We start from the raw sequence: 54694 nt of genomic DNA on the forward strand, positions 1-54694 counted from the left end.
GAATTTCTTGACGACCATAGAGCGTTGGAACCACCTGATCCCATCCCGAACTCAGCAGTGAAACGATGCATCGCCGATGGTAGTGTGGGGTTTCCCCATGTGAGAGTAGGTCATCGTCAAGATTAAATTCCAAAACCCCAATTGCGAAAGCAGTTGGGGTTTTGTTTTTGTCCGCGGGAAAGCGAAATTACAGCCCCAACCGCTTCAGCGTGTGCTCCAAGGGTTCCAGCGAAACACAGATAAAACCATCAAGCGGACGATTGAGTTCCTCTACCAGCAAGATGGTTGCCCCCGTCGACAGGGCACACATCAGTAATACGACGACAATGGTGCCGTTGCATGGTGCAAACAGGCCGAACGAGCCAAAAATGATCGCCAGCCACGTCACCAGGATCACCAGCATCACCGGCGGGATCGATTGATTGGATTGCAGCAGGGTCAGCCAGCGGGTGGCAAAAACCGTGTCCATGTCTTGCAATGCCTCAGCCTTGAGTGAGCGCTGATCATCGTTGCCCGGCGACAGTGATCCGACCTGGCGCTGCAGACCTTCAGAACGATGGATGACTTCAGGGCTATCGAGTGTTGCAATCTGACGGCGATCGCGAGAGGCGAGTACTTTCGTGACTTCGGCGTAGTTGTGCTTGAGCTCGGTGCGGATGTCTTGGGTATCGGTGCCATAGCGGGCCATTAAACGGTCGAATTGAACCACTTTCGCCGCCGCACCCTCCAGTTCGGCATTGGCCGTATCGAATGTGCCCTTGGCAGAGGAGACAAGCAGGCCGAGGACCAGCGCCGACATCGTTGCGATGAGACCGGTGGCCAGTTTCACCACGGTCACGGAGTCGTCGCTCAGGTGATGGCTCGGTAATCGCTCCCTTACGTACGAGCCCAGCAGTGCGCTGGCGGACAGACAGGCGAAAACGATGAGGGCGATCACCACGTCATTCAAATTCAACCTCCGTTGACGCTGTCTTCCGTGGGGGGAGATATCTACTGGTACTTGATCACGATGCCCTTGAGTTTGCGTCCCTCGATGGTCGTCACGTCGCGAGCCCACAGCGGTCCGCTGGCATAGGCACCCACCGCCTGAATGTGGTCATAGACGACCACCACGGCGTCGCCACCGAGTTTGGCGGATTCTACCCGCAGCTTCTGTTCGACTTCAGTAATCGGCGGGGCAGGGTCGATGCTGGCGTCAATCAACACCTCACCCAGGCGCACATGCGGACGAGGAGGCTCCGAGCGCAGCACGACAACCTCGTCCGGCGATGTCGGTGCCGGATGTTCTACGCCGACGTAGGCGGTGGTCTGTGCATCGACAGTGGCGCAGCCATTGAGAGTCAGCAGGCTGGTGATCAGTCCACCGGCCAGTAGCAAGTATTTGAAACGGGTGGGCCAGGACAGGTCGTGGGCCGGCATAGTGGGTTCTCTCCTCTGGTTCGCTGCTATCCATGTGGCTAGTTGACGGTAGCAGACAGGCCGGGAGTTGCCAGAACGCCCAACCTTTTCAGGTTGGGCTTTTTTGTGCCTTGAAGACTGTCGATCGACCAAGGCCTTTCACTGATCCTTTTCGCAGTTGACCATCCACGACACACCAAAACGGTCGACCAGCATGCCGAAGCGCGCCGCCCAGAACGTGGTCTCCAGTGGCATTTGCACAGAGCCACCGCCCGCCAGCGCATTGAAGACCCGCTCGGCCTCGGCAATGCCGTCGACGTTGAGTGAAATCGAACAGGCACTCATTTTATCCACGGGGCGATCCGGTGTGGTGTCCGACCCCATGATCGCCTGATCGCCCACGATCAGGCGGGTATGGATGATCAGGTTGTGCAGATCCTTGGGGAAATGCTCACCTGCAGGGGTTTCACCGAAGGTCAGCATGGCTTCGAGCTGGCCTTGCAGGCACTGCGCATAGAACGTGAAGGCGTCTTTGCAGTCGCCGTTGAAGATAAGGTAGGGATTGATTTTCATGGTCGGCTCCAGTGGCTCGAGTACATACAACGGTTTGGACGCCGGTTTTTTCGGCGAATTCCGATTGTGTCGAGCCGACAAGCAAAGCGCTAAATCTTTGTCGAAGCTTGTGTTTCTTTAGATGTTTTTTCGATAGGACGCGCGATGCTTATCGCCTCCGGCACACGCCGTGGCGCCAGCACACGCTCAATGGCGCCACTGACCATGCTCTCCAACAGCTCATCACGTTCCTGCTCGTCCAGCACATGTGGCGTCAGCCAGCTGGGAGCGCTGTTGAGCAGGGCGCCAATGGCATGCCCGGCGGCCAGCAGGCCCTGCTCGCTGAAGCGCGACTTCGCGCCCAGCATCCTCAGCAACGTGCGTTCGTATTGCTCGCGCAATTGCCGGACCCGAGCCTGTTGCTCTTCGTTCAGGCAACCGCTGTCGCGCTCCACCAGGCGGAAATGCCAGGGCATCTCCCGATGCAGATTCAGATGGGCGCGGATCAGGCTGTTGAGTTTGTCGCGCTTGCCCGGAGCTTTTTGCTGGATACGCCCCAGGGTGGCCAGCAGTTCCTCGTAGAACTCCTCGATCAAGTCGAGCAGCAGATGCTGTTTGCTGGGGTAATGGTGATACAGCGAGCCCGGGGAGAGCCCCAGGCACGTCGCGAGCTCACGCATGCCGACCTGGCCGAACCCCTTGCAGGCAAACAGCTCCAGGACTTTGTCCCGGTACTCGGCAAAGCGCGAGCAACGCTCAGGCATAGGCATGGAAGCCGCGCCCCGTTTTGCGTCCCAGGTAACCGGCGGCGACCATTTCCTTGAGCAACGGCGCCGGGCGATATTTGCTGTCGTTGAAACCGTCATAGAAGGCTTCGAGGATCGACAGCAGGGTGTCCAGGCCAATCAGGTCCGCCAGGGCCAATGGGCCAATAGGCTGGTTGCAGCCCAGGCGCATGCCGGCGTCGATGTCTTCGGCGCTGGCCAGGCCTTCCTGGAACACCAGGATCGCTTCGTTGATCATCGGCACCAGGATCCGGTTGACGACGAAACCCGGACGGTTGCCCGCGGTAATCGCGGTTTTGCCGAGGGTGGTCGCCATGTCCAGCGCCAGTTGGTGGGTCGCGTCACTGGTTTGCAGGCCGCGGATGACCTCGATCAGGCCCATGACCGGCACCGGATTGAAGAAGTGCAGGCCGATGAAGCGCTCAGGCTGGCTGACACTGGCGGCAAGTTGGGTGATCGACAGCGACGAGGTATTGGAGGCAATGACGCATTCGCTGCTGACCTGCGCGGCGATCTGTTGCAGCACACGCAATTTCAGGTCGAGATTTTCAGTGGCCGCTTCGATGACGAGTTGCGCGTCACCCAGGACACTGTAATCGGTGCTGATTCGGATTCTGTCCAGGGTGGCCTGTTTCTGCTCTGGCGTCAGGATTTGTTTGGCGATCTGCCGGTCCAGGTTTTTACCGACCGTTGCGACGGCTTTTTGCAACGCGCTTTCGGATATGTCGAGCAAGGTCACGTTGAAACCGGCCATGGCACAGACTTGTGCAATGCCGTTGCCCATGGTGCCCGCACCGATCACCCCGATGTTTTGCAGATTCATCTTCCCATCCTTCGATCAAACCCTGCGATACCTTGGCCGCGACTGCAGCCGAAGGCGTACTATTGCCGCGAGTCTAGAGCCGGCAGGGCGGTTGTCCTATGCCAAAACTGTTCAACGGCACTGATGTTTTTTGCCATTCGGGTGATGAGAGAGAAGCGAACCAATGCGGGAAAAGGACTCGGTTGCCGCCTATTTCGTGCAGGCAATGATCCATGGGCTGAGGGATGACCCGCAGCGCGTGACGGCCGTGCTCGAACAGGCGGGCATTGATCCGGCGGTCATGCACCAACCCACGGCGCGGGTGCCGGCCAACGCGTTTGCGGCGTTGTGGCTGATTCAGATCCGCGAACTCGACGATGAATTCTTCGGGCTCGACTCCCATGGCATGCCGCCGGGCAGTTTCGCCCTGATTTGTCGCGCCTTGATTCAGGAACCCGATCTGCACAAGGCCATGCGTCAGTGCCTCGCCAACTTCGGCTTGTTCCTGCGCGACTTTCGCGGCTCGTTGGCCGTGCGTGGCAAGCGTGCGGTCATCAGCCTGGAAACCCGTTCGACGGACGACGATGCCAGCCGGTTTGGTGAAGAAACCTTCCTGGTGTTGATGATCAGCCTGCTGTGCTGGCTGGGCGGGCGGCGCATTCCCATTGACCGTGCGGACTTCCGCCATTCGCGCCTGCCGCTGGGTGACGACCGCCTGCTCTGGGGTCCCAACCTGACCTTTGGTGCCGAGCGCACCGAAATCGAATTTGCCAGCCACTACCTGCGTCTGCCCGTCGTTCAGGACCTGGCTTCGCTGAAAGTGTTTTTGCGTACCGCGCCGCAATGGCTGGTGATCCGCTTCCGTAACCAGCATGGCCTCGCAGCCCAGGTTCACCAGCGTTTGCGCGGCAGTCATTACAGTGAGTGGCCGACGTTGCAGGCCTTTGCTCTGGAACAGCACCTGAGCCCCAGCACCTTCCGCCGCAAACTGGAGCGTGAAGGCTGTTCCTATCAGGAGATCAAGGACGAAGTACGCCGGGGCGTGGCCTTTGAGCAACTGCGTCAGAGCGATGCGAGCATCAGCGATATCGCCGAGCAATTGGGTTTCCAGGAACCCAGCGCCTTCCATCGGGCATTCAAGAAGTGGACCGGGGAAAGCCCGGGGCGCTATCGGGCCCGTTATCAGGGGGAGCAGGGCGCAGAGGTGGCCACCCTTCAGGAGCCCTGAGCCATCAACTTTCATACACCTGTATTGAGCGTTAAAGATTCGGTCGAGCGATTGAGCAATCGACTGCCCAGTTCCAGTAACAGCGCTACAACGATCGCCCCGGCGGCAATCACGAACATCAAGGCATGATGGCCGCCACTGGCGTTGAACAGCGCCGAATAAGCGAACCCCGAGAGCGCCTGGAAAGTCGCGAACGACACGGTGGCGCGACTCCAGGCAACCTGTTGCTGATGATGCCCGGGGATCAGTTCATGCACCCGCGCCAACGCCAGCGGCACGATGCCTGGCGGGAAGGAGCCGAGGATCACCGCCAGTAAAGCCAGCGCCGCGAACGAACTGCTGATCGATAAAAGGCCGACCGCCAGCGCTTGCAGCACCAGCACGATACGGATCCCCGTTTTCGCGCCCAGTTGGTCGGCCAGAAAACCGTAGCTTACCGGCCCGACAATCGCGCCCAGCCCATACATCACCCAGATCAGCGCGCCGACATGTGCCCCGGCATTGAGTCCGCGGGCGACGTAATCCACCAGGAACACCATGGCCGGCACCAGCCCGGCCGCCATGAACGCGTATTGGGCGAACAGCAGGTAAACGTTCGGGTCGGTGGGGGTGGACGACGATGCATTCGACGGCGCTACGGTGCCTGGGTGCGCGGTTGTCGGCCAGCCAAACCAACTGGCAGCCGTAAGGATCAGGGCCAGCAAGCCCAGGCCGAACCAGGTTTGCTGCAAGCCGAGGCTCAGCAGCGGCGGCACGATCGTCCCCGATCCTGCGATGCCCAGGCCGATACCCAGGAATATCGCGCCGCTGGCCAGACCTTTGCGGGCCGCCGGGACCTGAGGCAATACGGTGGCCGCCACCAACACCATGATCGCGCCACCGGCAATCCCCGACAGCAGGCGCCAGCCAAAGAACCAGCCCACCGACAACGGAAAGCCACAGGCGAAAAACGCCAGGGTCACCGCGAGCATCATCAGGCGCAGGGCGGTCTTTTTCGAGGTCCGGCGTGCCAGCGGATGGCCGATCAGTGCACCGATCAGGTAACCCACCAGATTGGCGGCGCCGAGGTACACCACGTCACTGGCGCAAAACCAGTGGGCCTGGATCAGCGAGGGAATCAGCGGCGTGTAGGCGAAACGCGCCAGGCCGATGCTGACCAGGCTGGCGCAGAGGCCGGCGAAGATCGGCAGCCAGATCGTACCGGGTGCCGGGGTAAGGGGAGGCGATGAACTGTGCATGTGCATTGTCCTGTAAGGTCACTCAGGCCTTTAGCATATCGAGGTTTTTCGAAGCATTAATGCAGCGATTACGCGCTATGCTGATGCGTAATTGCATCATCAGGAGAGCGTTATGAATTGGGATGACGCCCGGATATTTCTCGCGGTTTGCCGCGAATCCACGTTGCGCGGGGCGGCGCGGGTATTGGGGGTCGACCAGGCTACTGTCGGTCGGCGCATCACGGCGCTGGAAAAGTCATTGAGTGCGACCTTGTTCCTGCGCACCTCCGAAGGTTATGCGCTGACGGCTGTCGGCGAAGCGGCACTCAAGGCCGTGGAGAAAATGGAGCATTCGGCGCTGGAACTGGAACGCCAAATCCAGGGCCTGGACGATCGCTTGACCGGCACGGTTCGCGTCAGTACCACCGATTCTCTGGCGATTGATTTCCTGATCCCGGCGATTGCCCGTCTGCATCGGCAACACCCGGATGTACGGGTACAACTGGACGCCACCACGCAGATCCTCAGCCTGGCAAAACGCGAAGCGGACATCGCCGTACGCAACACCCGGCCGGAAAACCCTGACCTGATCGCCCGACGTATTGCTCGCTGGCCGGTGGGGTTATTTGCCTCGCAAGCCTATGTCGATGCCCACGGCGTGCCGGAGCCGGGTTCGGCGTTCGCCGGGCATGATCTGGTGGTGTATCAACCATATTTGCAGGGCAACAAAGACCTGACGCTGGTCTCGGAACCGGTGGCGCGCGGGCGGATTGTCGCGAGCCTCAGTTCCAGCCTGCTGGTGCGTCGGTCGATTGCGGCGGGGATCGGGGTCGGAGAGATTCCGGTGTACATCGGGGAGAAGGAGGGGCTGGTCAGGTTGTGGCCGGAGCGCTCGCGGCCAATGCCTTATGACATCTGGCTGGTGACCCACGCGGACCTGCGGCATACGGCCAGGGTCCGGGCGGTGATCGATGAGATTGTCGCGGGGTTCGCCGGGACTGGTGAATAACCAGTAGGAGCGAGCCTGCTCGCGATGGCGGAGTGTCAGACGACATCACTGTTGAATGACCCAGCGCATCGCGAGCAGGCTCGCTCCTACAGGGTTTTGTCATGGCATTTGCGGCAGTTCCTGTGGGCGCAAGTCGAAGACCAATACTTCAGCATCCACGCCGTTGCTCAAGGTCAGCGCCTGTTCATCACGAACCCGCACACCGTCGCCTTCCTGCAACAACACACCGTTGAGTTCGACGCTGCCCCGGGCCACGTGCACATAGGCGTAGCGGTTGGCGGCGAGTTCCAGGGTGGCGCTTTCCTTGCCGTCGATCAGGCCGGCATACACCCGTGCATCCTGACGCACCTTGAGCGAACCCTTGGCGCCGTCCGGCGAGATGATCAGTTGCAGGCGGCCGCGTTTCTTCTGGGTGCTGAAATGCTCTTGCTGATAACGCGGTTTGGCGCCGCTGACGTCGGGCACGATCCAGATCTGCAGAAAGTGCACCGGCCGGGTGCTGGAGTGGTTGAACTCACTGTGGGCCACGCCGCTGCCTGCGCTCATCAGTTGCACGTCGCCGGGGCGGATCACCGAACCGGTGCCCAGGGTGTCCTTGTGTTCCAGGGCGCCTTCAAGCACATAGGAGAAAATCTCCATGTCGCGGTGCGGGTGCTGGCCGAAGCCTTTGCCGGCGGCGACGCGGTCGTCGTTGATCACCAACAGGTCGGAAAAACCCTGCTCTTTCGGGTTGCGATAGTTGGCGAAGGAAAAGGTATGGAACGACTTCAACCAGCCGTGATTGGCCAGGCCACGATCCGAGGCTTTGCGAAGAGTCAGCATGATGAAATCTCCTGTGGGGACGTGAATTCGTCCGAGTGAGGAGAAGGTTAATGGTTACTGATTGATGCAATAAGTAGGTAGAAACTGAAATACTGTCTCGGCCAGGTTGACAGTTTATGAGGGCGAATCAGCTATTATTTTCCAACCTCTACGTCGTACTTGGCCATAATGCACAGCACTCCCTGATGCCGGGCGCAGACCCTGTGGGAGCGAGCCTGCTCGCGAAGGCGTAGTGTCAGTCGCTATCAACGTTGGCTGATACACCGCATTCGCGAGCAGGCTCGCTCCCACAAGGGCCCGGTGTTTGGCGGACCGACCTTATTTGATCCCAGTGAATTCCAATCCATGAAAACCGTGGCAATGGTGCTGTTTCCCGACTTTCTCCTGCTCGACATGGCCGGGCCCATGGAAGTGTTTTCCATCGCCAATCGCTATCTGAAACCCGACGATCACTATGTGCTGTCGACCATCGGCACCGAGCCCGGCGCACTGCGGGCGTCCAACGGGGTGAGCGTGCACGCCGACCTGCACATCGATCAGGCCTGCGAGGGTTTTGATTTGCTATTGGTGCCCGGTGGTCCCGGTGCCTACAACGAACGGCATCCGCCATTGCTCGACTGGCTCAGGCACAACATCAGCCGGTCCGCCGCTTATGGCTCGATCTGCACCGGGGCGTTCGTGCTGGGGCATGCGGGCTTGCTCGACGGCTATCGTGTCACCACCCACTGGCACTACACCGAGCGGCTGATCAAGGGCTTTCCGAAGGCGACCGTCGAGACCGACCGGATCTTCGTCCAGGACCGCAACCTGATCACGTCCGGCGGCGTCACCGCCGGGATCGACCTGGCCTTGTCAGTGGTGGCCCAGGACCACGGCAAAAAAGTCGCCCAGGACGTGGCCAAAGTGTTGCTGGTGGTGATGAAACGCCAGGGCGGGCAGGCGCAGTTCAGCCCGTTGATGGCGGCGGTGGCCCCCCACGAAACGGCGATTACCCGGGTGCAGAACCATGTGCTCGAGCATCTCGATGAAACCTACAGCATTGAGCGCATGGCCGGTCTGGCCAACATGAGCCCGCGCCATTTCGCCAGGGTGTTCGCCCGGGAAGTGAGCATGACGCCGATGGAATTTCTGCAAAGCGCACGCATCGATTGTGCCAGGAACCTGCTGGAGACCACCGAATTGCCGCTCAAGACCGTGGCCTTCAAAAGCGGCTTCGGCAGCGTGCGGCACATGCGTTTTCTGTTCAGTGAAAAGCTTGGCCTGACCCCGACCCAATACCGCGAGCAGTTCAGCTAACGCGCGTGTCCGTCATGCGCACCGCAATGGCCGTGACGCTCCCCCCATGGCAGTTGTACCGTCACCGAGGCCTGCCAAGATACCGGTGAACTCATTGCAAGGAAGGTGCGGAGCCTGGGATGGACTCACGTACCGAGCCAGGCTTCCAGCGAGTGACAGCGCATGAACAGCCTCAGAGATATAAACAGCGAAGCGGTGCTGCAATTCGGACCCTACGCTTTGCACCTCAGTCAGCGACTGGTGCTGGAGGGCGATCGACCGCTGCGTCTGGGCGGCCGCGCCCTTGACGTGTTGCAGGTGCTGGTCGAACACGCAGGTTCGGTGGTCAGCAAGGAAGAGTTGATTGCACAGGTCTGGCCGCGCTCCGTGGTCGAAGAAATCAACCTGCGGGTACACATTGCCGCCCTGCGCCGAGCCCTGGGCGACGGGCAGAACGGACAGTGCTACATCGTCAACATTCCCCAGCGCGGCTACAGTTTTGTCGCCCCGGTACAGCATTTGCCGCAGCCTGTAGCGTTCCCGAGCGAGACCGTAAAAAAGCCCCTGCACAACCTGCCGGCGCGGCTCACTCCGATCACCGGGCGCGATGCAATTGTCGGCAGCCTGGTGCGGCAGCTGCCGGTGCGGCGATTCATGACCCTGGTCGGGCCTTGCGGGATCGGCAAGACCACCGTGGCGCTGCGCGTGGCCGAACTGTTGTTGCAGCACTATCGGCACGGCGTGTGGCTGGTGGACCTGGCGGCGATCGATGACCCGGCGCAAGTGACCGATCACCTCACACGAACCCTTGGGCTGGAGGTCGGCACCACGCTGGAGGCGCTGGCGCAGCGGCATGCCTTGTTGGTCCTGGACAACTGCGAACACCTGCTCGAACGCTGCCGGACGTTGATCGAAACGCTGCTGGCTTCGCTGCCGCGATTGTCGATCCTCGCCACCAGCCGCGAGCCCCTCAAGGCGGCGGGTGAAACCGTATTGCGCCTGCCACCGCTGGCGGTGCCGCCGGCTTCAGCGCTGCGCAGTGTCGCCGAGGTCATGGGCTATTCGGCGGTGCAGTTGTTCGTCAGCCGTGCCCGGGCTCGTCAGCAAGGCTTCACCCTGCGCGAGCAAGACCTCAAGACCGTACGGGAAATCTGCCGGCGCCTCGACGGCCTGCCGCTGGCGATTGAATTGGCGGCGGCGCAAATCGATGCGCTGGCGCTGGTGGGGTTGCAAGCGCAACTCGATAACTGTTTTCAGCTGCTGTCCCAGGGCCGCCGCACGGCCGTGCCCCGGCACCAGACGCTCAAGGCAGCGCTGGACTGGAGCTACGAACGTTTGACTGCCGTGGAGCAAACCGTGTTACAGCGCCTGGCGGTGTTCAAGATGGCCTTTACCCAGGACGCAGCGATCGGCGTGATCAGCTGCGACGCGTTGCCGGTCGCCGCCCTGATCGAGGTGCTGGACAACCTCACACTCAAGTCACTGCTGTCCCAGGAGCAGGGCGGCGGTGTGACCCGCTACCGCTTCCTCAACACCACCCGCACTTACGCACTGGAAAAACTCGAGCTCAGTGGTGAGTTGCGCGCCCTCGAAATTCGTTATGCCGGTTACGTCACTCAGACGTGCTGGCCTTCAGGCGGGCAGGTGGCATTGCAACTCGTCGAGTAGCCGGCGAACGGTCATCAAGTCGGGCGTGGCGAAACCTTCGGTGTAACGCTGGTAGATCGGGGCCAGCAATTGATGCGCCCGTTGGGGATCGCCCTGACGCTGCCACAACTGCGCCAGTGAGGTGGCGCTACGCAGCTCCCAGGCCAGCGCACCCTGGGCCTTTGCCACGTTGAGTGCCTTGAGCAGCACGGTTTCGGCCGTCGCGGCGTTGAGCGGGCAATCGGTTGCCAGCAACGTCCTGGCCCTGGCCCGCAGAATTTCTGCCGTGCTCCAGTCCGAAACACCGCTTTGCGCACGTTCGAGCAGTTCATCGTCGACACAGGTCGAATCCAGCGTGACCATGATGTCCTTGATCAAACCGACGCATTGTCGACCGATGGGCTGCACATCGGTGCCGCCTATCACCCGCGCGTAGTGTTGTGCCCAGCCATGGAACAGCAGGACCGAGTGTTTCTGCGTCTGTTGCAGTAGCAGGCGCAGGAGCTCGCGGGCGCTGCGGGTGTCGCCGTTGTAGTGGGCGATCAGGCAGCCGGCGAGCGCCAGGGTGTAGCAGATCGACGTGCCGTGGTTGATCTGCAGCGCGATGTCCAGCGCCTGTCGGGCTGCGCGCCAGGCCTGTTCCGGTAGGCCTTGCAGCCAGAGGATGCGTGCGTGGATGGTCAACGCCGCGACGCTCTGGTCGTATTGCACGCCGAAGCCATGGGTGAACCGGTTGAGATGACCGCTGTGGGCCATGCGTTGCAGCACCTGTTCGGCATGCTCCCCGGCCTGTCGCTGGTCGCCGCAGAAGTGCAGGGCGAGCACTCGCAATCGATGCATGCTCAGGGACATCAGGGCGTCGTCATGTAGCCCCAGTTGATCGAATTGCCGGCTCTGTTCCAGGGCCATCTGGTATTGGCCGCCGCTGAGATTGGCCGCCAGGTGTCCGGAAATCGCCCGCAACTGACCGGCCACATCGTTGAGTCGGCTGGCCAAGGTTCTGGCGCTGACAAAAGCACCAATGGTTTCGGTGCTGGCGCCATGAGCGTGGTAACAGGCATTGCCCAGAGCCAGCTTGAGGGCCATCTGCAAGCGCGGGCAAGGCTCGGCCGACTGCTCGAGCAAGGCCAGCGCCTTGCGCACATAACCGCCGTGTTCCTTGAGCAGTGACAACTCCTGCCACAGGGGCGTAGACGTCGCGGCCAGACGTACAGCCAGCGCCTGCGGCCCTTGCGCGTGCAAACCCCAATCGAGAGTCGCGCGGATGTCCTCCAGGGCCCGGCCATAGCGTTCGAGCCACAGGCCGGTCGAGGTTCTCTCCCAGTCGTCCTGCGCCTGTTGCATCAGCGTCAGGCAACGCTCGGCATGGCGCTCCCGAGTGCCGGGCAGGTCGGTGGTTTGCGCAAGTTTTTCCAGGGCATAGCCGCGGGTGGTGTCGAGCAGGCTGTAGTAAACATCTTCGTCGCCCACCTCCACGTTCAGCAGTGACTTGGCGACCAGTTGGGTGATCGAGCCGAACACTTCGCGGGGTTCGATGTGTTCGCCGACGATCACCGCCGCTGCCGACTCCAGGGTGAAGCTGCCGCGAAACACACTGAGTCGGCGCAGGCAGGTCTTTTCGCAGGCATTAAGCAGTTCGAAGCTCCAGTCCAGTGTCGCGCGCAACGTCTGATGACGTGCCAGCGGCGTCTGGCAGGGCTGGGTCAACACCCGGAAGCTGCTTTGCAACTGCGCCAGCAGGCCGGGCAATCCGAAGTTGCCCACTTGCGCCGCTGCCAGTTCGATGGCCAGTGGAATGCCGTCCAGTCGGTGGCAGATGTCGATCAACAGCGGCAGTTCATCATCCGTCAGTTCAAAACTGTCATGACTGGCCATGGCCCGCTCGACAAACAGTTGCAGGGCGGAAAAGGTCATGGCCTGGGCGCGGTCGAGGACGGCGATGGGCGGCGGGCAGTCGAGCGACTCCAGACGCTGAACGAATTCCCCTTCGGCCCGCAGGCTCTCGCGGCTGGTGGCCAGGATGTGCACGTGCGGTGCACTGCGCAGAATGTTTTCGCAGAGCAGGGCGATGGCGTCGACCAGGTGTTCGCAGTTGTCCAGGACCAACAGCATTTGCCTGTCGCGCAGACAGTCGGCAAGACCGCTCAGGGGGGCGTCGTCGTGCAGGGCCAGTTCGAGCAATGTCGCCAGGTGGCCGTCGATCATCAGCGGGCAGTTGATCGGGGCCAGGTCCAGCAGGCGAATGCCGTCCCGGTAGCGACCGATCATTTGTTCGGCGACCCGCAAGGCCACGGTGGTCTTGCCGATGCCGCCGGGACCGACGAGGGTGATGAAGCGCTGGTGTGGCAGTTGCACCACCAGATTGTCGACCAGCGTCTGCCGGCCGATCATGCGCGTGTGGCGCACAGGCAGGTTATGCCGGTTCGGTGCGCAAATCACGGCCGCTGGCGGTTGCTCGGCCTGCTCCAGTGAGTGCGGTGCGACGAAGCTGTACCCGCGCTGGGCCACGGTGACGATGTAGCGCTGGCCGGCCTGACCGTCGCCGAGCGCCTTGCGCAACGCGGCCATGTGCACCCGCAGGTTGATGTCTTCGACCACGCTGTTGGGCCAGACCCGGGCGATCAGTTGCTGCTTGCTGACCACGTTGCCGGCGTGCTCGAGCAGGATCAACAGGATGTCCATGGCACGCCGCCCCAGGCGCAAAGGCTGGTCGGCCTCCATCACCAGGCGTTGTCCGGGGTAGACCCGGTAGGGGCCGAAATGCACAGCCCGTTCGGGGGAAAGGGTCAACGAGTCGCTCCTGCTGCATCCGTCTAGTACGCGGTTTTCGAGCATATTCCTCAGGTTTTTTACGGAGCGCAATGCGCCGCCTGAGTGACTGAAGGGGCAGGCAATGACTCTAGCGTATCAGGCAGCGGCTGTCGGTCCCGAAAACATTGGCTGCGACAGATGGGCAGGACTTGCCGGGGCTTTTTGCGCGCCAAGGAAAATTAACAACGTTTAACTCGTCGTGCGTCCGGTCTACGCCAAAACTCTGGTCCTGTAGGAGCGAGCCTGCTCGCGATGGAGTATCAGTCGACACCAATGTGGCTGACACACCATCGCGAGCAGGCTCGCTCCTACAAGGGAGATCAACTCATCACTAGGACACCTGAATGAGCAACGTGGTGGTGGTCTATCACAGTGGCTACGGGCATACCCGGGTCATGGCCGAAGCCGTGGCCGCGGGCGTGGAACGGCACCTGGGCAGCACCTGCCGGTTGATCCCGGTCGAGGAAGTGGACGAGCACTGGGCGCGGCTGCACCGCGCCGACGCCATCATCTTCGGCGCGCCGACCTACATGGGCAGTGCCTCGGCGGCCTTCAAGGCGTTCATGGAGGCCACGTCGGCGTTCTACCTGACCCAACCCTGGCGCGACAAGCTCGCGGCGGGCTTCACCAATTCCGGCAGCCTGTGCGGCGACAAGCTCAACACCTTGCTGCAGATCGCGGTGTTCGCCGCCCAGCACTCGATGATCTGGGTCGGCCTCGATCTGCTGCCGGCACGCTCCAGCATCGGCGCGTTCAACGGCCAGCTCAATCGCCTGGGCAGCTCGCTGGGCGCCATGGCCCAATCGAATGTCGAGCAATCCCCCGACGATGCCCCGCCGCCCGAGGATCGCTGCACCGCCGCGCACCTGGGCGAGCGGGTGGCGCGCCTGGCGGACCGCATGAAGCCGTCACCGGTTTGATTCACCCCCCAACCCTCGTTAAGGAGGCATCACCCATGAGCACCTTCACTACCCGCGACGGCGTCGAGATCTACTACAAGGACTGGGGCACCGGTCAGCCGGTTGTCTTCAGTCATGGCTGGCCGCTGAACGCTGACAGCTGGGAGTCGCAGATGATTTTCCTGGCTTCCAAGGGCTACCGGGTCATCGCCCACGACCGACGCGGTCATGGGCGCTCCAGTCAGCCGTGGTCGGGCAATGACATGGACCATTACGCCGACGATCTGGCGCAGTTGATCGAGCTGCTCGATCTGCAAAACGCCGTGCTGTTCGGCTTCTCCACCGGTGGTGGCGAAGTGGCGCGCTACATCGGTCGCCACGGCACCGGCCGCGTGGCCAAGGCCGGACTGATTTCCGCGGTGCCGCCACTGATGCTCAAGACCGAAGCCAATCCCGGCGGCCTGCCGCTGGAAGTGTTCGACGGCATCCGCCAGGCCTCGCTGGCCGACCGTTCGCAGCTGTACATCGACCTCGCCGGCGGACCGTTCTTCGGCTTCAACAAACCCGGCGCGAAACCGTCCCAGGGCATGATCGACTGGTTCTGGATGCAGGGCATGATGGCCGGCCACAAGAGCGCCTATGACTGCATCAAGGCATTCTCGGAAACCGACTTCACTGAAGACTTGAAGAAGTTCGACGTGCCGACCCTGGTGGTGCATGGCGACGCGGATCAGGTCGTGCCGTACGAAGCGGCGGGCGTCTCCTCCGCCAGACTGGTGAAGGGCTCGACCCTGAAGATTTACCCGGGCGCCCCTCACGGTTTGACGGACACGCATAAGGATCAGCTGAACGCTGACCTGTTGGCGTTCCTCAAGGGTTGATGTGTGACTGAAAGATCGCAGGCTTCGCCAGCGCCTACACGCTAGCGTGCATGCCCGAAGGCTGCGATCTTTTGCTTTTAAGGCCATGCACCACCTGGCAGCGCCAGGCAAACGGATTGATGCCTTCGCTGCGGGTGAAGATGTGGCAGAAGTGCGCCTGATCGCAGAAGCCGCATTCGAGGCTGATCTGCGTGAGGCTCAGGCCGGTGTACTGGATCAATTGCTTGGCCAGGGCAATGCGCTGCTGGCGAATCCAGTCCTGTGGCGAGAGGCCGGTGCTGCACTTGAATGCACGGGAGAAATGACTGCGCGAGAGGGCGCAGGCCTGTGCCAGTTCAGTGACCTCCAGGCTGTCGCCCAGACGTTCGAGGATCAGTTGTTTAACCAGTTTTTCGCGTTGCGGGCTGAGGCCGCCGGTGTGGGGCTTGCGAGGTTCGCTGGCAGGTGCGCGGGCGGTGGTTTGCTGTGGGTAAGCCATGGCCATTGTCCGGTCGGGGAGGAAAAGCGCTGGCGCCCGGTTCGAGCGATCAGCACCGTTACTCTGGAAAAAAACTGTTCTGCGCTGAGGGCTTCATTGTTGGAGGCGCCCGCTATGGCTGACGAGTTAAACGTTGTTAATTCCATGCCCGAGGGTGTGAACACAGCACATCGTTGCAAGTGCCGGCAATGGCGATTGGCACAAGATGCGCACAATGGAGCGGGCTATAACGGACCGCCGCTTGGCCTGAAAAAGGTAAACAGATGAAACGGACATTGCAGGGAACGCTCGGCGCCATCGGCCTGGTTCTGATCTGCGCCGGTGCACAGGCTCAGGCGCCCGCGCAGGTTGGCACACAAGTACCCGGTTACTTCCGCCTGGCGCTGGGGGATTACGAGGTGACGGCGCTGTTCGACGGCTACAACGATCTGTCGCCCAAGCTATTGCAGGGCATGAGCCAGGGCCAGATCCGCGCTCTGCTGGCCCGTCGTTCGATTGAAACCCCGGGGGTACAGACCGCCTTCAACGCCTTTCTGGTCAACACTGGTAAACAGCTTGTCCTGATCGACACCGGGGCAGGGCAGTGCATCGGTCCTACCGCCGGCCAACTGCCGGCCAACCTGCAAGCGGCCGGCTACAAACCGGAACAGGTGGACGCCATCCTGATCACCCACCTGCACCTGGATCACGTCTGCGGTCTGGTGGACGGCCAACAGCAACCGGTGTTCGCCAACGCCACGGTGTATGCCGCCAAGGCCGAGGCTGACTACTGGCTCGATCCGCAGGCATTGGCCAAGGCACCGGAAGCGGCCAAGGGCTTCTTCAAGGTCGCCCAGGACTCCACCGCGCCTTACGTTGCCGCTGGCCGTTTCAAGACCTTCACCCCCGGCCAGTCACCGCTGCCGGGTGTGGTCGAGGCGCAACTGGAAGCCGGGCACACGCCGGGGAGCACCACGTACCGTTTCACGTCTCAAGGGCAAAGCATCCTGTTCATGGGCGACCTGGTGCACAACCTCGCCGTGCAGTTCTTGCATCCTGAGGTGTCGATCGGTTTCGACGTCGACAGCCAGCATGCGATCAAAAGCCGCAACCAGGTGTTCAGTGCCGCTGCCGCCAGCAAGACCTGGGTGACGGCGGCGCACCTGCCATTCCCCGGCATCGGTCATATCACCGCCGAAGACAAGCATTTCCAGTGGGTGCCGGTGGAGTACGGGCCGTACAAACGAGCGGCAAACGTGCCGTTGATCGAGTAAAGTCGACGGCATTCGCGCCTGGCCGAACACACAAGGAACCCGTGCCAATGAACCGTAACGATCTGCGTCGCGTCGACATGAACCTGCTGGTGATTTTCGAAGCCTTGATGTTCGAAAAGAACCTGACCCGTGTCGCGGAAAAACTGTTCATGGGCCAACCGGCGGTGAGCGCCGCGCTGGGGCGTCTGCGGGATCTGTTCGACGACCCCTTGTTGCTGCGCAACGGTCGCGGCATGGAACCGACGGCGCGGGCGCTGGCGATTCTCAAGGAACTGCAACCGGCCATGGATACCATTTCCGGCGCGGTCAGCCGGGCCAAGGAGTTCGATCCGGCGACCAGTTGCGATGTGTTCCGCGTCGGGCTGTCGGACGATGCCGAGTTCGGTTTGTTTCCGCCATTGCTGCGTCAATTGCAGGAAGAGGCGCCGGGGATTGTCGTGGTCGTGCGGCGGGCCAATTATCTGTTGATGCCGGCGCTGCTGGCGTCGGGAGAGATCTCGGTGGGCGTGAGTTACACCACGGATCTGCCGGCCAATGCCAAGCGCAAGAAGCTGCGCGATATTCCCTGCAAAGTGCTGCGCGGCGACACCCGGCCGGGGACGCTGACCCTGGATGAGTACTGCGAGCGGCCCCATGCGATGGTGTCGTTCTCGGGGGACTTGAGCGGCAATATCGACCTGGATCTGGCGAAGGTCGGGCGTAGTCGTCGTGTGGTGCTGGGGGTGCCGCAGTTCAGTGGGTTGCGGGCGTTGCTCGCCGGGACCGAGATGATTGCCACCGTGCCCGATTATGCGGCGTGTGCGTTGGTTGAGGGGTGTGGGTTGCGGGCCGAGGATCCGCCGTTCGAGATCGAGGCGGCGCAGTTGTCGATGGCCTGGAGTGGGGTGCATGACAATGATCCGGCGGAGCGGTGGTTGCGGTCGCGGATCAGTCAGTTCATGTCTGTGGCTTTGGATATTCCCTCCTGACTGAGTACATATCCGTTTCTGCGGTAACGGCGGCTGGCGGTTTCGCCCTTACGGCGAGTCCCTTTTGGCAAACGCCCCAAAAGGAACCAAAAGGTCTCGCCCCTTACGTACGGCCCCTCGCTGAGGCTCGGCGTTCCTTCGCTGCGGTATTCATCCGGGGGCATTGCCCTCCGGTCGGCTTCGCTTCGACCTACATGCAATGAGTTCGACTGCGTCGAACGGCGCTGCGCGCCAATCCCCGGATAAACACCTCCACTCAGCCTTCCGAGGGGGCGGGTGGATCAAGATCAAGAGCTGCAGGCGAGCTAACGCTCGGCCTGATGAGTGGTGAGAAGCGGCGCGGTGTACGCGCTCTGTCTTTGCTCTTCTGTAGGAGCGAGCTTGCTCGCGATGGCGGCCTGCCAGCCGACCAATCTCTCACAGACATACGCTGATCCACTGTAGGAGCGGGCTTGAACGCGAAGGCGGCGGGCCAGCCAACCAATCTCTCACAGACAAACGCTGATCCACTGTAGGAGCGAGCCTGCTCGCGATAGCGGTGGACCAGTCAACGCCAATGCCGGATGTAATGCCGCCATCGCGAGCAAGCTCGCTCCCATAGGGAATACGCAGTGTTCCGACAGCGCTGTTTAAAAGCCGTCAGCCTCTATTCCTGAAAGCTACGCCGCCTTGCGTCGTTGCCTACAACTACGCCAGAATCCGCCGGCTTGTGAGTCTTGTACCCGGTCTTTATCGTTTCCCTGTCGCTGCAAATTCAGCGACCGGGTTTAGCGACCCGACCAGGTATAAGCGCAACAAGGCTCCAGTCTGCAATTTTCGACATGGTGGCTGTGCGCGGGAGGCCTTCGGGTCTGCCGGGTCTTATACCTCCCGGTTCGCTAACCTGCGTACAGCTGCCACCCTTACTTGTTTAGCGACGGGTTTTGGTGGTTTCACCAGGTATAAAGGAGCTCCGCCATGTTCAAACCAACCCCCAATCCCCCGCAATCCGACGACGTTTCCCCCTACGACTCGCTCGACTCCAGAAAGCTCCACGAAGCCGCCGACCGCGCGCTGGATCACTACCTGAACCCCGCAAAAGACCCGGCTCCATCGCACAAACCCAGCACGATGTTTGTCATCGCCCCCGACATCAACACTGAAACGCTATTGGCCCACGCCTGCGAATCCCTGGCCTCGGCCAGCATCATGGCCAGTGACCTTGCGGGGTTTCTGCAAAGTCCTCATCGCAATGCGCTGCTGGGCATTGCGCAGATCATCATGTTGGGCGAGTTGGCGGTGAATCGCGCGCTGGATAATCTCGATCCGCAAGGCTAACCGAGTAACCGCAAGCAACGAGTAACCCTGTGGGAGCTTGCTCGCGATGGCTGCATCACATTCAGCATGGATGTCGACTGACCCACCGCAATCGCGAGCAAGCTCCCAAAGGGTTCCATGCCGTTTGGCCACTCTCGGTCTTCCCGCAAACAGAGCACGTACATTCAATTTTTCCTCCCCCCGTCCCGGCACTATCGAATCCAGTCCCGGCGCATCGACGCCGGTGGTTTTTCATTTGTGCGGGTAGGCCATGGACGCTTCGCGACGCGATGATCGGGCGCAAGACTGGGGGCTGCTGTTCCTGCGGGTCAGCGGCAGTTTGTTCCTGTTGTGGGTGCATGGTTTGCCCAAGCTGCTGCACTACAGCGCCGAGCTGCAAAACATCGAAGACCCTTTCCAGCTGGGCGCGAACCTGACGCTGCTGCTGGCGATTTTCGCCGAGGTGGTGTGCCCGCTGCTGATCGTCGCCGGGTTGCTGGCGCGTCTGGCGTGTTTGCCTATTCTGTTTCTGCTGTGGGTGTCGATGTTGGTCGTGCATCCGCAGTGGACGCTCTTCGAGGGCCAGTTCGGCTGGCTGTTGCTGATCGTGTTCACCAGCATTTTCATCGCCGGGCCGGGACGGCTGGCGCTCAATGTCCGTTTCGCCGGAGCCTTGCGTTATGTCTGAATCCAATCGCCGTGAGCCGGCAAGTCCCGGGCCTGATGAGGTGGTGACCCTGATCGTCAAGCACCGGGTCAAGGCCGGTTTCGAAGTGCCTTATGAAGCCTGGCTGCGCAACATCGTCAAGGTGGCCGCGCAGAACGTCGGGCACCTGGGCGTGGATGTGGTACGTGGCAAGAATGCCGGCCTGGACACCTACACCTGCGTGCTGCGCTTTTGCTCGACCGAGGCGATGCAGAACTGGCTCGACTCACCGCAGCGCCAACAACTGGTCAACGAAGCCGCGCCGATGCTCGCCGATGGCGACCAGACCGAAGTCAATCCGGTCAACGAGTTCTGGTTCTCGCCTCAGGCCGAGGCCGGTACGCCACCGCCGCGCTGGAAGCAGGCCGTGGTGACGCTGCTGGTAATCCTGCCGCACACCTTGCTGGTGCCGCTGCTCTGGGGGCCGCTGCTACAGCTCAACGCCTTGCTCTCCAATTACGTGGTGGCCACCTTCCTGATCACCCTGACCATCGTGTTGTCGGTGGTTTACCTCTTCATGCCCATGGCGACGCGTCTGTTCGCGCCCTGGCTGTCTCCCTCAACATTGCACGAGGAACCGTGATGAACGCCGATCTGATTCTGTTCAATGGTCAATTCCATACCGTTGACCGCGAAAAACCGCTCGCCAGCGCCGTGGCGATCAGCGACGGGCGTTTTGTGGCGGTCGGCAGCGATGCCGAAGCCATGGCCCTGCGGGGTTCCGGCACCCAAGTGATCGACCTCAAGGGCCGCTGCGTGATCCCCGGGCTCAACGACTCGCACTTGCACCTGATCCGTGGCGGCTTGAACTACAACCTGGAACTGCGCTGGGAAGGCGTGCCGTCCCTGGCCGATGCCTTGCGCATGCTCAAGGATCAGGCTGACCGCACGCCGACACCGCAGTGGGTGCGGGTGGTCGGTGGCTGGAACGAATTCCAGTTTGCCGAAAAGCGCATGCCGACCCTGGCGGAGCTCAATCAGGCGGCACCGGACACGCCGGTGTTCGTGCTGCACCTGTACGACCGCGCCTTGCTCAACCGTGCCGCGTTGCGTGTCGCCGGCTACACCCGCGACACGCCGAACCCGCCGGGTGGCGAGATCGTGCGTGACGCCAACGGCGAGCCGACCGGCATGCTGGTGGCGCGGCCCAACGCGATGATTCTGTATTCGACCCTGGCCAAGGGGCCGAAGCTGCCGCTGGAGTATCAGGTCAACTCGACCCGTCAGTTCATGCGTGAACTCAATCGCCTGGGCCTGACCAGTGCCATCGATGCCGGCGGCGGTTTCCAGAATTACCCGGACGATTACCAGGTGATCGAGCAGTTGGCGAAAGACGAGCAACTGACCGTGCGCATCGCCTACAACCTGTTCACCCAGAAGCCCAAGGAAGAGTTGACCGACTTCAAGAACTGGACCGGCAGCGTGAAGCTGCACCAGGGCGACGATTTCCTGCGGCACAACGGCGCCGGGGAAATGCTGGTGTTCTCGGCGGCGGACTTCGAAGACTTCCTCGAACCGCGCCCGGACCTGCCGCAAACCATGGAAGCCGAGCTGGAACCGGTGGTGCGCCATCTGGTCGAGCAACGCTGGCCGTTCCGTTTGCACGCCACCTACAACGAATCCATCAGCCGCATGCTCGATGTGTTCGAGAAGGTCAACCGCGACATTCCGTTCAATGGCCTGCCATGGTTTTTCGACCACGCCGAAACCATCACCCCGCAGAACATCGAGCGGGTGAGGGCACTGGGTGGCGGCATTGCGATCCAGGATCGCATGGCGTTCCAGGGGGAATATTTCGTCGAGCGTTACGGCGCGAAAGCGGCCGAAGCCACGCCACCGATCAAACGCATGCTGGCCGAGGGCGTACCGGTGGGCGCCGGTACCGACGCGACGCGGGTGTCGAGCTACAACCCGTGGACCTCGTTGTACTGGATGGTCAGCGGTCGCACCGTCGGCGGCATGGAGTTGCACGCCGAAGGCCTTTCACGCCTGACGGCGCTGGAACTGTTCACCCACGGCAGCGCCTGGTTCTCGTCGGAGCAAGGCAAGAAGGGCCAGATCAAGGTCGGGCAACTGGCCGACGTCGCGGCCCTCAGCGCGGATTTTTTCAGCGTCGATGAAGAGGCCATCAAGTGGATCGAATCGGTGTTGACCGTGGTCGGCGGCAAGGTGGTGTACGGCGCCGGTGACTTCGAGAAGCTCGGGCCGGCCAGTGTGCCGGTACTGCCGGACTGGTCGCCGGTGGTGAAGGTGCCGGGCCACTGGCGTCCGACCTCGCCAATGCAGGCCCAGGTTCACCATTGCAGCGGTCCGTGTGCGGTGCATTCCCACAGTCATGAACGGGCGCGTCTGTCGAACGCGCCGGTCAGCGATTTCGCCGGTTTCTGGGGCGCCTTTGGCTGCTCGTGTTTTGCCTTCTGACGAATTCAAAAAAAGCGCCGGCCCAACCGGTCGGCGCTGACTGCGACAACCATCCATCAAGGAGTTTCCAATGAGCAACGTTCCGTACAAACGCCTGAACAAAGACGATGCCGTGGTTTTGCTGGTCGACCACCAGACCGGTCTGATTTCGCTGGTACAGGATTTCTCGCCCAACGAGTTCAAGAACAACGTGCTGGCGCTGGGCGACATCGCCAAGTTCTTCAAACTGCCGACCATCCTCACCACCAGTTTCGACAGCGGTCCGAACGGTCCGATTGTGCCGGAGCTGAAGGCGCAGTTCCCGGACGCGCCGTTCATTGCACGCCCGGGCCAGATCAACGCCTGGGACAACGAAGACTTCGTCAAGGCGATCAAGGCCACCGGTCGCAAGCAACTGATCATCGCCGGTGTGGTAACCGACGTGTGTGTGGCGTTCCCGACCCTGTCGGCCATTGCCGAAGGCTTTGAAGTGTTTGTAGTGACCGACGCTTCCGGCACCTTCAACACCACCGTGCAACAAGCCGCCTGGGCACGCATGTCGGCCGCCGGTGCGCACCTGCTGAACTGGTTCTCCGTGGCCTGCGAGCTGCAAGGTGACTGGCGCAACGACATGGAAGGCCTGGCCAACCTGCTGTCCGAGCGCTTGCCGAACTATCGCAACCTGATCAACAGCTACACAAAGTTCACGGCCAAGTAAGTACGCTGCACTTGTAGGAGCGAGCCTGCTCGCGATTGCGGTCTGCCATTCAATATCGATGCTGGCTGATCCACCGCTATCGCGAGCAAGCTCGCTCCTACAAGGTTTTGTGTGAACCGTTGATCAACGCTTTTGCAACCAACTCAAAAACCCACCTTTCCTGACCGCCACCGGCTTGGCCATCAACGCCATGCGGCTGTTCTGCTGGCGCACCGCCTGCAGCTTGTTCAACGCCCGGTCGACTTCCCGTCGTTGCACCATGCAACTGCGGGTCAGGGATTTGTCGAGACGGTAGATGATGCTTGAGGTCATGGCGGTGAACCGTGCCTGGGACGGTGTGTCGGCGAGGATGCTTTGTTCGCCCATGACTTCACTCGGCCCCATGCGCCCGGCTTCGATCTGCGTGCCGCCGTCGGGGACAGTGGCGCTGACCACGCCGGTGGCGATGACGAACAGGCTGTCTGGCACTTCATCCAGATCCAGCACCACCTCACCGGCCGCGTATTGCTGCGCCACCATGTTCTGGGCCAGTCGATCACGTTCCTCTGCGCTCAGGGAGCGGAAGATTTTCACTTCATCGAGCAAGGCCCGTGCACGGGTCGACGGCTCGATCACGCCATCGGGTTGCCGGGAAATGCCTGCCGCTTCGAGGTGCCGATGGGCCAGGTCGAACAGTTGATTGCGCACTTCGCCCTTTTTGCCCAATTCGGCGATGAAGCCACTGGCCACGTATTCGGACATGGTTTCGCCGGCCTCCTTGAGCACGGCTTTCGGCGGTGGATCGAGCAGCAGGCTGCTGCTGCCCTGAAGGGTGCGGTCCAGCGCATCGAGTACCCGGCGCGGGCGGATGTGGTTGGGCACCAGAATGCTGATCGACACGCCGTGCACATTGAACGGGCGGCTGAGGTTGACGATCTTTGCCTTGGCCGCCACCGAGTTGGGCACCACCGCCGTGCTGCCGGCGCTGGTCAGCAGGTGGGTGGCACGCCAGTCGATGTCCAGCACCTTGCCTTCAATGCCGTCGATGGAAACCCGGTCATCGACCTGGTACGGCTTGGTGGTGTTGAGCACGATGCCGGAGAACACGTCGCTCAAGGTGCTCTGCAATGCCAGGCCCACCACGATGGCGACAACGCCGGAGGTCGCCAGCAAACCTTTCACCGGCAGCTCCAGCACGTAGCCGGCGGCGGCGACCACGGCAATCAGGAACACCAGTGCGCCGATGACATCCTGCAACAGCCGGCCGCTGTGGCCGATGCGCCGCATCAGGGCCAGACCGATCACTTCGGTGAGCACCCGCGCGGTGTACAGCCACCAGAGAATCCCCAGTGCCGTGGCCCCCAGTTGCGCCACGGGATCATCGGCAAACAACGGCGCCTGCAACGGGCTGACGCCGGCGTTGATGAGCACTGCGCTGAACAGCACAAACAGCGCCAGGCGCACGCCGACCCGGCTGACGCGATGCTTGAATGGCGCGAGGTGCCAGAGCAGGGCGTCGATGGCCAGCAGCAGGGTGCTCAGGGAGAGCAGGTGACCGAGGAGAAAGGACATGGGCATGCTCCGGTAGAAATGAGGTCGCGCAGGTGGAGAGTGTTTTTGTGGCAAGGGAGCTTTTTGTGGGAGCGAGCCTGCTCGCGAAAGCGGAGGATCAGTCAACTTCAATGCTGGATGTGATACCGCCATCGCGAGCAAGCTCGGTCCCACAGAAAAGCCCTTCACCAGTGTGTGGTGAAGGGCATGGACTCACTGCAAATGAGTCTTGAGCTCCAGCGCAGCCTGGCGCACCGCCGACTTGACTTCAGGAATCCGGCTCAGCGGATTGAGCAGGCCGAAGTCGTGGATCATGCCGTTGTAGCGTACCGAAGTCACCGGCACACCCGCCGCATCGAGGTGGCGGGCATAACCTTCGCCTTCGTCGCGCAGCACGTCGAACTCGGCGGTCTGCACCAGGGCGGCCGGCAGGCCTTTGAGCTGCTCGGTGCTGGCGTTGAGCGGCGAGGCATGAATCTGCGCACGTTCGCCGGCGTCGGTGGTGTAGTTGTCCCAGAACCACTTCATCATGTTTTGCGTCAGGAAGTGGCCTTCGGCAAATTGCTGGTACGACGCGCTATCGAACCGGGCGTTGGTCACCGGCCACATCAGCAGTTGAAAACGCAGGGCCGGGGTTTTTTGTTCCTTGGCCATCAAGGCCACGACCGCCGCCATGTTGCCGCCGACGCTGTTGCCGGCCACGGCCAGGCGCTTGCCGTCGACGCCGATCTCATGGCCGTGTTCGGCCACCCAGCGGGTTGCGGCGTAGGCCTGGTTGATCGCGGTCGGGTAATGCGCTTCCGGCGACGGCGTGTAGTCGACGTACACCGCGACCGCGCCGGAACCTACCACCAGGTCACGAATCAGGCGCTGGTGAGTCGGGAAATCCCCCAGCACCCAACCGCCACCGTGGAAGAACATGAACACCGGCAGTTCACCTTTGACCTTGGCCGGGCGCACCACTTTGAGGTTGATCGCCTGACCGTCAATCTTGATTGCCTTGTCGCTGACTTCCACGCCGGACAGGTCAACCTTCACCGACGCCTGGGCACCGGTCAGCACCCCACGGGCGTCTTTCGGGCTCAGTTGTTCTAGCGGTTTGCCACCGCCGGCGGCGAGGGCTTCGAGGAAGGCCTGGGTGTTGTGTTCGACACCCGGGCTGCCAGCAGCAAAAGCGTTGCCGACGGAAAGGGCGAGGAGGGATGCAGTCAGGGTTTTCTGGACGAGGTTCATGGGTAAATCCTTTTTAACCGATGGCGTTGAGCGTCTTGGGATGAGGTCGCTGCCAGCTCTGTGGTTCAGGCTTGAGCAACACCGTGAACACAGATTAATAGGATGCCTGGAAGGGAAAAAGCGGCTATAAAGTGTTTGACTGTCAACCGGGAAGTGACAATGAACCCCTTCGAAGATATGCGTATTTTTTGCCAGGTCATGGACTCCGGCAGCTTCACGGCGGCCGCCGATCAACTGGGGCTGTCCAAGCAGTTTGTCAGCCGCCGCTTGATGCAACTCGAAGAGCGTCTGGGCGTGCGCTTGCTCAATCGCTCGACCCGGCGCCTGGACGTCACGCCGCTGGGGCAGAGCTATTACGAGTCAGCCTTGCGCCTGCTCAGCGAAGTCGAGCAGGTGGAGCAGGGCATTGCCGGCCAGACCACCGAACCACGGGGGACCATTCGCGTGAGTGCGCCGCTGTCGTTCGCACTGGCGCATCTGGGCTGCCTGTTGCCGGTGTTTTTGCAGCGCTATCGCGACGTGACGGTGGAGATGGATTTGAGTGATCGTCCCGTGGATTTGCTCGGTGAGGGCTACGACCTGGCGCTGCGCATCGGCACACTGGAAGACTCGACACTGATCGCCCGCCGCATTGCCTCCATTGAACGGGTGTACTGCGCAAGCCCCGCGTACCTGACCGAGCGCGGCACACCGCTCAAGCCTGAAGACTTGCACGGTCACGACTGCCTGCCGTACGGCCATGGTCGCCAGGTGCAATGGCGGTTTGCGGGGCAGGGCAAGCCGCTGACTGCCAACGTCACCGGGCGGATGCGGGTCAACAACGGCGAGGTGCTCAAGGATGCGGCGATCGCCGGGTTGGGGATTACGTATTTGCCGACGTTCATTGTCGGCTCGGCACTCAAGGATGGACGGCTGGTGGAGGTGCTGGAGGATTTGCGGCCGGAGCCGTTGACGTTATCGGCGGTCTATCCGCAACACCGGCAGAGTTCGCGGCCGGTGCAGGCGCTGGTTGAGTTCTTGCGCGAGGAACTGGATCAGTCTGAGGGTGGGTTGTAGAGCGGTGGATTGTCTGACTTACATTGACCACTGTGGGAGCAAGCTTGCTCGCGATGACATTCGGTCATGCAATATTTCTGTTGCCTGACACTCCGCCATCGCGAGCAAGCTTGCTCCCACAGGGTTTTGTGTTGTGTGGGAGTCAGTGTAAATCAGCTCCTTTTGTCATCACCGGGCTCGGCATGAACGCCACGGTCATCGCCGGGCTCGCCATTGGCATGGACGCCACGGTCATCGCCGGGCTCGCCATTGGCATGGACGCCACGATCATCGCCGGGCTCGCCATTGGCATGAACGCCACGGTCATCGCCAGGCTCACCATTGGCATGGACGCCATGGTCATCCCCGGGTTCATCATGGGTGCCGCTGCGTCCTGAGGACGAGGTCGATCCGGAGTGGCTCGAACCGCTGTTGGCACTGCCATGGCCACTGTTGCTGCCATGGTCGCCACTGTGGCCGCTGCCGCTGTTGCCACCACTGCCGCTTCCACCGTGACTACCGCCACCACCACCACCACCGCTGCCGCCTCCACTGCCGCCGCCACCACCGCTACCACCGCCGCCGCCGCCACTGCCGCCGCCACCACCACTTCCACCACCACCGCCGCCACTACCCCCATCCTTGGCCTGAGCACTGGAAACTCCGGACAGGCTGTCCGGAATCAACACGGTAGACGCCGACAGAACCGCGCCAATAGCTACTGCCAGTAAAAGCTTATTGATAAGCATGTCGTTCTCCGTCTTTTTATTCAGATTGGAACGTTGATGAATATTGCAATGTGCTGCTTTTTTCCCCGCAGGAACTTGATGAACAGTTCAGCGAACCGATTTATTCGGCTGGAACGTTGAAAAAGCGACGTATAGCAGGCCCTGTTTCAGAGGGTCAGTGAATGCTCGAGGCCAACTCGAAAATCGGGATGTACATCAGGATCACGATCACCCCGATCAACAGGCCGATGAAGGTCATGAGCAAGGGTTCGAACAGCCGTACGAACCATTCGATCCAGCGGCTGATTTCTTCGTCGTAGAAGTCGGCGCTGCGCTCCATCATCTGCCCGAGGTTGCCGGACTGTTCGCCGGCGCGCAGCAGGCGCAGGGACACTGGGGTCACCAGGTGATTGAGTTCCAGCGCGGCAGAGAGTGATTGCCCCTCGCGCACCCGGTCGCAGGCCTGGTCCAGGCGCGTGCGGGAGGCGACGCTGAGCAGGCCACGGACCATGCCCATGGCGGTGACCAGGGGGATGCCGCCTTGCAGCAGAATCCCCAGCGAACGGTAGAAGCGCGCCAGCTCATACATGAAGATGCGCTGGTGCACCGCGGGGAGTTTTTCGATCAGACGGTCCAGCCCCCGACGAAAGGCCGGTTGGCGCTGGAGCAGGGTGAGGGCGACGATGATGGCCAGCAAGCCACCGAAGAATTCACCCTGGTGAGTGTGCAGGAACATGCCGCTGCTCATCAGGATCTGCGACATCCATGGCAGGTTCGACCCCAGCCCTTCAAACACCAGGCTGAAGCGCGGTACGACATATCCCATCAAAAACAAAACCACGCCACCGCCCACCACCAGCAACAGCAAGGGGTAGATCGAAGCGCTGATGATCTTCTGGCGAACCTCGTCCATGCGCTGGCGATAGCTCACATAGCGGCCCAGGGCATCGCCCACGGCGCCAGTCTTCTCGCTGGACTGCACGAGCGCTACATACAGCGGCGGGAAAACCGCCGCCAGCTGGCTCAGGGCCTGGGAAAACGATTTGCCCTCGTACAGCAGGCGGACCAGTTCGTTCAAGGTTTTGCGGGCCTGTGGCGCGTTTTCCTTTTCCGCCAGGCTTTCCAGTGCATCGATCAACGGCAGGCCGGCATTGAGCAGGGTGGTCAGTTCCTGGCTGAACAACACCAGGTTGAACGTCTCGCGCCTGTGCAGGCGCAACGCGCGCCAATGTCGCTCGGCGTGCAGGCTGACCACCCGCAGGCCCTGGTCCTCGGCGATGCGCCTGGCTTCGCTGTGCCCCGGTGCCTCGACGGTCATTGAGACCACACCGGCTTTGCCGACGGCCTTGAGATGAAAGCGCATGGTCGCCATTCCCGTCAGTTCCAGTTGGTGACTTCGGCGTTCTCGCCTTCGCCACCGGGCTGCCCGTCCTTGCCCATGGACAACAGGTCGTACTCGCTGTTTTCACCGGGATAGCGATAGCTGTAGTTGCGGCCCCAGGGGTCTTGCGGGAGCTTTTTCTGCAGGTACGGGCCGGTCCAGCGCGGTTCGTCGGCGGGGGCGGTGACCAGTGCCTGCAAACCCTGTTCGGTCGATGGGTAATGGCCGACCTCCAGGCGGTAAAGGTCCAGGGCTTTGCTCAAGCCTTCTATTTGCGCCTTGGCCACTTTCACTTCGGAACGGCCAAGTTGGGCGAAATACTTCGGCGCCACGAGGCCGGCCAACAACCCCAGTACCACCAGCACCACCAACAGTTCGAGCAAGGTGAACCCGCTTTGGGTTCGCCTGGCATAACGCAGTCGCTGATTCATGATGACCTCACACAGTCGGCAGCAGAGTAGCCAGATAACTCCATGCAATTGCCATGCTCACGATTGCTGATCCTGGCGACTCCCCCGTACTACGGGCCTTTTCGCTTACGGCACAGTGCTTGCGTATGGCTGGTGCACGACTGGCCATTGGGGCAATACCCCCAATTTTCGGGGCCGGAAGGGGAGGTATAACAATGAAAACACTCACCACCGGATTGCTGGGTCTTCTTGTGCTGGCAGGCGCCGCACAGGCCGATGTTTTTGTTTCCGTGGACGCCAATGGCAGCTACGTTCTGTCCAATGTCCACCGCCCCGGACGCCACTATGAACGGGTGATTCGTGAGCCCGATGCGGCGGTGGTCAGCCTCGATCAGCAACCGCAGATGATCGCCGCGCAACCCTATGCCGAGCTGGTGGCGGCGGCGGCCACGGCCAACGAACTGCCGGCGGCGCTGATTCACGCAGTGATCAAGACCGAATCGCGCTACAACGCCCGCGCCACCTCACCCAAGGGCGCTCGCGGGCTGATGCAGTTGATGCCCGCCACCGCCCGCGAAATGGGTGTGACCAATGTTTACGACCCCAAGGCCAACATCCAGGGCGGCGCCCGCTATCTCAAGCGCCTGATGACGATGTTCGACAACGATATCCGCCTCGCCGTGGCGGCCTATAACGCCGGCCCGCAAGCGGTGCTCAGCCGGGGCAACGTGGTCCCGCCGTTCGCCGAAACCCAGCGTTATGTGCCCAGCGTGCTGAACCAGTATCGGCGTTTGCAGGGGCTGCCCGCGGATTCGCCGCTGTGATCGAAAGCCCGGGGAATTTTCCCCAATAGTGGGGAATGGTGGCCCCGGCGAAAAAGTGGGGGGACTGGGTGGGGAATATCCCCCCGATTCATCCAGTCGTGACTATAACAAGCTGATTAATAACGTATTTTATTGTGGCATGCGGATTGCTCCGGTCGATTTGTCGAGAAGTGGCGATACACCACCAAGAGGAAACTGACATGGACCGATTCGCGCATCGCGGCCTGCTGACGTTCTGCCTGTTGGTCTTCGGTATCGACCAGGCGCTGGCTCACTCGATGGACGAGCACACCGGGCACGACATGACGACCAACACCGCCAGCCCGGAGACTGCCCGGATCAGGTTTGCCGATGTGGCCCTGCTGGACCAGAACGGCAAGGTCGTCAGCCTGGAAAAAGACCTGGTGGGCAACAAGATCGTGGTCATGGGTTTCATCTACACCAACTGCACCACGGTCTGCCCGGTGGTGTCCTCGATCATGGGCCGGGTGCAAAAACAGTTGGGCGCGCGGGTCGGCACCGAGGTGCAACTGGTGTCGATCAGCATCGACCCGCAGCGTGATGATCCCCAACGCCTGAACGACTACGCCCGCACCTTCCAGAAAGGCCCGGGCTGGAGCTGGCTGACCGGTTCGCCACAGTCGGTCGATGCCACCCTCAAGGGACTGGGCGCCTACAGCGGTGGCTTCGAGAACCACTCGCCGCTGATTCTGGTGGGGGACGGCAACAACCGTATCTGGACCCGCTACTACGGCCTCACCGACCCGACGGAGCTGGCCCGGGCCGTCGAGAGGCTCAGGGGTGAACGCAACGCCCACGCCAAGCACACCGCCATCGCCATGGAGCATCAGCCATGAGCGCCATCGATGGGTTCCACCGGAACGGCAGCACCTTTATCTCCCTTACCAGTGATCCGCTGCGCAACCCTGCGGCGGTACTCAAGGCTTGCACCTTGAAACAGGGCATCAATGGGCCCCACTGGTTTTTTCTTACCGACGACAAGGTGCAAATGGACCTTGTATGGGGTTGGCAATGCCCGTGGCCGGCCGCTGAGCCACGGCCATGAATACTGCCCTGGTCCTTGGCCTGCTGCTCTTCGGCGGCATCGTGCTCACCGCCCAGGCACTGCCGCTGAGCCTCAGCGAAAGTGCCGGTAAACGGCTGTACCACGAAGGCGTGTCGGCCAGCGGCGAACCGGTCATGGTCCGGGTCGGCGCAGCGGGCATGCTGCCGGCCACCCGCCTGCCGTGCGCCGGTTGTCATGGCGAAGATGGCCTCGGACGCGTGGAAGGCGAGGTGCGACCGCCGGACCTGCGCTGGTCGCGACTGGCCAGCAGCCATGGCCAGCAGCACGTCAACGGCCGCAGTTATCCGGCCTACAGCGAAAGCACCCTGGCGCGGGCGGTACAGGAGGGGCGCGATCCGGGCAACAATCGGCTCGATTCGACGATGCCACGGTTCGTGTTGTCGATGACGGATCAACGCAACCTCACGGCGTACCTCAAGCACCTGGCCGAAGACCGCGTTCCGGGACTGGCTCCCGACAGTCTGCACCTGGGCACGTTGTTGCCGGGTTCCGGGCCATTGGGCGAGGAGGGCGTCACGGTGGCGGCGGTGCTCAACGGCTGCGTGGCGCGCATCAACGAGGCGGGCGGAATTCATGGCCGGCAGTTGCGCCTGACCATCCTTGACCCCGGCGTCGACCGCGCCAGTGCCGAAAAGGCGCTGGACCGGTTGATCGATGAAGAGCAGGTGTTTGCCCTGATCGCACCGCTGGCACCGGCATTGGACGTGAACTTCGCCGTGCGTCTGGAACAGGCCGGCATTCCCCTGATCGGGCCGCTGTCCCTGCAGGGCACGCCCCACGCCAGCCCGCAGATATTCGAGCCGTTGCCGGGCCTTCGAGAGCAATTGATCGCCCTGGCCGACTACGCCAGTGCCAGCCTGCGGGTGCTTCAGGGGCCGACGCTGATCGCCTACCCGGACGAACCCGGGCAACGGCTGGCCGCGCAGGAACTCGGCAAGTACTTGCAGGGGCACGCCTGGCAAAAGGTGCGCTTGCAAGCCTATGACCCGGCGGGGGATGACTTTCCCTTGGGGTCGCGCTCGGTGTTCTACCTGGGCAGCAGCAGCGGCTTCAGTCGACTGGCCGAGCGCTTGCAAACGGCGGGACAGGTGCCTTACCTGTTCGCCGCCTCGAACCAGGTGGCGGGCAATCTGATGCAGGTTCCCAGCGGATTTTCCCGGCGGGTGTTCCTGGCCTTTCCGTTCGTGCCCAGCGACTGGACCCTGGCCGGGCGTCTGGCCTTGACCCAGTTGCGCGAACATCAGGGTCTCGGCGGTCAGCACGCGGTGCTGCAAGTGGGGGCGTTCAGTTCGATGATGCTGCTCAGCGAAGGCATGAAGCAGGCCGGGCGCGATGCCAGTCGCGAGAAACTGGTCAGGGCCCTGGAGGGCCTGCATGACTTCGATACCGGGCTGACGCCGCTGATGAGCTTTGGTCCGGGCCGGCGCCTGGGCTTGAGCGGTGCCCATATCGTCACGGTGGATCTGCCGGACCAGCGTTTCTATCTGGTTGCACCCTATAAACCCATTGCCGCAAAACCCTGACCGGAGGCCGATCATGAAACTCGATACCGTCCGGTACCGACGCTTCCACTGTCGAAACCGCAGGGGTACGCTTAATCGCCATGAGGGCGTCGGCGCCATTGCGCTCGCGCAATCGAATCGAACGGATTGACGATCAATAGGGGGTTTCCCCAACAGTGGGGGGAAAAATCCAGTGCCAATCCGGTCGCTTTCCCCGTTTTTGGGGGATGGAATTGCGGTACGAAAAGGCATTGTTTTTTAAATTCAAGGACATGAAGACCTAAATTTACTGGCACCCAGCCTGGCATGAAGTGTGCGTAAGTCCTGTCAGGGCGCGTACTCCGTCAGGTTCAATACCCGGACCTGCGGTTTCAAGGAGTCCACCTTGTTAAACAAAGTACTGGTTGTTGATGACGAACAGTTGCTGGCGCAGAACCTCCAGGATTACCTGCAGGCGCAAGCACTGGAAGTCCGGATTGCCCACGACGGTGCGCAGGGAATCGCTGAAGCTGGCGATTTCGCGCCCGATGTGATGGTGTTCGATTACCGTTTGCCCGATATGGAAGGCTTTCAGCTGCTCGATGTCGTCCGCCAGAACAGGAAGTGTCATTTCGTGCTGATCACAGGGCATCCAACCGCAGAGGTTTGCGAGCGGGCCCGGCAACTGGGCGTCAGCCATATCCTGTTCAAGCCGTTTCCTTTGGCGGAATTGGCCCGTGCAGTGCTTGATCTTCTAGGGGTAAAGCGCGAACCCAAAGCGGGGGTGAGCACTTCTGAAGGCTTTGTCGAACGACGCCAGAGCAGGACCGAGAGTTTCCCGCTGCAGTTGTACGACGGTAGCTGGGTGCTGGCAGATCGCCGAAAAAGTACATCGGCCTCCATGGCGCCAGACGACGAACAATTGCTCACCGGGGAGTAGTGGCGCGACAAGACGTTCCGGCCCCCGCCGAAATGGCTCGCCGCGTCGACAGGGCCCAAAGCCCCGGGCGTTGGAGAGCAAGCCATGGACCGTCTATCCCTTGCCGTAGAACCGGCGCAACCGGAATGTGCACCGACTCGTTTCAGCAGTGAACAACTGGCCCAGGCCCGAGCCCTGGCCACCCGTTCCGGCGAGCGGATGCTGGACGCCCTGGGGGGACTGTGCGATCTGGCTCCCATGCCTTTCATTCAAAGCCTCGGCGTAACCCTGCACTACCCGGTGCTCGACACCGACAGCCTGTTCAATGCCACCCCGGTGTTCGACCGGGTGACCCTGGCCCAATGCCTCAAGCGCGAATTCATCCTGCTGCGTCATAACGATGCGGTCATCGGTGTGTTCGCCGACCCCTTCGACAGTGCGCGCCTGGCCTGGATCGATGAATGCCTGCAAGGCGCGCCGCTGTACCTGGTGCATGCCGATGACCTGAAGGCCTACCTGGCGCGTCACGAAGAAAGTTTCCATGCGGTGGAGTCGCTCAACGCCCAGAGCGACGCCGGCGCCGAAATCGATAATCTGCAAAGCCTGTCCCTGACCAGCATCAGCGAAGACTCCAGCGTCGTGGTCAAACTGGTCAACTCGACCCTGTACGATGCGCTGAAAATGCACGCCAGCGACATCCACCTCGGCACCACCGGCAGCGGCCTGGTGATCAAATACCGGATCGACGGTGTGCTCAACAACATCAGCAAGATCCAGGGCAGCGAGTTCGCCGAGCAGGTGATTTCCCGGGTCAAGGTCATGGCCGAACTGGACATCGGCGAAAAACGCGTGCCCCAGGATGGCCGCTTCAAGATCGGCATCAGCGGCCGGCAGATCGACTTCCGGGTGTCGATCATGCCGAGTATTTTCGGGGAAGACGCGGTGCTGCGGGTGCTCGACAAACAGGACCTGGCGGACAAGGTCTGCGGCGTGCAGTTGCAGGCCCTGGGCTTTGAAGAAGAAACCCTGCGCCAGTTGCGCCGGCTGGCCGCCGAACCCTACGGCATGGTGCTGGTGACCGGGCCGACCGGTAGCGGCAAGACCACCACCCTGTACGCGATGATCACCGAGATCAACCATGGCGTGGACAAGATCATCACCATTGAAGACCCGGTGGAGTACCAGTTGCCGGGCGTGTTGCAAATCCCCGTCAACGAGAAGAAAGGCCTGACCTTCGCCCGGGGCCTGCGTTCGATCCTGCGCCATGACCCGGACAAGATCATGGTCGGTGAAATCCGCGACCCGGACACCGCACAGATCGCCGTGCAATCGGCGCTCACCGGCCACCTGGTGTTCACCACCATCCACGCCAACAACGTGTTCGACGTGATCGGCCGTTTCACCCAGATGGAAATCGATCCCTACAGCCTGGTCTCGGCACTCAATGCCGTGCTGGCCCAGCGTTTGATCCGACTGGTCTGTACCAGTTGCAGCAGCCCTTACAGCCCGACGCAAGAAGAGCTGGAGGTCTCGGGGCTGGATCGGCAAAAGGTCGCTCACTACCAGTTCGTCCACGGCAAGGGTTGCGGGCATTGCCGGGGCACCGGTTATCGCGGGCGTAGTGCGATTGCCGAACTGCTGCACCTGGACGACGAATTGCGGCAAATGATCGTCGAGCGCCAACCCATTTCGAAAATCAAGGCGCACGCCTGCAAACGTGGCTTGCGCCTGTTGCGCGAGTCGGCGCTGGAAATGGTGGAACAAGGCCGGACGACGCTCGAGGAGATCAATCGTGTCACTTTTATCTCGTGAGCAATTTGTCGCCGTGCTCGGCGCCAGCGGTGTTGGCCTGGGGCAACGGCAAGGCGCTGCAACCCAATGGCTGGGCAGTGTCGGCTACATCGACGAAGGCTTCCAGGCCTGGGCGGTGGCCCTCGATACCCTCGACCATTTGCTGGCCGATCACAGCGTTGCCAGGGCGGAACTGACCGTAGTGATTTCCGGGCACTTCAGCCGCTATTGCCTGGTGCCCTGGAGTGAGCAGATCAGCAGCCCGGCCGAATTGCAGGGCTTCGCCCAACTGTGTTTCGAAGACCTCTACGGTGCCTCGACGCAGCCCTGGAGTCTGGTGCTCTCGGCCGAACCCGCCGGTTACGACCGCATCGCCACCGCGCTGCCACAGGACTTGCTCGAACGCCTGCGCGCCTTGGTCAGCGCTCGCGGTTTGCGCCTGCGTTCGGTGCAGCCGTACCTGATGACGGCGTTCAACCATTTCGATAAAAGCTTTGAGGCCGGGGACTTCCTGTTCGTGGTCGCCGAACCGGTACGCAGCGTGTTGCTGCTGGCCCGGGAAGGGCGCTGGACTTCGGTGCGCTCGGTGGGCAGCAGCGACAGCGATGCCGCGCTGACCGCGCTGATCGGTCGTGAACACCAGTTGCAGGCGTCCACCAGCGAACGGCCGTTGAATGTCTACCTGCATGCACCGGCGCGCATCGATTCGCCACCCGACGTGCCTGGTGTGCAGCTGCGCACCCTCGAAGAAGACCGGACAGCCGTACGCGATTGCCTGTACCTCATGTCTCGGGCGGTGGCCTGACATGCGCCCCCTGATGCTCGACTTTCAGCCGCGACGCCGTGCAGGCCCTCTGGGCTGGAGCCTGCTGGCCGCTGGCGTGGTGCTGACACTGACCTGCCTGCTGGTGCAACAGCACTTGAGCAACGAGGCCGAACAACAGCAAGGCCACCTGCAGACTACTCAGCGGGTGCTCACCGGCGATACCGGCAGCAAGCTCAGCCTGACCCCGGCGCAAATCCGCGAGCAGGCGCAGAACCTGGCGGAAATGCGCAAGGTCTCCCAACAGTTGCGCCGCCCTTGGGAGCGCCTGTTCGCCACCCTCGAAGCCATGCCGCGAGACAACATTGCCCTGCTGACCCTGACCCCGGACGCCCGCAAGGGCCAGCTGCGGATCAGCGCCGAAGCGCTGGACCTGGAAGCCATGCTCGATTTCCACCGCCGCCTCGAAGCCAGCGACGAGCTGTCCGACGTATCACTGCTGAGCCACGAAATTGTCGCCAACGTGCCGGAACACCCGGTGCAGTTCAGCCTGTCGGCTACGTGGGAGATCGGCGATGCAAATCCATAAATTGATCGTCCACGAATACCTGCAAGGCCTGGGCGTTCCGGGTCTGGCAGGGATGACCATGCTGGTGCTGGCGCTGAGCTATGGCCTGGTGGGGTTGCTGCCGGACTGGGAGTCGCTGCAAAACCTCAGCCAGCAGACCCGCGAAGCCACCGAGTACCTGGCCAGGGTCGAAGACGGCACAGTGGCCGCGCCGGTGGTGCCCCAGCGCCAGCTCGACGATTTCCGCAGTAAGTTGCCGTCCCAGCCCCAGGCGACCGTGGCCATCGACAAGATCTACGCCATGGCCGCCCAGGAACACATCACCTTGTCCCGGGGTGAATATTCCCTGGGCGTGGACCCCAAGACCCACCTGGCCCGTTATCAGATTCTGCTGCCGGTACGTGGCAGCTATCCGCAACTGCGGCGATTCCTGCACGCCTTGCTCGGCCAGTTGCCGGCGGTGGTACTCGAGGATGTGGAGCTTTCGCGCAAGAATATCGCCGAAACTGACCTGACCGGGCGGATTCGCATGACCCTTTACCTGTCGAGGTCATGATGAATACCAAGCGAGTGGTGGGTTGGGTGGCGTTCTTCGGTGTAGCGGCAGCGTTCGCCTGGCTCCCCGCATTCTTCGATCAGACCGATGACAGCGACCCCGCGGTGGCCACCGTGGCGATGCCAGCCAAGGTCAAGACCCCTGGCGCATCGACGGCTGCATCGAGCACCGCTGCGCTGGCGCCGATCAAGGACCTGAGCCCGGCAGGCGACCTGTTCGCCGCCCGCAGCTGGAAAGCGGAGCCGGCCCCCGGCACCGTCACTGAACAACCGGTAGTCGTTACGCCGGTGGTGCAAGTCCCCACTGCGCCACCGTTGCCCTTCCAGTTTGTCGGCAGGCTGCATGATCGATCCGATCTGCAGGTGTTCCTGCAGAGCGGCGAAAAAATATACGTCGTGCGCAAAGGGGATGTCATCGACGAAACCTGGCGGATCGAGCGGATTTCCGATAAGGAACTGAGCCTGGTCTACCTGCCTTTGCGTTTGGCGCAGACCTTGTCTGTGGGGAGTACGGAATGAACAAATCCCGTTTGCTGATGAGCCTTTTTCTGTGCGCAGGGCTGGCCGCATGCAGTTCGGCGCAGGTCGCCAGAGATGAAGCTTCGGCCCTGATCGAATCGGGCCAGTACGAAGCCGGTCTGGCGCGCATCGAAGAGGGATTGCGAGAAAACCCTCGCGATACCGAATTGCACATGGCTCTCAACAGCGGACGGGCCCTCGCCGTGACGTCGTTGCTCTCCCAGGCCGACATGGACCGGGCCCAACGTAATTTCGCCGGGGCCCGCATGACTTACAGCCGGGTCTTGAACATCGAACCGAACAACCGTCGTGCCCAGGATTCCCTGCGCCAGCTGGACTACCTGCGCAGCATGGATGAGAAACTCGAACTGGCCCGTAGCGACCTGCGTCGCGGTGACATCTACGGTGCCGACCGCCAGGTCAAACAGATTCTCGAACTGGACCCGAAGAACGACGGCGCCCTGGAACTGCAAGACAGTATTCGCCTGGTGCAGAGCCGCAACGTGGTGCAGTACCCGCAACTGCGTACGCGCCTTGACCGGCCGGTGACCCTGGAGTTTCGCGATGCCAACCTCAAGACCATTTTCGAGGTGCTGTCCCAGGTCGCCGGCCTGAACTTCATCTTCGACAAGGACCTGCGCCCGGACATGAAAGCCACGATCTTCGTACGTGACGTGCGTATCGAAGACGCCGTGGAACTGTTGCTGCAACAGAACCAGCTGCATCAGAAAGTGGTGAATGAAAACACTGTGCTGATCTACCCGGACTCGCCGCAGAAGATCAAGGATTACCAGGAGCTGGTGATGCGCACCTTCTACCTGACCAGCATCGATGCCAACACGGCGCTGAACATGATCAAGACCATGCTCAAGACCCGTGACGTGTTCGTCGATGAACGTCTCAACACCCTGACCATGCGCGATACCGGTGACGCGGTGCGCATGGCGGAAAAACTGCTGCAATCGCAGGATCAGTCCAATCCGGAAGTGGTGCTGGAAGTGGAAGTGATGGAAGTCGCCCGCCAACGCATCCTCGACCTTGGCCTGCAATGGCCCAACACCTTCGGCGTGGTCAATAGCGACGGGTCGGCGGTGACGCTTCTCGATCAGCTCAAGGGCATCAACTCCGGCCGCATCACGATCTCGCCATCGCCCCAGGCCAAGATCAATGCCCAGGACAAGGACATCAATACCCTGGCCAGCCCCGTGATTCGGGTCAGCAACCGCGAACAGGCGCGCATCCACATCGGTCAGCGCGTGCCGATCATCAGCGCCACCTCGGTGCCTTCGACCCAGGGCCCGGTGATCACCGAAAGCGTGACCTACCTCGACGTCGGTCTGAAGCTCGAAGTGCAGCCCATCGTGCACCTGAACAACGAAGTGGCGATCAAGATCGCGCTGGAAGTCAGTAACGCCACGCCGCTGACGCCGACCGCTCAGGGCACCATTCCGGTCCAGGTCGATACCCGCAACGCCCAGACCACCTTGCGTCTGCATGACGGCGAAACCCAGATTCTCGCAGGGCTCGTGCGCGACGACCACGGCGCTACCGGCAACAAGATTCCCGGCCTTGGCGACATTCCCGGCCTGGGTCGCCTGTTCGGCAGCAACAGGGACGACGTCATCAAATCCGAACTGGTGCTGTCGATCACCCCTCGGATCGTGCGCAACCTGCCGTACCAGAGCCCGTCGGACATGGAATTCCAGACCGGTACCGAAACCAGCATGCACATCCAGGCACCGGACCGTTCGATGAACACGGCGGTTCAGACCAACCCCATGAACGCCCCGATCGCCACCACCGTTACCGTTGGGAAGCCTTGATCATGAACGTCTCGCAACGCGGTTTTACCCTGGTCGAAGTCGTGGTGACGCTCGCCCTGGTCGGCCTGCTGGCCGGCATGGCCGCACCGCTGACCGAGACCGTGGTGCGCCGGGGCAAAGAGCAGGACCTGCGGACTGCGCTGTACCAGATCCGCGATGCCATCGACGCTTACAAACAGGCCTTCGACGCGGGCTACATCGAGAAGTCGCTCGACAGCAGCGGCTACCCGCCGAACCTGCAAGTGCTGGTGGAGGGGGTGCGTGACGTGCGCAGCCCCAAGGGCGCCAAGTTCTACTTCCTGCGACGCATCCCCCATGACCCGCTGGCAACCGTCAAGCGTGACGACGAAGGCGGCTGGGGCCTGCGTTCCTATGACAGTTCGGCTGAGAACCCGCGCGAGGGCCAGGACGTCTTTGACGTTTACTCCAAGGCCCGGGGCAAGGGTCTCAACGGTATCGCCTACCGAGAGTGGTGAGCCTATGCGTCGGCAAAAGGGTTTTACCCTGATTGAACTGATGGTGGTCATGGCGATCATCGCGACCCTGATGACAATCGCCTTGCCACGCTACTTCAGCAGCCTGGAGTCTTCCAGGGAGACCACCTTGCACCAGAGCCTGTCGTCCATGCGCGAGGCACTGGATCACTATTACGGGGACACCGGGCGTTATCCCGATTCCATCGAACAACTGGTCGAACTGCGCTACTTGCGTAGCCAGCCGCTGGACCCGATTTCCGAGCGCAAGGATACCTGGATCATAGTCGCGCCACCGGATGGCGTGGCGGGCGGGGTGGCCGATATCAAGAGTGGGGCCGGCGGGAGGGCGCGTGATGGCAGCCTGTATTCCGAGTGGTAAACCTTCCAGCCAGGACGGCTTTACCTACCTGGGTGTGCTGTTTCTGATCGTCGTGATAGGCATGGGTCTGGCCAGTGCCGGCGAGTTGTGGGCCACCGCTTCGCGCCGCGATCGCGAAAACCAGTTGCTCTGGGTCGGTACGCAATATGCCCAGGCGTTGCGCAGCTATTACCACAGTTCGCCCGGTATGGCCCAGTACCCGAAAGAACTCAAGGACCTGTTGCAGGACGAGCGTTTCCCGACGGCCAGGCACCATCTGCGGCAGTTGTACCCGGAGCCGATGACGGGGGGCGAGTGGGAGCTGATGCGCGATTTCGATGGGCGGATCAGCGGTGTGTACTGCCCGTCCGAGCAGAAGCCGCTCAAGCAAGATAACTTTCCCAGCCAGTGGGCGGACTTCAAGGGCATGGCCAGCTATAAGGACTGGCAGTTCGTGGCCGAGAAAGTCTCCCTCGAAGATACCGGCGGGCCGCCGAAAGACCCGTCCACCGCGCCCCAGGCATTGCAGCCTTGAACCTTGGGAGTGAGTTTGCTTTCGAAGGCGGCCTGCCAGTCGACCGAAATCTTGCAGATGCACTCGATACCTGTGGGAGCGAGCTTGCTCGCGATGACGGCCTGTCAGCCGACCAATCTCTTGCAGGCATACCCGGATCAACTGTAGGAGCGAGCCTGCTCGCGATAGCGGCCTGCCAGCCGACCGAAATCTTGCAGATGCACTCGATACCTGTGCGGGCTTGCTCGCGATGACGGCCTGTCAGCCGACCAATCTCTTGCAGGCATACCCGGATCAACTGTAGGAGCGAGCCTGCTCGCGATAGCGGCCTGCCAGCCGACCGAAATCTTGCAGATGCACTCGATACCTGTGAGAGCGGGCTTGCCCGCGATGGTGGCCTTCCGGTCGATAAGATACATCACAGACGAACGCACCCAGCAAACAGGCCGGCCGGTAGGCCGCCTCGGACGCTGTTGCGGTGTACGCTCCCTCGTGAGGCCGAGCGCAGGTTCTGCGCAGTGGGCAACCCGGCATGGATGCCGGGTTAGCCGCCGCCGGCCATGGATGGCCGATGGCGGCGGGCCCACGGAGCAGGACCGGAGCGAGGGCATGCCGAGCCACGGCGAGGCACCGAATGTCAGGGGCAAGAGCCCTTGGTTACTTGGGGCTTTTCCAAGTGACCCGCTGTAAGAGCGGAACCAAAAGTGGCCGTGACCGCAGCAATGGATATGTACATCCACAAAATACTCGTCACCTGACACAAAGCCATCGTCGGAAGACCGCCCGGACCAAGCAAGCTCCCACAGGGATCTTCAGTGGCCACAAGTCCCGAGTAAAACCGGGAACCCAATGTGTGGGCGCTTGCTCACGATAGCCATGGCTCAGTCTTACGCCACCACCCGATAACACGGCACATACGCCGCGCCACCGGGCAGTTTCATGCGGTGCTGGGCGACGAAGGCTTTGAGCAGCAGGTCCAGCGGTTGCATGATCGCCGCGTCGCCACGGATCTGGTACGGCCCGTGTTCTTCGATCAGGCGGATGCCCTTGTCCTTGACGTTGCCGGCGACGATGCCGGAGAACGCGCGGCGCAGGTTGGCCGCCAGTTCGTGGGCGGGCAGGTCGAGGCTCAGCTTCAGGTTGGCCATGTTTTCGTGGGTCGGGTCGAACGGGCGCTGGAAGCCTTCATCGATTTTCAGCAGCCAGTTGAAGTGAAACGCATCGTTGCGCTCGCGGCGGAACTGTTTGACCGCTTTGAGGCCCTGGGTCATCTGCCGTGCCACTTCGGCCGGGTCATCGATGATGATCTGGTAGTGCTGCCTGGCGGCGTCGCCCAGGGTTGCACCGACGAATGCGTCCAGTTGTTCCAGGTACGGCGCGGCATGTTTCGGCCCGGTGAGGATGACCGGCAAGGGCAGGCCTTTATTGCCCGGGTGCATCAGGATGCCCAGCAGGTACAGGAACTCTTCGGCCGTACCGGCGCCGCCCGGGAAGATGATGATGCCGTGGCCGACGCGGACGAAGGCTTCCAGGCGTTTTTCGATGTCCGGCAGGATCACCAGTTCATTGACGATCGGGTTCGGCGCTTCGGCGGCGATGATCCCGGGTTCGGTCAGGCCCAGGTAGCGACCGCCGTGGATGCGTTGCTTGGCGTGGGCGATGGTCGCGCCTTTCATCGGGCCTTTCATCACGCCGGGGCCGCAACCGGTGCAGATGTCCAGGCTGCGCAGGCCCAGTTCGTGGCCGACTTTCTTGGTGTATTTGTATTCTTCGGTGTTGATCGAGTGTCCGCCCCAGCACACCACGATCTTCGGCTCGACGCCGGGGCGCAGGGTGCGGGCATTGCGCAGCAGGTGGAAGACGTAATCGCTGATGCCCTGGGAGCTGCTCAAATCGATGCGTTGGCTGTCGAGTTCGTTTTCGGTGTAGACGATGTCGCGCAGGGCGCTGAACAGCATTTCCCGGGTGCTGGCGATCATTTCGCCGTCGACGAAGGCGTCGGCCGGGGCGTTCAGCAGTTCCAGGCGCACGCCTCGGTCCTGCTGGTGAATGCGGATTTCAAAATCCTTGTAGGCTTCAAGGATGGTCTTGGCGTTGTCGACATGGGCGCCGGTGTTGAGGATGGCCAGGGCGCATTGGCGGAAGATGTTGTAGGTGCTGCCGGAACCGGCTTCGCTCAATTGCTGGACTTCCCGTTGCGAGAGCGTTTCCAGGCTGCCTTTGGGACTGACGGAGGCGTCGATAACTTGGCGTTGGGTCATTCAATGATCCTTAAAACGATGTCATTCACACAGCAACTACGAATGGCATCCGAATAATGTGTATTCATGAAAGAAGATGGCACGAACTGCGCGGTCTTGCCATGTCCCCGGCTTGACGATGAAAAGATGAAATGGAGCCCCAGCATAGCTAAATCCCGCGCAGAGGCGATAATGGCTCGCTGTCTTTTTGTCCCGGACCCAAGGAAACCCGACGCAATGTTCGAAATCCAGCCGATGAACGCCGACACCTACCGGCAACAGACACGGCGCAGCACGGTCATCATTGCCCTGATCTTTCTGGCGCTGGCGATGGCTTTCTCAACGGCCGCGGTGGCGCTGTTCGGCGAGCCTTTGGGCGACAACCTGCGTTTCAACGTCGGTGGTGTGTTCGTTGCGGTACTGGTGATGGCGGTGCTGATGCGCAAGGTATTCTGGCAACAGGAATGGATGAAGCCCGCGGTCTACAGTTGGCAACTCAAGCGCAGCCTGATGAGCGTCACCAATGTCATGCATCATGTAACGGCGGCCGAAGCAAAGGGCGATCCGGTTGCGATGAAGCTGTTGCGTTTCTACCATTTGGGGTTGAACCAGATGCATCAGCTCGACGGCAACTCCAGCGACCACGGCCAATTGATCCGCGAAATGGACCGGCACGAGGAGCGAATGCAAGCGCTGGGCATCGATATCGAACAGACGCGGCTGGATCCTGCATGGCTGGAGGCGGTAAAGCAGGTCAGGGGCTAACATCATTGCGAGCCTGGATCAGGCATTGTGAGCAAAAGCGGCGATCAGGAAAGTTCGCCCTGTCACCAACAATCAGGGAGCACCATGGGACAACCGTCGATCCACGATCATATTGAAATGCTCCGGCCAGCCGTGCCCCGGCTCAAGGTCCGCTCGGCGGTGATCCTGCTGGTGGCGGTGTGCCTGTCGATGGTGGTCATCGTGATCTGGGAAGCCTGGAGCTCACGCCAGTACCACCTGCGGGACAAGGAAGTGGCGATGTCCAACCTTGCGCAGACCCTGGCATCGCAAGCGCAGGCCTCGATCAAGCAAGCCGATACGCTGCTGTTCACCCTGGTCGATCGTCTGGAGCACGACGGCGTGGATAAATCCCGGCTGCCGCTTTTGCTCAGCGCCCAGCGCAGTGAGCTGAGCCAGCTCCATGGTGTATTTGTTTTCGACGAAAAAGGGCAGTGGATCGCCAATTCCAATGGCGCCGGCCAGACCGGCGTCAACAATTCCGACCGCGAATACTTCATCTTCCATCGCGATAACCCCAGCCGTGGGCCGCACATTGGGCCGTCGATCAAGAGCCGTTCGAGCGGCGAATGGATCGTGACGGTTTCGCGTCGGGTCAATCATCCCGACGGCAGCTTCGCCGGGGTGGCGCTGGCGTCGATTTACCTCAGTCATTTCCTGCAGCTCTACGACAGCATCGACATGGGCAGTAACGGCGTGATCAACCTGATCGCCGACAATGCCACCGTTGTCATTCGCCGACCCTTCAAGGAGGCGGACATCGGCACCAGCCTCGCCAAGAGCCCGTTGTTCACTCAGTTGTTGCCCAAAGGCGACGCGGGTACGGCCACGATCAGGTCGATCATCGACGGTGTCGAGCGGGTGATAGGGTATCGCCGGGTCGAGGGTTATCCGCTGATCGTTTTTACCGCGTTGAACAAGGATGAAGTGCTCGACAGCTGGCGCAAGGAGACACTGCTCAGCACCGGCATCGTCATGCTGTTGCTGGGTTTTCTCGGGGTACTGGGGTTTCGGCTTATCAAGCTGATGAAGCAGCAGAACCTGGTGCAGGTCGAGTTGCTGGACACCCAGGACAAGCTCCTGGAGGTCAATCGCAACCTCGAAGGCCTGGCCCTCAAGGACGCGCTGACGGGGCTGGCCAACCGGCGTCAGCTCGACGCTTTCATCGATGCCGAAATGGGCCGAGCCCGACGCAGCCAGTCCGAGTTGGCGCTGCTGATGATTGATGTCGATCATTTCAAACCCTTTAACGACCGCTACGGCCACCTGGCCGGTGATGAGTGTCTGCGCAAGGTCAGTGCGATCATCACCGACAACATCAAGCGCCCCGGTGACCTGGCCGCCCGCTATGGTGGCGAAGAGTTTGCCGTGGTGCTGCCCGGCACCGACTACGTGGGGGCATTTCTGGTGGCGGAGAAAATCCGCCGCGCGGTACTGCAGGCCGACATTGCCCACAGTGACAGCCCGGAAGGCACCGTGACCGTCAGCGTCGGTGTGTGTGCCAGCACCGCCGCTTCCCAGATCCGCCCCGACGACCTGATTGGTGCGGCAGACAAGGCGCTGTACGTGGCCAAGGCCAGTGGGCGGAACATGAGCGTGATTGCCAACTGAGGGGCCGGAGTCAGACAAACCGGTCCGTCAGACTGGTTGAAGATTCAGGTGGCCCATTGCTTGATCAATCGAAGATAGATCAGCGCGTTGATCAGCAACACCACGACGCCCAATCCCAACTGAATGCCGGGCGTCAGGCCCGCCGGGTAAATTACCGGCCAAATGTAATGCTCGATGAATCCACCGCCATAGCCGGTTTGCCCGGCTCCATGGCGCATGCGGTTCTCCCAGTCGGTCAGCGGGCAGGGCAGGTGGAACAACTCCACTGCCACACCCCAGACGGCGGCCGGCGGATGCCACCAGATCAGGTGGCGCCATTTGAGCACCAGCAACCCGCCGAACAACACGAACACAATGAACAGCAAGTGGAACAGCATCAGCCCATCGGCGGCGATTCGGTACAGCATGTCGGTGCCCCTGAAGGCTGAACGAATCGCTCCATGGTACTCGGGCCGCAGGCAGGCGCTCTATCGATTGTCGCGGCCCAATGCACCGAGCACGTCTTTCAAATGCTCGGTCATCGATTCACTGCTGCGTTGCATGGGCGCGCGCAGCTCGTCACCGATCAAACCTTCCAGGGCCAGCGCGGTTTTCACCGGGGCCGGGTTGGGTTCCAGGAACAGGCTGTCGATCAGCGGCAGCAAACGGAAAAACGTGGCGCGGCCCTCAGCCAGTCGGTTGTCGCGGATCTGCCGGTGCAACTGCACGAACAGTTCGGGATGGACATGCGCCGACGCGGCAATCGCGCCTTTGGCGCCCAGGCACAGGGCATTGAAGATCTGGTTGTCTTCGCCGCACAGCACGTCGACAAGGCCGCTGTTGAGCAAAGCGAGGGTGTTGGAAAAATTACCGCCGCAATCCTTGATGGCGACAATCCGCTCGTGGGCGACGATGTTGAGCAGGGTCGCCTGCTCGAAGGTCACGCCGGTGCGATAAGGGATGTCGTAGAGAATCAGCGGAGCGCTGGAGGCATCGGCGACCGTGCGGAAAAACGCCTCGAGGCCGGCCTGGGAAGGGCGGATGTAATACGGCGCCGGCACCAGCAGGCCAGCCACCGGGCGCTTGAGGATCTCGCTCTGGAACTGCAACAACTCGGTCAGGTTGTTGCCGGCCAGGCCCATGACCACCTGTTGCGCCGGCACTAGCTCCAGCACGGTATCGAGCACCGCCAGTTGCTCATGTTTGCCCATCGCCGCCGGTTCGCCGGTGGTACCGCAAACGATGAGGCCGTCGACACCTTTTTCCAGCAGATGGCTGACCAGCCGGCGCAAACCGACGAAATCGATGGCGCCGTTGTGGAAGGGTGTGACCAGTGGAACCCAGATACCTTGAAACGCTGACATGCACTTTCTCCTGATGGTTGACCGATTTCGTCACCGTCAGGGGCATGGAAGGAGAGTAAGCAAGGGGAGGGTGGTCCGTCGCGCTCAATGTCCTGTCAGCTCATCTGACGGGACAGCGCGCCCCGGTCACATGAGCGACTGTTTCTTCGATTTGAGGGCGTGCGCAACGCAACCTTGCGCCTTGGCAATCAAGCCAATGACGGAAGAGTCGAGATTGAAAGTTGCGGACATACTTGCTTACACCCTGAGTGAGGCGCCCAGTTTTAAAAGCCGGAGCGCCGTTTGTCAATCACGAAAATCAGCGAACTCGGCGCGCATCCGGCCATTGTGCTTGGCCTGGTAGAGCAGATGATCGACCTGTTCGACGAATTCCAGGGCCGTGGCATGCATCGATGCCAGGGTGGTGCCGACGCCGAGGCTGATACTCAGCAGCCTCGACACGTTCGAGAATTCATGGGGAATCTGCTGCTGGCGAATCAGGTGCAGGCATTTGTGCGCCACCAGCCGCGCGGACTCGGCATCGGTTTCCGGCAGCAGCCAGACAAACTCTTCACCGCCGATCCGCGCGATGAAATCCCGTGGCCGATTCGCCGCCAGGGACAAGGTTTGCGCGACGCGGCGCAGGCATTCGTCACCCTTGATATGGCCGTAATGGTCGTTGTACTGCTTGAAGTAATCGATATCCAGCACCATCACCGACAACGGCAAGGCGGTGCGCTGGGCATTGTTCCACTCCCGTTCCAGCACGGTGTCGAACATGCGCCGGTTGGCGATGCCGGTCAGGCCGTCCTGGAAGGAATACTCTTCAAGCTGTTTTTGCAGGCGGATCAGGTGCTCTTCGGTTTTCTTGCGCTCGCTGATATCGAACATGAAACCCACCAGCGCCTCGACTTCGCCGTCCTTGCGCACCACATGCACCACATCGCGGATCCAGACGTACTCTCCGCTTTCGGTGAGTGCGCGATAGTCGGCCTCGTGATCGATACCGGCGCGCGATTGCGAGACGCAGAAGTCCATCACGTAGTCGCGGTCATCCGGGTGCATGCGCTCGATCCAGTCGTTGACCGACGCCCAACTGTCCTGCTTCCAGCCCAGCAGTTCTTCGATCTGTGGTCCGATGTAGCTGAACGTCATGGTTTTCCAATCGATGCGCCAGGGAATCGCCCGGGTCGACTCAAGCAGGGTTTTATAAACGTCGCTGTCGGTTTCCACTGAACTCATGAAGGGCCTGCCTCGATGAAAATGCAGCGCCATCATGTTGTTAGCACTTTGGCGAATCAAGCGGGCAGCCGATGAATGGTACGCCGCGTATCAGTGAGCAAGATTGTTCAAGCCTTCGGCCGCGACTGCTGGCACAGTCTGGGGTCTTTCCCTGTCTGTAGAACGTCATGCCCAATTCAATCATGCCGCGCAGTGCCTTTTTGCGCGGTGCAGCGGCGATCATGCCGTTGTCCCTGGCCACCGCGCCCTGGGGCTTGCTGGCCGGTTCCATGGCCATCGAAGCCAACCTCACGCCCCTGCAAGGCCAGGGCCTGTCGAGCATTGTGTTTGCCGGCGCGGCGCAACTGGTGGCCATCGGCATGCTCAAGGGCGGTGCCGGGATTTTTTCGATCCTGCTGACCACGCTGCTGCTGACCTCCCAGCATTTGCTCTACGGGATGAGCATGCGCTCGGTGATTTCGCCCTTGCCGGGACGCTGGCGCGCGGGCCTGGGGTTCTTGCTCACCGATGAGCTGTTCGCCTTGACCTGCCAGCACGACAAACAGCAATTCAACCGCTGGTACGCCCTGGGCGTGGGCCTGACGTTCTACATCGCCTGGAACCTGTTCACCCTGGCGGGCATTGTGCTGGGCAGCAGTATTCCCGGCCTTGAGCACCTGGGCCTGGATTTCTCCATCGCGGCGACCTTCATTGCCCTGATCACCCCGGTGGTGCGCAACCTGCCGACCGTGGTGTGCGTGGCGGTGTCGCTGTTCTGCTCGGTGTTGTTCAGCTACTGGCAATGGGGTTCGGCGCTGGTGCTGTCGGGGCTGGCGGGCATGACCGCCGGGTTTGTCTGCAATAAATTCTACGGTGGACGCACATGATGGTCTGGGCAGTGATTATCGGAATGGGCGTGTTGGTGTTCCTCAATCGCTATGTTTTCCTGGAACCGCGACTGCCGCTACGCTTGAGCAGCAACGCCCGGCAGTTCCTGGGGTTTGCCGTACCGGGCATGTTGACCGCCATCTGCGGGCCGATTGTGTTCATGCCGGAAAAACAGCTGAATCTGCACTGGGACAATCCCTACCTGATCAGCTCGCTGGTGGCGGTCGCTCTGGTGCTCTACACGCGCAATACGTTGCTCAGCATGCTGTTGAGCATGGGCTTCTTCTTTTTGTTGCGCTGGTGGCTTTGAGCGGGGCAGGGGAACTGATCTAAGCTTAGGTTGATGACCGATCCCTTCAGGAAGAGAGGTGAACATGGCCAATGAACCCAAGCAACCGGACCTGGAAGACGACGAGGACGAACCCACGGAAGAAGAGATTGAGCAGCAGAAACGTTCGGTACCGGACTGGAAACATCCTGACGACGGTAAGGAACTGTCAGAGCCTGACCGCAAGTTCTGAGTCGTACGGGAATACAACAGAGCCCCGCCATTGCGCGTAATGCTGTTCAGTTAAGCGAATGAGATCCTCTGTAGGAGCGAGCTTGCTCGCGATGGTCGTTAACGATAACGCGTGTTTACTGGCTAAACGCGGCGCTCCTGAGTCCATCGCGAGCAAGCTCGCTCCTACAAAAAAGAATCAGCATTGCGCCATTGAGCGGGACTTTGTCGTTATCGACAGGTTCATGGAACTTCCTTGATCAGCGCGGCGCCCTGGTTCCTGACATTGCCAACGGCCCTGTCGACCTTGTACCACTCGAATACATCACTGACCTCGCCCTGGGATAGCGCCATTTCCTCGGCCCGCTCCTTGGGCGTGGCCGGGTCCAGCCATTCCCGCGCCAGTTCGGGCGAAAACACCACCGGCCGGCGGTCATGCACGTCAAGCAGGCCGCCTGCGCTGTCGGCCGTCAGGATGACGAAACCGTCGTGCTCCCTGTGAGGCGCTCCGCCGATGGGGTACTGGCCGATGGCCGCGCAGTAAATAGGTGCCCGGTTCCGTCGCCGGATCAACCACGGTTGTTTGTTGGCCTCACCGGTGTCGACCCATTCGAACCAGTTATCAATCGGGCAGATCGCGCGATGGGGCCAGATCGCCCGGAAGTACGGGCCGTGGGCGACTTTCTCGACCCGGGCATTGACCGGCTCCGTGCGATCCGTCGCCCAGTGCGGTCGCCAACCCCAGCGCACGGCGTCGGCGTGCAGCCGCTCGTTCTCCAGGTGCAGCAGGGCGAGTTGCGTGGTGGGGGCGGCGTTATAGTGCCCCAGGGGTTCGTTGCCGACGTGATTGATCAGCGCGTCGGGGATGCTCAGCACCGCTACGAAGTCGTGGATTCCACGGTATTGCGACAGTCGTCCGCACATGGCCTGACACTCTGGTTGAGCATTTTTTTCAGTTTAGTTGGTGGCGACGAAACGGGCCTGGCAAGCACCGGAACCAAACCCTGTGTACTCTATCCAACCGACCGTGATGGTCTGGCCCAAGGCAAAAGATGAAACCATTGTTCAAGTGTTTGACGGTGTGCGCCCTGGCAGTGGGGCTGCTGGGTTGTATCGCCGCACCGATTGAAATGACTCCGCGCACCGAGCAGCGTTTGCAGGCACAACCCCCCATCCGCTTTCTGCTGACGTTCGATGACGGTCCCAGTGCATCGAGCTGGTGGAATCCGACCGTGACGGTACTGGAGAGCCTGGCGCAAAACCCGCTGCAACCGGACATCAAGGCCGTGTTCTTCGTGCAAACCCGCGCTCCGCGCGCCGGAGGCAGCGAGTTGGGCCGGGACATCATGCGCCGTGAACATGCCGAAGGTCATGTCCTGGGCTTTCACACGGCGACACCCTGGCACACCAATCATCGCTCCCTCGACCCGCCAGTGTTGGAGCAGGCCCTCACCGATGGCAGCACCGACATCGCCGCGATTACCGGCGCCCCGCCAACCCTGTTGCGCCCGCCATTCTGGAACTACGACAAACGCACCTTCGCCGCTTATCGGCAGCATGGCCTGCACGTGTTGCTCACCGACTTGAGCGCCAATGACGGCAAGATCTGGGGCTTCAACGCCAGCCCCCGGCGCCGGTCGCACATGCTGCGTTCGATGTCCGAAGTTCGCGAACGCATTGCCCGTGGTGAATTGCCGGTGGTCGATGGCGTGATTCCGGTGGTGGTGACCTTCCACGACCTCAACCGCTATACCGCCCGGCATACCCGTGAGTACCTGCAGATTTTGCTCGACAGTGCCCGGCAGACCGGGGTGAAAACCGCCGACAAACCGTTTTACGACGATCAGGTTGCGCTACAGCGGGCAGCCATGGCGCGAACCGTGCGCGACGATTCACAGCCGGTCGAATTACCGGGGTTCTGGAACTGGATCTGGGGTAGTAATTCCCACTGAATGGCCGGAAATGCGAGCGGTATAACAAAATTGACGGCAATTTACTGGCGCAAAATCGGCAAGGTGTAACTATGCTGAAACGGATCCAACCGAATTGACTGTCGCCCGAGGGACCGGCCATGCTTCCGATTTCAGTGCTTTGCAACATCGTGGAGTCCGGTTTTGAGCCGCTGTCGTGCGAGTGCACGGAGAATCTCGGACTGCTGCGCATCGAAGTCTGCGACCCCGTCACCAAGCGAGTGGAGCTGTTGATCAGCGGTGTTTCGACGGCGGAGCTGACCAGCGTGCGCGCCATCTCTGACTTTGTCGGCGAGTTGCGTACCGAGATGAAGGCAGGGCGCCGGGCGTTTGCCGGCTGATGGTTGTCAGCCTCGCGGCAACAGCTCATCAATCATCCGCAAACAATGGTTCAACCCCGGCGATACATCGCCCACCCGTCGGCTGAGAATGATCGGCGAGGTGGCGTTGTCTTCCAGCAGCGGGGTGAAGCCGATGTCGTCGCGGTGCAGCAACTGCACCGAGGCCGGTACCAGCGTGATCCCGATGCCTGCCCCCACCAGCCCGATCGCCGTTTGCAGTTCGTTGGTCCATTGCGCGACGTGGATGCTCACGCCGTAAGACTCGAACAGGGCAATCACATGGTCGGCGTAACTCGGCCGTGGATTGCCGGGGTACAGCACAAAGGGTTCCCCGGCCAGATCCCGCAGGCTGATGGGACCTGCGAGCAACGGATGCCCGGCGGGCAGGGCGGCGACCAGGCGGTCTTCGGTGAGCACGGTCTGGATGATGGCCGGGTCGTCGATACGGATTCGGCCGAAACCGATGTCGATGCGCCCGGCCTTCAATGCCTGCACCTGTTGCAGGGTGGTCATTTCCGAAAGCCCCAGCTCCAGCTCCAACGGCTCGCCACTGCGTAACCGCCGGATCAGTTCCGGCAGCACGCCATACAAGGTTGAAGGCGCAAAGCCGATACCCAGCCAGGTTTTCTCACCCAACCCGATACGCCGGGTGTTGTCGCAGACCTTGTTCAGTTGTTCGAGCAGGGCGGTGGAGTGCTCATGGAAAAATCGCCCGGCGTCAGTCAACTTCAGCGGTCGCCCGCGTTCGAGCAGCATCACCCCCAGTTCGTCCTCCAGTTGCTGGATCTGCCGGCTCAAGGGCGGCTGGGCGATGTGCAGCAGCTCGGCCGCGCGGGTGAAGTTGAGGGTTTGAGCCAATACCTGGAAATAACGCAGGTGACGCAGTTCCATGGAGCCTCCAGACGCGGATCGGTTGCATACCTTTAAGGTATCAAGTCAGACCAATTCTATATTGGCTTCAGGAAAAAAGCCGTACGAGAATCGATTCCAGAACTTCAAGAACCTGACGGGTATCGAAATGCTTGCAACAGCCATTGAGTCGATCGAGACGATCATCGTCGATCTGCCGACCATTCGCCCGCACAAGCTGGCGATGCACACCATGCAGAACCAGACCCTGGTGATCATCCGCGTGCGTTGCGCCGACGGCATCGAAGGCATCGGCGAATCCACCACCATCGGTGGCCTGGCCTACGGCAACGAAAGCCCGGACAGCATCAAGACCAACATCGACGCGCACTTCGCACCACTGTTGATCGGCCAGGACAGCAACAACGTCAACGCTGCCATGTTGCGCCTGGAACGCAGCATTCGCGGCAACACCTTCGCCAAATCCGGTATCGAAACCGCACTGCTCGATGCCTTGGGCAAACGCCTTGGCCTGCCGGTCAGCGAATTGCTCGGCGGTCGTGTTCGCGATGCGCTGCCGGTGGCCTGGACCCTGGCCAGCGGCGACACCGAGAAGGACATCGCCGAAGCGGAAAAAATGCTCGACCTGCGCCGTCACCGCATCTTCAAACTGAAGATCGGCGCCGGGGAGGTCAACCGCGACCTGGCCCACGTGATTGCGATCAAAAAAGCCCTGGGTGACCGCGCCAGCGTGCGGGTCGATGTCAATCAGGCCTGGGACGAAGCGGTGGCACTACGCGCCTGCCGGATTCTAGGCACCAACGGCATCGACCTGATCGAACAGCCGATCTCGCGCAACAACCGCGCCGGCATGGCCCGCCTCAACGCCATGAGCCCGGCGCCGATCATGGCCGACGAATCCATCGAATGCGTGGAAGATGCGTTCAACCTGGCCCGCGAAGGCGCGGCTTCGGTGTTCGCCCTGAAGATCGCCAAGAACGGCGGCCCACGCGCTGTATTGCGCACCGCCTCCATCGCTGAAGCGGCCGGCATCGCCCTGTACGGCGGCACCATGCTTGAAGGTGGCCTGGGCACCATGGCTTCGGCCCATGCCTTCGTCACCCTGAACAAACTGGCGTGGGACACCGAGCTGTTCGGCCCGCTATTGCTGACCGAAGACATTCTCAGCGAACCGCTGGTGTATCGCGATTTTGAACTGCACGTGCCGAAAACACCGGGCTTGGGCCTGAGCCTGGATGAAGAGCGCCTGGCGTTCTTCCGCCGCGACAAGACCATTCATCAAGCCTGAGGAGAGCATTATGCTGTTCCACGTAAAAATGACCGTGAACCTGCCGGTCGACATGAATCCCGAAGCGGCGGCCAAATTGAAGGCTGACGAGAAGGCCCTGGCGCTGCGCCTGCAAGATCAAGGCAAGTGGCGCCACCTGTGGCGCATCGCCGGGCACTACGCCAACTACAGCGTGTTCGATGTCGACAGCGTTCAGGAACTGCACGACCTGTTGATGCAATTGCCACTGTTTCCGTACATGGCCATCGAGATCGACGCGATGTGCCGGCATCCTTCTTCCATCCGTGACGACGACCGCTGAGCCCAGCCTGTTCAGCGCGCTACGCTAATAATTACAAGATGAGGAACCCTTCAAAATGAACGTCAAGATTTCCCACACTGCCGAAGTCCAGAAATTTCTCGAAGAGGCCAGCGGCCTGCTCAACGACGCTGGCGACCCACGGACCAAGGCGCTGGTGTACCGCATCCTGCGTGATTCGGTGAACATCATCGAAGACCTGGCCGTGACCCCGGAAGAGTTC

The 54694-nt window shown here is 61.5% G+C and carries 58 protein-coding genes and 1 rRNA gene (1 of these 59 cut by a window edge); 39 read left to right on the plus strand and 20 right to left on the minus strand.

Annotation, left to right across the window (positions count from 1 at the left end; all coding sequences use genetic code 11):
* The first annotated feature begins 6 nt into the window (after positions 1-6).
* Positions 7-122 (plus strand): 5S ribosomal RNA (gene rrf, locus BSF44_RS06695).
* A gap of 65 nt (positions 123-187) precedes the next feature.
* Here rrf and BSF44_RS06700 read toward each other — a convergent pair.
* From BSF44_RS06700 to BSF44_RS06720, 5 genes are all read right to left on the minus strand, one after another.
* On the minus strand, positions 188-940 hold the full coding sequence (locus BSF44_RS06700; RefSeq protein ID WP_256589013.1) for a hypothetical protein: 753 nt from the start codon (positions 938-940) through the stop codon (positions 188-190).
* A gap of 50 nt (positions 941-990) precedes the next feature.
* Entirely contained in the window at positions 991-1419 is a 429-nt protein-coding gene (locus BSF44_RS06705; protein ID WP_095942829.1) for a hypothetical protein, read from the minus strand.
* A 138-nt stretch (positions 1420-1557) separates the two neighbouring features.
* The gene (locus BSF44_RS06710; protein ID WP_095942830.1) at positions 1558-1971 is read right to left on the minus strand and encodes a VOC family protein; all 414 of its coding nucleotides are present in this window, start codon (positions 1969-1971) and stop codon (positions 1558-1560) included.
* Between the two features lie 89 nt (positions 1972-2060).
* A complete protein-coding gene (locus tag BSF44_RS06715) occupies positions 2061-2720 on the minus strand; it encodes a TetR/AcrR family transcriptional regulator (protein ID WP_095942831.1) in 660 nt (219 codons plus the stop codon).
* The gene (locus tag BSF44_RS06720; protein WP_095942832.1) at positions 2707-3558 is read right to left on the minus strand and encodes a 3-hydroxybutyryl-CoA dehydrogenase; all 852 of its coding nucleotides are present in this window, start codon (positions 3556-3558) and stop codon (positions 2707-2709) included. The genes BSF44_RS06715 and BSF44_RS06720 overlap by 14 nt, the downstream gene beginning before the upstream one ends.
* Positions 3559-3721: 163 nt before the next feature.
* On the opposite strand from BSF44_RS06720, the gene BSF44_RS06725 reads away from it, so the two are divergent.
* Positions 3722-4765 (plus strand): AraC family transcriptional regulator, encoded by a 1044-nt coding sequence (locus BSF44_RS06725; protein WP_095942833.1) that lies wholly within the window; start codon positions 3722-3724, stop codon positions 4763-4765.
* A gap of 11 nt (positions 4766-4776) precedes the next feature.
* Here BSF44_RS06725 and BSF44_RS06730 read toward each other — a convergent pair whose 3' ends face one another.
* Positions 4777-6003: a YbfB/YjiJ family MFS transporter gene (locus tag BSF44_RS06730; protein ID WP_095942834.1), complete on the minus strand. Its 1227-nt coding sequence runs from the start codon at positions 6001-6003 to the stop codon at positions 4777-4779.
* A gap of 112 nt (positions 6004-6115) precedes the next feature.
* Between BSF44_RS06730 and BSF44_RS06735 the strand changes: the two genes are divergently transcribed.
* Positions 6116-6991, plus strand: coding sequence for a LysR family transcriptional regulator (locus BSF44_RS06735; protein WP_095942835.1), 876 nt, complete (start codon positions 6116-6118; stop codon positions 6989-6991).
* Positions 6992-7090: 99 nt separating this feature from the next.
* Here BSF44_RS06735 and BSF44_RS06740 read toward each other — a convergent pair whose 3' ends face one another.
* Positions 7091-7813, minus strand: a complete 723-nt coding sequence (locus BSF44_RS06740; protein WP_095942836.1) for a pirin family protein — start codon at positions 7811-7813, stop codon at positions 7091-7093.
* Positions 7814-8158: 345 nt separating this feature from the next.
* Between BSF44_RS06740 and BSF44_RS06745 the strand changes: the two genes are divergently transcribed.
* A complete protein-coding gene (locus BSF44_RS06745; protein ID WP_095942837.1) occupies positions 8159-9109 on the plus strand; it encodes a GlxA family transcriptional regulator in 951 nt (316 codons plus the stop codon).
* 162 nt (positions 9110-9271) lie between these two features.
* Positions 9272-10756: a winged helix-turn-helix domain-containing protein gene (locus BSF44_RS06750; RefSeq protein WP_095942838.1), complete on the plus strand. Its 1485-nt coding sequence runs from the start codon at positions 9272-9274 to the stop codon at positions 10754-10756.
* Here BSF44_RS06750 and BSF44_RS06755 read toward each other — a convergent pair.
* Complete coding sequence (locus BSF44_RS06755; RefSeq protein WP_095942839.1) at positions 10721-13525, minus strand: winged helix-turn-helix domain-containing protein; 2805 nt, start codon at positions 13523-13525, stop codon at positions 10721-10723. The genes BSF44_RS06750 and BSF44_RS06755 overlap by 36 nt on opposite strands.
* A gap of 365 nt (positions 13526-13890) precedes the next feature.
* On the opposite strand from BSF44_RS06755, the gene BSF44_RS06760 reads away from it, so the two are divergent.
* Positions 13891-14466 (plus strand): flavodoxin family protein, encoded by a 576-nt coding sequence (locus BSF44_RS06760; protein ID WP_095942840.1) that lies wholly within the window; start codon positions 13891-13893, stop codon positions 14464-14466.
* 35 nt (positions 14467-14501) lie between these two features.
* Positions 14502-15326 (plus strand): alpha/beta fold hydrolase, encoded by an 825-nt coding sequence (locus BSF44_RS06765; protein WP_095942841.1) that lies wholly within the window; start codon positions 14502-14504, stop codon positions 15324-15326.
* A gap of 34 nt (positions 15327-15360) precedes the next feature.
* On the opposite strand, the gene BSF44_RS06770 is transcribed toward BSF44_RS06765, so the two are convergent.
* Entirely contained in the window at positions 15361-15804 is a 444-nt protein-coding gene (locus tag BSF44_RS06770) for a helix-turn-helix domain-containing protein (RefSeq protein ID WP_095942842.1), read from the minus strand.
* A 263-nt stretch (positions 15805-16067) separates the two neighbouring features.
* Between BSF44_RS06770 and BSF44_RS06775 the strand changes: the two genes are divergently transcribed.
* The 7 genes from BSF44_RS06775 to ycaC all read left to right on the plus strand — a co-directional run bounded on the left by BSF44_RS06775 (position 16068) and on the right by ycaC (position 23145).
* Complete coding sequence (locus BSF44_RS06775; protein WP_095942843.1) at positions 16068-17057, plus strand: MBL fold metallo-hydrolase; 990 nt, start codon at positions 16068-16070, stop codon at positions 17055-17057.
* 47 nt (positions 17058-17104) lie between these two features.
* Positions 17105-18025, plus strand: a complete 921-nt coding sequence (locus BSF44_RS06780; RefSeq protein WP_095942844.1) for a LysR family transcriptional regulator — start codon at positions 17105-17107, stop codon at positions 18023-18025.
* A gap of 957 nt (positions 18026-18982) precedes the next feature.
* A complete protein-coding gene (locus BSF44_RS06795) occupies positions 18983-19342 on the plus strand; it encodes a DUF6124 family protein (protein WP_095942846.1) in 360 nt (119 codons plus the stop codon).
* A 250-nt stretch (positions 19343-19592) separates the two neighbouring features.
* The gene (locus BSF44_RS06800; protein ID WP_095942847.1) at positions 19593-20009 is read left to right on the plus strand and encodes a DoxX family protein; all 417 of its coding nucleotides are present in this window, start codon (positions 19593-19595) and stop codon (positions 20007-20009) included.
* Positions 20002-20610 (plus strand): antibiotic biosynthesis monooxygenase, encoded by a 609-nt coding sequence (locus tag BSF44_RS06805; protein WP_095942848.1) that lies wholly within the window; start codon positions 20002-20004, stop codon positions 20608-20610. The genes BSF44_RS06800 and BSF44_RS06805 overlap by 8 nt, the downstream gene beginning before the upstream one ends.
* Positions 20610-22448 carry an amidohydrolase gene (locus tag BSF44_RS06810; protein WP_095942849.1) on the plus strand — a complete coding sequence of 613 codons (1839 nt, stop codon included), beginning with the start codon at positions 20610-20612 and terminating at the stop codon, positions 22446-22448. The genes BSF44_RS06805 and BSF44_RS06810 overlap by 1 nt, the downstream gene beginning before the upstream one ends.
* 70 nt (positions 22449-22518) lie before the next feature.
* A complete protein-coding gene (ycaC, locus tag BSF44_RS06815; protein WP_095942850.1) occupies positions 22519-23145 on the plus strand; it encodes an isochorismate family cysteine hydrolase YcaC in 627 nt (208 codons plus the stop codon).
* A 123-nt stretch (positions 23146-23268) separates the two neighbouring features.
* On the opposite strand, the gene BSF44_RS06820 is transcribed toward ycaC, so the two are convergent.
* Together BSF44_RS06820 and BSF44_RS06825 are read right to left on the minus strand one after the other, a co-directional pair.
* The gene (locus tag BSF44_RS06820; RefSeq protein ID WP_095942851.1) at positions 23269-24696 is read right to left on the minus strand and encodes a mechanosensitive ion channel family protein; all 1428 of its coding nucleotides are present in this window, start codon (positions 24694-24696) and stop codon (positions 23269-23271) included.
* 192 nt (positions 24697-24888) lie between these two features.
* On the minus strand, positions 24889-25908 hold the full coding sequence (locus BSF44_RS06825; RefSeq protein WP_095942852.1) for an alpha/beta hydrolase: 1020 nt from the start codon (positions 25906-25908) through the stop codon (positions 24889-24891).
* A gap of 159 nt (positions 25909-26067) precedes the next feature.
* Between BSF44_RS06825 and BSF44_RS06830 the strand changes: the two genes are divergently transcribed.
* Positions 26068-26964: a LysR family transcriptional regulator gene (locus BSF44_RS06830; protein WP_095942853.1), complete on the plus strand. Its 897-nt coding sequence runs from the start codon at positions 26068-26070 to the stop codon at positions 26962-26964.
* A gap of 152 nt (positions 26965-27116) precedes the next feature.
* On the opposite strand, the gene BSF44_RS30630 is transcribed toward BSF44_RS06830, so the two are convergent.
* The 3 genes from BSF44_RS30630 to gspG all read right to left on the minus strand — a co-directional run bounded on the left by BSF44_RS30630 (position 27117) and on the right by gspG (position 29483).
* Positions 27117-27692: a hypothetical protein gene (locus tag BSF44_RS30630; protein WP_095942854.1), complete on the minus strand. Its 576-nt coding sequence runs from the start codon at positions 27690-27692 to the stop codon at positions 27117-27119.
* Positions 27693-27846: 154 nt separating this feature from the next.
* The gene (locus tag BSF44_RS06840) at positions 27847-29034 is read right to left on the minus strand and encodes a type II secretion system F family protein (protein WP_095942945.1); all 1188 of its coding nucleotides are present in this window, start codon (positions 29032-29034) and stop codon (positions 27847-27849) included.
* Positions 29035-29048: 14 nt separating this feature from the next.
* The gene (gene gspG / locus BSF44_RS06845) at positions 29049-29483 is read right to left on the minus strand and encodes a type II secretion system major pseudopilin GspG (RefSeq protein ID WP_095942855.1); all 435 of its coding nucleotides are present in this window, start codon (positions 29481-29483) and stop codon (positions 29049-29051) included.
* Between the two features lie 194 nt (positions 29484-29677).
* On the opposite strand from gspG, the gene BSF44_RS06850 reads away from it, so the two are divergent.
* The 14 genes from BSF44_RS06850 to BSF44_RS06915 all read left to right on the plus strand — a co-directional run bounded on the left by BSF44_RS06850 (position 29678) and on the right by BSF44_RS06915 (position 41161).
* Positions 29678-30286, plus strand: coding sequence for a lytic transglycosylase domain-containing protein (locus BSF44_RS06850; RefSeq protein WP_095942856.1), 609 nt, complete (start codon positions 29678-29680; stop codon positions 30284-30286).
* 200 nt (positions 30287-30486) lie between these two features.
* On the plus strand, positions 30487-31143 hold the full coding sequence (locus tag BSF44_RS06855; RefSeq protein WP_095942857.1) for an SCO family protein: 657 nt from the start codon (positions 30487-30489) through the stop codon (positions 31141-31143).
* Positions 31140-31352 (plus strand): hypothetical protein, encoded by a 213-nt coding sequence (locus BSF44_RS06860; protein ID WP_224790055.1) that lies wholly within the window; start codon positions 31140-31142, stop codon positions 31350-31352. The genes BSF44_RS06855 and BSF44_RS06860 overlap by 4 nt, the downstream gene beginning before the upstream one ends.
* Positions 31349-32896: an ABC transporter substrate-binding protein gene (locus BSF44_RS06865; protein ID WP_095942858.1), complete on the plus strand. Its 1548-nt coding sequence runs from the start codon at positions 31349-31351 to the stop codon at positions 32894-32896. The genes BSF44_RS06860 and BSF44_RS06865 overlap by 4 nt, the downstream gene beginning before the upstream one ends.
* A 364-nt stretch (positions 32897-33260) precedes the next feature.
* On the plus strand, positions 33261-33794 hold the full coding sequence (locus BSF44_RS06870; RefSeq protein ID WP_095942859.1) for a response regulator: 534 nt from the start codon (positions 33261-33263) through the stop codon (positions 33792-33794).
* Between the two features lie 84 nt (positions 33795-33878).
* Complete coding sequence (locus tag BSF44_RS06875) at positions 33879-35585, plus strand: GspE/PulE family protein (RefSeq protein ID WP_095942860.1); 1707 nt, start codon at positions 33879-33881, stop codon at positions 35583-35585.
* Positions 35566-36369, plus strand: a complete 804-nt coding sequence (locus tag BSF44_RS06880) for a hypothetical protein (protein ID WP_095942861.1) — start codon at positions 35566-35568, stop codon at positions 36367-36369. The genes BSF44_RS06875 and BSF44_RS06880 overlap by 20 nt, the downstream gene beginning before the upstream one ends.
* 1 nt (position 36370) lies before the next feature.
* A complete protein-coding gene (locus tag BSF44_RS06885; RefSeq protein ID WP_095942862.1) occupies positions 36371-36916 on the plus strand; it encodes a PilN domain-containing protein in 546 nt (181 codons plus the stop codon).
* Positions 36903-37451, plus strand: coding sequence for a pilus assembly protein PilO (locus BSF44_RS06890; RefSeq protein ID WP_095942863.1), 549 nt, complete (start codon positions 36903-36905; stop codon positions 37449-37451). The genes BSF44_RS06885 and BSF44_RS06890 overlap by 14 nt, the downstream gene beginning before the upstream one ends.
* Positions 37451-37969 carry a hypothetical protein gene (locus BSF44_RS06895; RefSeq protein WP_095942864.1) on the plus strand — a complete coding sequence of 173 codons (519 nt, stop codon included), beginning with the start codon at positions 37451-37453 and terminating at the stop codon, positions 37967-37969. The genes BSF44_RS06890 and BSF44_RS06895 overlap by 1 nt, the downstream gene beginning before the upstream one ends.
* Positions 37966-39792, plus strand: a complete 1827-nt coding sequence (locus BSF44_RS06900) for a secretin N-terminal domain-containing protein (protein WP_095942865.1) — start codon at positions 37966-37968, stop codon at positions 39790-39792. The genes BSF44_RS06895 and BSF44_RS06900 overlap by 4 nt, the downstream gene beginning before the upstream one ends.
* Positions 39793-39794: 2 nt before the next feature.
* Positions 39795-40268 (plus strand): type II secretion system protein, encoded by a 474-nt coding sequence (locus BSF44_RS06905; RefSeq protein WP_095942866.1) that lies wholly within the window; start codon positions 39795-39797, stop codon positions 40266-40268.
* A 4-nt stretch (positions 40269-40272) separates the two neighbouring features.
* Positions 40273-40647, plus strand: coding sequence for a type II secretion system protein (locus BSF44_RS06910; RefSeq protein ID WP_095942867.1), 375 nt, complete (start codon positions 40273-40275; stop codon positions 40645-40647).
* Positions 40622-41161, plus strand: a complete 540-nt coding sequence (locus BSF44_RS06915; protein WP_095942868.1) for a type II secretion system protein — start codon at positions 40622-40624, stop codon at positions 41159-41161. Before BSF44_RS06910 ends, BSF44_RS06915 begins: the two co-directional genes overlap by 26 nt.
* Positions 41162-42027: 866 nt before the next feature.
* Here the strand turns inward: BSF44_RS06915 and ppnN are convergent.
* The gene (gene ppnN, locus BSF44_RS06920; RefSeq protein ID WP_095942869.1) at positions 42028-43401 is read right to left on the minus strand and encodes a nucleotide 5'-monophosphate nucleosidase PpnN; all 1374 of its coding nucleotides are present in this window, start codon (positions 43399-43401) and stop codon (positions 42028-42030) included.
* Positions 43402-43572: 171 nt separating this feature from the next.
* Here ppnN and BSF44_RS06925 point away from each other — a divergent pair, with 171 nt between their 5' ends.
* Positions 43573-44145 (plus strand): DUF3087 domain-containing protein, encoded by a 573-nt coding sequence (locus BSF44_RS06925; RefSeq protein ID WP_095942870.1) that lies wholly within the window; start codon positions 43573-43575, stop codon positions 44143-44145.
* Positions 44146-44229: 84 nt separating this feature from the next.
* A complete protein-coding gene (locus tag BSF44_RS06930; RefSeq protein ID WP_095942871.1) occupies positions 44230-45774 on the plus strand; it encodes a sensor domain-containing diguanylate cyclase in 1545 nt (514 codons plus the stop codon).
* A 44-nt stretch (positions 45775-45818) separates the two neighbouring features.
* On the opposite strand, the gene BSF44_RS06935 is transcribed toward BSF44_RS06930, so the two are convergent.
* The 3 genes from BSF44_RS06935 to BSF44_RS06945 all read right to left on the minus strand — a co-directional run bounded on the left by BSF44_RS06935 (position 45819) and on the right by BSF44_RS06945 (position 48338).
* Positions 45819-46181: a DUF2784 domain-containing protein gene (locus BSF44_RS06935; RefSeq protein WP_095942872.1), complete on the minus strand. Its 363-nt coding sequence runs from the start codon at positions 46179-46181 to the stop codon at positions 45819-45821.
* A 60-nt stretch (positions 46182-46241) separates the two neighbouring features.
* Complete coding sequence (gene dapA / locus BSF44_RS06940; RefSeq protein ID WP_095942873.1) at positions 46242-47117, minus strand: 4-hydroxy-tetrahydrodipicolinate synthase; 876 nt, start codon at positions 47115-47117, stop codon at positions 46242-46244.
* A gap of 285 nt (positions 47118-47402) precedes the next feature.
* Entirely contained in the window at positions 47403-48338 is a 936-nt protein-coding gene (locus tag BSF44_RS06945) for a sensor domain-containing diguanylate cyclase (RefSeq protein ID WP_095942874.1), read from the minus strand.
* Between the two features lie 167 nt (positions 48339-48505).
* Here BSF44_RS06945 and BSF44_RS06950 point away from each other — a divergent pair, with 167 nt between their 5' ends.
* The 3 genes from BSF44_RS06950 (at position 48506) to BSF44_RS30275 (ending at position 49726) form a co-directional block, all read left to right on the plus strand.
* Positions 48506-49204, plus strand: coding sequence for an AzlC family ABC transporter permease (locus tag BSF44_RS06950; protein ID WP_095942875.1), 699 nt, complete (start codon positions 48506-48508; stop codon positions 49202-49204).
* Entirely contained in the window at positions 49204-49515 is a 312-nt protein-coding gene (locus tag BSF44_RS06955; RefSeq protein ID WP_162130365.1) for an AzlD domain-containing protein, read from the plus strand. The genes BSF44_RS06950 and BSF44_RS06955 overlap by 1 nt, the downstream gene beginning before the upstream one ends.
* Before the next feature lie 64 nt (positions 49516-49579).
* Positions 49580-49726, plus strand: a complete 147-nt coding sequence (locus BSF44_RS30275) for a hypothetical protein (RefSeq protein WP_172435312.1) — start codon at positions 49580-49582, stop codon at positions 49724-49726.
* Positions 49727-49947: 221 nt separating this feature from the next.
* Here BSF44_RS30275 and BSF44_RS06965 read toward each other — a convergent pair whose 3' ends face one another.
* A complete protein-coding gene (locus tag BSF44_RS06965; RefSeq protein WP_095942876.1) occupies positions 49948-50628 on the minus strand; it encodes an SOS response-associated peptidase family protein in 681 nt (226 codons plus the stop codon).
* A gap of 128 nt (positions 50629-50756) precedes the next feature.
* Here BSF44_RS06965 and BSF44_RS06970 point away from each other — a divergent pair, with 128 nt between their 5' ends.
* Positions 50757-51656: a polysaccharide deacetylase family protein gene (locus BSF44_RS06970; RefSeq protein WP_095942877.1), complete on the plus strand. Its 900-nt coding sequence runs from the start codon at positions 50757-50759 to the stop codon at positions 51654-51656.
* A gap of 119 nt (positions 51657-51775) precedes the next feature.
* The gene (locus BSF44_RS06975) at positions 51776-52015 is read left to right on the plus strand and encodes a DUF1652 domain-containing protein (RefSeq protein WP_056723537.1); all 240 of its coding nucleotides are present in this window, start codon (positions 51776-51778) and stop codon (positions 52013-52015) included.
* 6 nt (positions 52016-52021) lie between these two features.
* On the opposite strand, the gene BSF44_RS06980 is transcribed toward BSF44_RS06975, so the two are convergent.
* Positions 52022-52906, minus strand: coding sequence for a LysR family transcriptional regulator (locus BSF44_RS06980; RefSeq protein ID WP_095942878.1), 885 nt, complete (start codon positions 52904-52906; stop codon positions 52022-52024).
* 127 nt (positions 52907-53033) lie between these two features.
* Here BSF44_RS06980 and BSF44_RS06985 point away from each other — a divergent pair, with 127 nt between their 5' ends.
* The 3 genes in view from BSF44_RS06985 to catA are tightly spaced (at most 55 nt apart) and all read left to right on the plus strand, a layout consistent with a single transcriptional unit that may run on beyond the window.
* Positions 53034-54173: a muconate cycloisomerase family protein gene (locus tag BSF44_RS06985; protein WP_172435313.1), complete on the plus strand. Its 1140-nt coding sequence runs from the start codon at positions 53034-53036 to the stop codon at positions 54171-54173.
* 10 nt (positions 54174-54183) lie between these two features.
* Entirely contained in the window at positions 54184-54474 is a 291-nt protein-coding gene (gene catC / locus BSF44_RS06990) for a muconolactone Delta-isomerase (protein ID WP_034150962.1), read from the plus strand.
* Positions 54475-54529: 55 nt separating this feature from the next.
* Positions 54530-54694 carry the 5' portion of a catechol 1,2-dioxygenase gene (gene catA, locus BSF44_RS06995; protein ID WP_095942879.1) on the plus strand. The gene runs 765 nt beyond the window's last position, so the window shows 165 of its 930 coding nt (coding positions 1-165); it begins with the start codon at positions 54530-54532; its stop codon lies beyond the right edge, outside the window.

The organism is Pseudomonas sp. ACN8 (assembly GCF_002303925.1).
GTDB lineage: Bacteria > Pseudomonadota > Gammaproteobacteria > Pseudomonadales > Pseudomonadaceae > Aquipseudomonas.

What these genes read in the sequence shown, in the direction of transcription:
- BSF44_RS06705 (WP_095942829.1), bottom strand. Translation starts at nt 1,419, where the DNA reads ATGCCGGCCCACGACCTGTCCTGGCCCACCCGTTTCAAATACTTGCTA.
- BSF44_RS06710 (WP_095942830.1), bottom strand. Translation starts at nt 1,971, where the DNA reads ATGAAAATCAATCCCTACCTTATCTTCAACGGCGACTGCAAAGACGCC.
- BSF44_RS06715 (WP_095942831.1), bottom strand. Translation starts at nt 2,720, where the DNA reads ATGCCTATGCCTGAGCGTTGCTCGCGCTTTGCCGAGTACCGGGACAAA.
- BSF44_RS06720 (WP_095942832.1), bottom strand. Translation starts at nt 3,558, where the DNA reads ATGAATCTGCAAAACATCGGGGTGATCGGTGCGGGCACCATGGGCAAC.
- BSF44_RS06725 (WP_095942833.1), top strand. Translation starts at nt 3,722, where the DNA reads ATGCGGGAAAAGGACTCGGTTGCCGCCTATTTCGTGCAGGCAATGATC.
- BSF44_RS06730 (WP_095942834.1), bottom strand. Translation starts at nt 6,003, where the DNA reads ATGCACAGTTCATCGCCTCCCCTTACCCCGGCACCCGGTACGATCTGG.
- BSF44_RS06735 (WP_095942835.1), top strand. Translation starts at nt 6,116, where the DNA reads ATGAATTGGGATGACGCCCGGATATTTCTCGCGGTTTGCCGCGAATCC.
- BSF44_RS06740 (WP_095942836.1), bottom strand. Translation starts at nt 7,813, where the DNA reads ATGCTGACTCTTCGCAAAGCCTCGGATCGTGGCCTGGCCAATCACGGC.
- BSF44_RS06745 (WP_095942837.1), top strand. Translation starts at nt 8,159, where the DNA reads ATGAAAACCGTGGCAATGGTGCTGTTTCCCGACTTTCTCCTGCTCGAC.
- BSF44_RS06750 (WP_095942838.1), top strand. Translation starts at nt 9,272, where the DNA reads ATGAACAGCCTCAGAGATATAAACAGCGAAGCGGTGCTGCAATTCGGA.
- BSF44_RS06760 (WP_095942840.1), top strand. Translation starts at nt 13,891, where the DNA reads ATGAGCAACGTGGTGGTGGTCTATCACAGTGGCTACGGGCATACCCGG.
- BSF44_RS06765 (WP_095942841.1), top strand. Translation starts at nt 14,502, where the DNA reads ATGAGCACCTTCACTACCCGCGACGGCGTCGAGATCTACTACAAGGAC.
- BSF44_RS06770 (WP_095942842.1), bottom strand. Translation starts at nt 15,804, where the DNA reads ATGGCTTACCCACAGCAAACCACCGCCCGCGCACCTGCCAGCGAACCT.
- BSF44_RS06775 (WP_095942843.1), top strand. Translation starts at nt 16,068, where the DNA reads ATGAAACGGACATTGCAGGGAACGCTCGGCGCCATCGGCCTGGTTCTG.
- BSF44_RS06780 (WP_095942844.1), top strand. Translation starts at nt 17,105, where the DNA reads ATGAACCGTAACGATCTGCGTCGCGTCGACATGAACCTGCTGGTGATT.
- BSF44_RS06795 (WP_095942846.1), top strand. Translation starts at nt 18,983, where the DNA reads ATGTTCAAACCAACCCCCAATCCCCCGCAATCCGACGACGTTTCCCCC.
- BSF44_RS06800 (WP_095942847.1), top strand. Translation starts at nt 19,593, where the DNA reads ATGGACGCTTCGCGACGCGATGATCGGGCGCAAGACTGGGGGCTGCTG.
- BSF44_RS06805 (WP_095942848.1), top strand. Translation starts at nt 20,002, where the DNA reads ATGTCTGAATCCAATCGCCGTGAGCCGGCAAGTCCCGGGCCTGATGAG.
- BSF44_RS06810 (WP_095942849.1), top strand. Translation starts at nt 20,610, where the DNA reads ATGAACGCCGATCTGATTCTGTTCAATGGTCAATTCCATACCGTTGAC.
- ycaC (WP_095942850.1), top strand. Translation starts at nt 22,519, where the DNA reads ATGAGCAACGTTCCGTACAAACGCCTGAACAAAGACGATGCCGTGGTT.
- BSF44_RS06820 (WP_095942851.1), bottom strand. Translation starts at nt 24,696, where the DNA reads ATGTCCTTTCTCCTCGGTCACCTGCTCTCCCTGAGCACCCTGCTGCTG.
- BSF44_RS06825 (WP_095942852.1), bottom strand. Translation starts at nt 25,908, where the DNA reads ATGAACCTCGTCCAGAAAACCCTGACTGCATCCCTCCTCGCCCTTTCC.
- BSF44_RS06830 (WP_095942853.1), top strand. Translation starts at nt 26,068, where the DNA reads ATGAACCCCTTCGAAGATATGCGTATTTTTTGCCAGGTCATGGACTCC.
- BSF44_RS30630 (WP_095942854.1), bottom strand. Translation starts at nt 27,692, where the DNA reads ATGCTTATCAATAAGCTTTTACTGGCAGTAGCTATTGGCGCGGTTCTG.
- BSF44_RS06840 (WP_095942945.1), bottom strand. Translation starts at nt 29,034, where the DNA reads ATGCGCTTTCATCTCAAGGCCGTCGGCAAAGCCGGTGTGGTCTCAATG.
- gspG (WP_095942855.1), bottom strand. Translation starts at nt 29,483, where the DNA reads ATGAATCAGCGACTGCGTTATGCCAGGCGAACCCAAAGCGGGTTCACC.
- BSF44_RS06850 (WP_095942856.1), top strand. Translation starts at nt 29,678, where the DNA reads ATGAAAACACTCACCACCGGATTGCTGGGTCTTCTTGTGCTGGCAGGC.
- BSF44_RS06855 (WP_095942857.1), top strand. Translation starts at nt 30,487, where the DNA reads ATGGACCGATTCGCGCATCGCGGCCTGCTGACGTTCTGCCTGTTGGTC.
- BSF44_RS06860 (WP_224790055.1), top strand. Translation starts at nt 31,140, where the DNA reads ATGAGCGCCATCGATGGGTTCCACCGGAACGGCAGCACCTTTATCTCC.
- BSF44_RS06865 (WP_095942858.1), top strand. Translation starts at nt 31,349, where the DNA reads ATGAATACTGCCCTGGTCCTTGGCCTGCTGCTCTTCGGCGGCATCGTG.
- BSF44_RS06875 (WP_095942860.1), top strand. Translation starts at nt 33,879, where the DNA reads ATGGACCGTCTATCCCTTGCCGTAGAACCGGCGCAACCGGAATGTGCA.
- BSF44_RS06885 (WP_095942862.1), top strand. Translation starts at nt 36,371, where the DNA reads ATGCGCCCCCTGATGCTCGACTTTCAGCCGCGACGCCGTGCAGGCCCT.
- BSF44_RS06890 (WP_095942863.1), top strand. Translation starts at nt 36,903, where the DNA reads ATGCAAATCCATAAATTGATCGTCCACGAATACCTGCAAGGCCTGGGC.
- BSF44_RS06895 (WP_095942864.1), top strand. Translation starts at nt 37,451, where the DNA reads ATGAATACCAAGCGAGTGGTGGGTTGGGTGGCGTTCTTCGGTGTAGCG.
- BSF44_RS06900 (WP_095942865.1), top strand. Translation starts at nt 37,966, where the DNA reads ATGAACAAATCCCGTTTGCTGATGAGCCTTTTTCTGTGCGCAGGGCTG.
- BSF44_RS06905 (WP_095942866.1), top strand. Translation starts at nt 39,795, where the DNA reads ATGAACGTCTCGCAACGCGGTTTTACCCTGGTCGAAGTCGTGGTGACG.
- BSF44_RS06910 (WP_095942867.1), top strand. Translation starts at nt 40,273, where the DNA reads ATGCGTCGGCAAAAGGGTTTTACCCTGATTGAACTGATGGTGGTCATG.
- BSF44_RS06915 (WP_095942868.1), top strand. Translation starts at nt 40,622, where the DNA reads ATGGCAGCCTGTATTCCGAGTGGTAAACCTTCCAGCCAGGACGGCTTT.
- ppnN (WP_095942869.1), bottom strand. Translation starts at nt 43,401, where the DNA reads ATGACCCAACGCCAAGTTATCGACGCCTCCGTCAGTCCCAAAGGCAGC.
- BSF44_RS06925 (WP_095942870.1), top strand. Translation starts at nt 43,573, where the DNA reads ATGGCTCGCTGTCTTTTTGTCCCGGACCCAAGGAAACCCGACGCAATG.
- BSF44_RS06930 (WP_095942871.1), top strand. Translation starts at nt 44,230, where the DNA reads ATGGGACAACCGTCGATCCACGATCATATTGAAATGCTCCGGCCAGCC.
- BSF44_RS06935 (WP_095942872.1), bottom strand. Translation starts at nt 46,181, where the DNA reads ATGCTGTACCGAATCGCCGCCGATGGGCTGATGCTGTTCCACTTGCTG.
- dapA (WP_095942873.1), bottom strand. Translation starts at nt 47,117, where the DNA reads ATGTCAGCGTTTCAAGGTATCTGGGTTCCACTGGTCACACCCTTCCAC.
- BSF44_RS06945 (WP_095942874.1), bottom strand. Translation starts at nt 48,338, where the DNA reads ATGAGTTCAGTGGAAACCGACAGCGACGTTTATAAAACCCTGCTTGAG.
- BSF44_RS06950 (WP_095942875.1), top strand. Translation starts at nt 48,506, where the DNA reads ATGCCCAATTCAATCATGCCGCGCAGTGCCTTTTTGCGCGGTGCAGCG.
- BSF44_RS06955 (WP_162130365.1), top strand. Translation starts at nt 49,204, where the DNA reads ATGGTCTGGGCAGTGATTATCGGAATGGGCGTGTTGGTGTTCCTCAAT.
- BSF44_RS30275 (WP_172435312.1), top strand. Translation starts at nt 49,580, where the DNA reads ATGGCCAATGAACCCAAGCAACCGGACCTGGAAGACGACGAGGACGAA.
- BSF44_RS06965 (WP_095942876.1), bottom strand. Translation starts at nt 50,628, where the DNA reads ATGTGCGGACGACTGTCGCAATACCGTGGAATCCACGACTTCGTAGCG.
- BSF44_RS06970 (WP_095942877.1), top strand. Translation starts at nt 50,757, where the DNA reads ATGAAACCATTGTTCAAGTGTTTGACGGTGTGCGCCCTGGCAGTGGGG.
- BSF44_RS06975 (WP_056723537.1), top strand. Translation starts at nt 51,776, where the DNA reads ATGCTTCCGATTTCAGTGCTTTGCAACATCGTGGAGTCCGGTTTTGAG.
- BSF44_RS06980 (WP_095942878.1), bottom strand. Translation starts at nt 52,906, where the DNA reads ATGGAACTGCGTCACCTGCGTTATTTCCAGGTATTGGCTCAAACCCTC.
- BSF44_RS06985 (WP_172435313.1), top strand. Translation starts at nt 53,034, where the DNA reads ATGCTTGCAACAGCCATTGAGTCGATCGAGACGATCATCGTCGATCTG.
- catC (WP_034150962.1), top strand. Translation starts at nt 54,184, where the DNA reads ATGCTGTTCCACGTAAAAATGACCGTGAACCTGCCGGTCGACATGAAT.